Consider the following 50,050-nt stretch of genomic DNA (forward strand, 5'->3'; position numbering starts at 1 on the left):
GAGAGGTACCAGGTGGCGTGGCCGGTCCTGGAAGCGGCGACCACCGAACCGGACATCCCGGTCCACCACGCCACATCGCCCGTCGAGACGCTGCGGGTGATCCAGGACTTCCTCACCACGGACACCCCGCGCATGGTGGTCGCCACGCGCAACGCCGTGCCGGTCCGGCCGGGCGAGGACGTCGACCCGCAGGCCGCCGCCGTCTGGGGCCTGGTCCGCTCGGCCGCCACCGAGCACCCCGGCCGGTTCGTGCTGGTCGACGGTCACGACGGCGACGAGGTCCGGCTGGCCGGGGACGAACCCCAGCTCGCGATCCGCGCCGGCGCCGTTCACGTCCCCCGCCTCGAACGGGCGCGGACCGAACCGCTGCCCTCGCCGCTCAGCCCCGGGGGCACTGTGCTCGTCACCGGCGGCACCGGCACCCTGGGCGGCACGATCGCCCGCCACCTCGCCGTACGGCACGGCGTGCGGCACCTGCTGCTGGTCGGCCGGCGCGGCCCGGACGCCCCCGGCGCGGCCGCGCTGACCGCCGACCTGGCCGCGCTGGGCGCGACCGCCGACATCGTGGCGTGCGACGTGTCCGACCGCGAGGCGGTGGCGCGGCTGCTCGCCGAACACCCGGTCACCTCGGTGATCCACGCCGCGGGCACGCTGGCCGACACCGTCGTGGAATCCCTCACCCCGCGGCAGTTCGCGCGCGTGTGGGAGCCGAAGGCCCTCGCGGCGCGGCACCTCCACGAACTGACCTCGGACCTGGAGGCGTTCGTGCTGTTCTCGTCGGCGGCCGGTGTGCTGGGCGGCGCGGGCCAGGCGAACTACGCGGCGGCGAACGCGTACCTCGACGGCCTCGCCGCACACCGGCACGCCCAGGGCAAGCCGGCCGTGTCGCTCGCCTGGGGCTACTGGGCGGAGGCCAGCGGCATGACCGGAGGTCTGACCGCCACCGACCGGCACCGCCTGGCCAGGGCCGGCGTACGGCCGCTGCCGACGCCGGACGCGCTGGCCCTGTTCGACACCGCGCTGACCGCGGGCACCCCCGCCCTCGCCCCCGTCAGGTTCGACCTGCCGGCGCTGCGCCGCGCCGGTGATCCGCCCGCCCTGCTGCGGGAGCTGGTACGGCCCCGGCGCAGGCAGGCCGCCGACCGCGTGTGGACGCAGGCCGACGTGCTGCGACTCGTCGTGGGCCAGGTCGCCCTCGTCCTGGGGCACTCGTCACCGGAGGCGGTCAAACCCGACCAGGCGTTCACCGACATCGGGTTCGACTCGCTCACCGCCGTGGAACTGCGCAACCAGCTCGACGCGGACACCGGCCTGCGCCTGCCCGCCACGCTCGTCTTCGACCACCCGACACCGGCCCGCCTCGCCGCCTTCGTGCACACGCGGCTGCGCGGCACCGAACCCGACCCCCTGCTCGCCGGCCTCGACCGGCTCAAGTCCACCCTGGACGCGGCAGCGGCCGACGCCGACTACGAGACCGTCGCGGCCCGCCTCGAAGCACTTCTCGCGGCCTGGACCGCCAGACGTACCGGCTCCGCGGCCGGTGTCGACGAGGCCAGCGACGACGAACTGTTCAGCCTTCTGGACGATGCGCACCGCAGGACCGAGGTCATCCGCTCGGGCGAGTCCCGCAACGGTGAGGAGTAGCGATGTCCGACGAAGAGAAGCTCCGTACGTACCTCAAGCGCGCCACGGCCGACCTGGGAGTGCTCAGTAGGCGCCTCGCCGACATGGAGGAGGCCGCGCGCGAGCCGATCGCGATCATCGGCATGGGCTGCCGCTACCCGGGCGGAGTGGAGTCCCCGGACGACCTGTGGCGGCTCGTCTCGGACGGTGCCGACGCGATCACCGAATTCCCGCCGGACCGTGGATGGGACGTCGTCCACGACCCCGACCCGGACCGGCCGGGCACGACCTACAGCCGATCGGGCGGCTTCCTCGCCGACGGCGCCGGCTTCGACGCCGGGTTCTTCGGTATCTCGCCGCGCGAGGCACTGGCGATGGACCCGCAGCAGCGGGTGCTGCTGGAGACCGCCTGGGAGACCTTCGAGTACGCGGGCATCGACCCGACCGCACTCGGCGGCAGCCGGACAGCGGTGTTCACCGGCCTGTGGTCGTCCGGCTACGGCAACCAGCCGCCGCCGGACCTCGAAGGTTTTCTCGCCACCGGAACAGCCACCAGCGCCACGTCCGGGCGGGTGTCGTACCTGCTGGGGCTGGAGGGTCCGGCGGTGTCGGTGGACACGGCGTGCTCGTCGTCGCTGGTGGCGATCCATCTGGCGGCGCAGGCGCTGCGGGCGGGGGAGTGCTCACTGGCGTTGGCCGGTGGTGTGACGGTGATGGCGACGCCGGCGGGGTTCGTCGAGTTCTCGCGGCAGCGGGGGCTTGCGGTCGACGGGCGGGTGAAGGCGTTCGCCGAGGCGGCCGATGGTACGGCGTGGGGTGAGGGCGCGGGCTTGGTGCTGCTGGAACGCCTGTCCGACGCCCGCCGTAACGGCCACCGGGTGCTGGCGGTCGTCCGGGGCTCGGCGGTGAACCAGGACGGCGCGTCGAACGGGCTCGCGGCGCCGAACGGTCCGTCCCAGGAACGCGTCATCCGGCAGGCGTTGGCGAACGCCGGACTGTCGACGGCGGACGTGGACGCGGCGGAGGCGCACGGTACGGGGACGACGCTCGGTGACCCCATCGAGGCGCAGGCACTCCTGGCGACCTACGGTCAGGGGCGGGACGAGCCGTTGTGGCTGGGGTCGGTGAAGTCGAACATCGGGCACACCCAGGCGGCGGCCGGTGTGGCGGGTGTGATCAAGATGGTGATGGCGATGCGGCACGGGCAACTGCCGCGGACCCTCCACGTGGACGCGCCGACCTCGCACGTCGACTGGTCGGCGGGCCAGGTCTCACTGCTCACCGAGGCCCGGCCGTGGCCGGAGACGGGGCGTCCCCGCCGTGCCGGCGTGTCGGCGTTCGGCATCAGCGGCACCAACGCGCATGTGGTGATCGAGGCGGCTGCCGAAGAGCCGGTCGGGGTTCCGACGGGGTCCGCGGGCGGGGTGGTGCCGTGGGTGCTGTCGGGGAAGTCGGATGTGGCGTTGCGGGAGCAGGCGCGCCGGCTGGGGGCGTTCCTGGCCGGGCATCCGGGAGTTGGCGCGGTTGCCGTGGGTCGGGCGTTGGCGGGGCGGTCGCGTTTCGATCACCGTGCGGTGCTGAGCGGTGCGGAGGCGTTGGAGGCCCTGGCGGAGGGCCGGTCGGCGCCGGGTCTGGTCACCGGGACCGCGCGCCCGGTGGGTGGGTCGGTGTTCGTGTTTCCGGGGCAGGGCGCGCAGTGGGTGGGGATGGGCGGGGAGTTGTACGCCGCGCACCCCGTCTTCCGGGCGGCCATGGACGAGTGCGCCCAGGCCCTGGCCCCGTACACCGACTGGTCCCTGGCCGATGTCCTGGACGGCGCCCCGCTCGACCGGGTGGACGTCGTGCAGCCCGCCCTGTTCGCGGTGATGGTGTCCCTGGCGGCACTGTGGCGTGCCCATGGTGTGGAACCGGATGCCGTCGTCGGGCATTCGCAGGGTGAGATCGCGGCGGCGTACGTGGCGGGGGCGCTGTCGTTGGAGGACGCCGCGAAGGTGGTCGCCCTGCGCAGCAGGGCCCTGGTCGCCCTGGCCGGCCAGGGCGGGATGGTTTCCATAGGGCTCGGGCAGGAGCGGGCCGCCGGGTTCGTGGCCCGCTGGGACGGCCGGCTGACGGTGGCGGTGGTCAACTCCGCGGACAGCGTGGTGGTATCGGGTGATCTGGACGCGCTGGACGAACTGCTGGCGGCCTGTGAGGCCGACGGCATCCGTGCCCGCCGCCTGCCCGTCGATTACGCCGCCCACTCCGTCCAGGTCGAGGCGATCCGCGAGCTGTTGCTGACCGACCTGGCCGGCATCACACCGCGCCCGGCGACGATCCCGTTCTACTCAACTGTCACCGCGGAACCGGTCGGCACCTCCGCCCTCGACGCCGACTACTGGTACCGCAACCTCCGCGAACCCGTGCTGTTCGACCGGACCACCCGGCTGCTGCTCGACCGCGGCCACACCGTCTTCGTCGAGGTCAGCCCGCACCCGGTCCTGGTCTCCGCCGTCGAGGAGACCGGTCACCACCACGGCTCCGACCTCCTCGTCACCGGCACGCTCCGGCGCGACCAGGACGACTTCCTCACCTCGCTCGGCCGCCTGCACGTCCATGGTGTCCCGGTCGACTGGCGGTTCCCGGACGACACCGAGCCCGTCAGCCTGCCGACGTACGCCTTCCAGCGCCGGCCGTACTGGCTGCGGCCCGTCCCGACGGCGTCGGGCGACCACCCCCTGCTCAGCACGTTCGTGGAACTGCCCGACGGCGCGGTGCTCAGCGGACGGATCTCGCTCGCCACCCACCCGTGGCTGGCCGACCACGCCGTGCGGGGCTCCGTCCTCCTGCCCGGCACCGCGTTCGCGGAAATGGCGGCCTACGCGGCCGGCCGGCTCGGCCACGCGGTCGAGGAGCTGGTGCTCGAAACGCCGCTCGTCCTCGACGACACCCCGGTGCACCTCCAGGTCGTCGTGGGCCCCGAGGAGGACGGCCGCAACCCGCTCACGGTGTACTCGCGTGACGGCGACGAGTGGGTGCGGCACGCCACCGGGACGCTGGGCGAGGAGCCGGTGCTGAGCGCCTGGGACTGGCCGCCGGCCGGTGAGCCCCTCGACGTCGACGGGCTCTACGACTCGCTGTCCGTGCTCGGCTACGAGTACGGGCCGGCGTTCCAGGGCGTCACGGCGGCCTGGCGGGTCGGCGACACCGTCCACGCCGAGGTGGAGCTTCCCGCCGAGGAACCGTTCGCCCTGCACCCCGCGCTGCTCGACGCCGCACTGCATCCCATGGCGTTCCTCACCGACCGCACCGGTTTGCCGTTCGCGTTCACCGGAGTGGCGATACGGCCCGCGGGCAGCCGGACGCTGCGCGTACGCCTGTCCGCCACCGGGCCGGACACGTACACCGTGGCCGTGGCCGATCCGGACGGCACCCCGGTCGCGGTCATCAGGTCGCTGACCGTCCGGGACGCCACCGCCGTCCCGGACAGCCTGTACGCACTCGACTGGGTCCCCTTCGAACCGGCGTCGACGGGCGGCGACCCCGCGGACCTGGTCGTCCACGAGGTGCCCGGGCCGGAGCCCGAGGCGGACACCGTCGAGGCGGCGTACGAGAGCGCGCGGAGCGTACTCGCCGTGATCCGGGACCACTTGGCGGGCGAGCGGACGCGGTTGGCCGTCGTCACCCGCAACGCCGTCGCCGCCGCGCCCGGTGACGTGGTCGGCCTCCACCACTCGATGGTCTGGGGCCTGCTCCGCGGCGCGCGGGCCGAGCACCCCGGCCGGTTCGTCCTGGTCGACGCCGACCCGACCTGGGACCCGGCGCTGATCGCCGGCACGGACGAGCCGGAACTGGCGGTACGCCAAGGGGCGCTGCACGTCCCCCGCCTGGTCCGCGTCGGCGCGAGCCTCACCCCGCCGGACGGGACCTGGCGGCTGGAGGACACGGGCACCGGCAGCATCGACGACCTGGCGCTGGTGCCCCGCCCCGAGCTCATGGAGCCGCTGGGGCCCGGGCGGGTCCGGATCGCCGTGCGGGCGGCCGGACTCAACTTCCGGGACGTGCTGATCGCCCTCGGTGTCTACCCCGGCGAGGCCCTGATGGGCGGCGAAGGCGCGGGCGTCGTCCTCGAAACCGGCCCGGACACCCGGTTCCGGCCCGGCGACCGCGTCATGGGCCTGGTCCCCGGCGCCTTCGGCCCGGTCGCCGTCGCCGACCAGCGGCTGCTGGTCCGGATGCCCGACGACTGGTCGTTCGCCAGGGCCGCGTCGGTGCCCGTGGTGTTCCTGACCGCCTGGTACGGCCTGCGCGACCTGGGCGGGCTGAAGGCCGGTGACCGGGTGCTGATCCACGCCGGCACCGGCGGCGTCGGCATGGCGGCGATCCAACTGGCCCGGCGGCTCGGGGCGGAGGTGTTCGCCACCGCCGGCCCGGCCAAATGGCACGCCCTGCGCGCCCTGGGACTGGACGAGGACCACATCGCCTCGTCGCGCACCCTGGAGTTCGAGCAGAAGTTCCCGCCCATGGACGTGGTTCTGGACTCGCTGTCCGGCGAGTTCGTCGATGCCTCCCTGCGGCTGCTCGGGCCCGGCGGGCGGTTCGTGGAGATGGGCAAGACCGACATCCGCGACGCGGCCGACCATCCCGGCATCGTCTACCGGGCGTTCGACATCGCCGACGCGGGGCCGGAACGGCTCGGCGAGATCCTGGACGCCGTCGTACGGGTCTTCACGGACGGCGGGTTCGCACCCCTGCCGTTGGACGTGCGCGGGGTCCGGGACGCGGTCGACGTGTTCCGGTTCATGAGTCGGGCCGCTCATGTGGGGAAGATCGTTCTCTCGGTTCCCCAGCCGGTCGATCCCGAGGGCACGGTGTTGATCACGGGTGGTACGGGGACGCTGGGTGGTCATGTGGCCCGGCATCTGGTGGTCGAGCGGGGTGTGCGGCATCTGGTGCTGGTCAGCCGCAGCGGTGGCGGAGTGGCACTGCGTGAGGAGTTGGAGGGGCTGGGCGCGGAGGTGACCGTGGCCGCCTGTGACGTGGCGGACCGGGACGCGCTGGCGGCCCTGCTGGACTCGATCCCGGCCGAGCGTCCGCTGACGGCCGTCGTCCACGCGGCCGGTGTGCTCGACGACGGCGTCGTCGAATCCCTCACGCCCGAGCGTCTCGCCGCCGTCTGGGAGCCCAAGGCCCGGGCGGCGTGGAACCTGCACGAACTCACTCGGGGACTGGACCTCACCGCCTTCGTCCTCTTCTCCTCGGCCGCCGGCACGCTCGGCAGCCCCGGCCAGGCCAACTACGCCGCGGCCAACACCTTCCTCGATGCCCTCGCCGTGCACCGGCGCGCCCTCGGACTTCCGGCGACCTCGCTGGCCTGGGGCTTCTGGGCGGAGGCCAGCGGCATGACCGGGAACCTGACCGGTGCCGACCAGGACCGGCTGACGCGAGCCGGGGTCGTGCCGCTGGCCACCGACCACGCCCTGTCGCTGTTCGACGCGGCCCTGGCCACGGACCGGGCCGCGCTGGTGCCGGCACGCCTCGACCTGTCCGTGCTGGCGGGCGCCCCGGCGGCCCCGGCGGCCCTCAAGGGCCTCATATCCCGCAAGGCGGCCCGGCGCCCGGCGCGGCACGGCGCGATCGCCGACCGCCTGCGGTCACTGCCGGAGGCCGAACGGCTGCGAGCCGCACTCGACCTGGTCACCGCCGACACCGCCGCCGTGCTCGGTCACCGCGAACCGGCGGCCGCATGGGACCGGCAGCCGTTCAAGGACCTCGGCTTCGATTCGCTGACCTCCGTCGAACTGCGCAACCGGCTCAACAACGCCACCGGCCTGCGCCTGCCCGCCACCGTCACCTTCGACCACCCCACCCCGCGGCAGCTCGCCGAACACCTGCTGAGCAGGATCCTCGACGGGGGTGTGGCGTCGGCGGCACCGGTGGTGCCCGCGGTGTCGGTGTCGGACGATCCGGTGGTGATCGTGGGCATGGGGTGCCGGTTGCCGGGTGGGGTGGGGTCGCCGGAGGAGCTGTGGCGCCTGGTGTCGGGTGGGGTGGATGCGATCGGGGCGTTCCCGTCGGATCGTGGGTGGGACGTCGAGGGGTTGTTCCATCCGGACGCGGATCATCCCGGGACGTCGTACACGCGGTCGGGTGGGTTCCTGGCGGACGCGGCGGGGTTCGACGCGGATTTCTTCGGGATCTCGCCGCGTGAGGCGTTGGCGATGGATCCGCAGCAGCGGGTGCTGCTGGAGACCGCGTGGGAGACGTTCGAGGACGCGGGGATCGATCCGACGTCGTTGCGGGGCAGCCGGACGGGCGTGTTCACCGGCATCTGGTCCTCCGGCTACGGCGACCAGGCGCCCGCCGACTCCGAGGGCTACCTCGGCACGGGCGCCGCGACCAGCGTGACCTCCGGCCGGATCGCCTACCTGCTCGGGCTGGAGGGCGCGGCGGTCTCGCTGGACACGGCTTGCTCGTCCTCGCTGGTGGCGATCCACCTGGCAGCCCAGGCGCTCCGCTCGGGGGAGTGCTCACTGGCCCTGGCCGGCGGGGTGACCGTGATGGCGACCCCGCTGGGGTTCACGGAGTTCTCCCGCCAGCGCGGCCTGGCTCCCGACGGCCGGGTGAAGGCGTTCGCCGAGGCGGCCGACGGGACGGCCTGGGCGGAGGGCGCGGGCCTGCTGCTGCTGGAACGCCTGTCCGACGCCCGCCGCAACGGGCACCGGGTGCTGGCGGTGGTGCGGGGTTCGGCGGTCAACCAGGACGGCACCTCCAACGGCCTCGGGGCACCGAACGGTCCGTCGCAGGAGCGGGTGATCCGTCAGGCCCTGGCGAACGCGGGGCTGTCGACGGCGGACGTGGACGCGGTGGAGGCGCACGGCACCGGCACCACGCTCGGTGACCCCATCGAGGCGCAGGCGCTGCTGGCGACCTACGGTCAGGACCGGGACGAGCCGCTGTGGCTGGGCTCGGTGAAGTCCAACATCGGCCACACCCAGGCCGCCGCCGGTGTGGCGGGCGTGATCAAGATGGTCATGGCGATGCGGCACGGGCAACTGCCGCCGACGCTGCACGTCGACGCGCCGACCTCGCACGTCGACTGGGAGTCCGGAAACATCCGGCTGCTCACCGAGGCCCGGCCCTGGCCCGACCACGGCCACCCGCGCCGCGCGGGCATCTCGGCGTTCGGCATCAGCGGCACCAACGCGCACGTCGTCATCGAGGCGGCTGCCGAGGAGCCGGCCGGGGGTCCGGCGGAGTCCACGGGCGGGGTCGTGCCCTGGGTGCTGTCGGGGAAGTCGGAAGCGGCGCTGCGGGAGCAGGCGCGTCGGCTGGGTGCGTTCATCGCCGCGCATCCCGAGGTGAGTGCGGCGGCGGTCGGGGGCGCTCTGGCCGCCCGCGCCGTGTTCGAGCACCGCGCGGTGCTGAGCGGTGCGGAAGCACGGAAGGCCCTGGCCGAGGGGGGTACGGCGCCGGGTCTGGTCACCGGGATCGCCCGTCCGCTGGGTCGTTCGGTGTTCGTGTTCCCGGGTCAGGGGGCGCAGTGGATCGGTATGGGTGGGGAGTTGTACCGCTCGGAGCCGGTGTTCCGGGAGGCGATCGATGCGTGTGACGCGGCGTTGGCGCCGTACACGGACTGGTCGTTGGTGGAGGTGCTGACCGGCGGTGGGTCGCTGGAGCGGGTGGACGTCGTGCAGCCCGCGCTGTTCGCGGTGATGGTGGCCCTGGCCGCGCTGTGGCGTGCGCACGGGGTCGAGCCCGATGCCGTCGTCGGGCACTCGCAGGGGGAGATCGCCGCCGCGTACGTGGTGGGGGCGTTGTCCCTGGAGGACGCCGCCAAGGTGGTGGCATTACGGAGCAAGGCCCTGGTCGCCCTGGCCGGCCAGGGCGGGATGGTGTCGGTCGGCCTCGGGCATGAGCGGGCCGCCGGGTTCGTGGCCCGCTGGGACGGCCGGCTGACGGTGGCGGTGGTCAATGCTCCCGGTTCGGTCGTCGTGTCGGGCGACCTGGACGCGCTGGACGAACTGCTGGCGGCCTGCGAGGCCGACGGCATCCGCGCCCGCCGCCTGCCCGTCGACTACGCCGCCCACTCCGTCCAGGTCGAGGCGATCCGCGAGCAGCTGCTCACCGAACTGGCCGGCATCACACCGCACTCGGTGACGATCCCGTTCTGCTCGACGGTGACCGGCGAGGAGATCGACACCTCCGCCCTCGACGCCGACTACTGGTATCGCAACCTCCGCGAACCCGTGCTGTTCGACCGGACCACCCGGCTGCTGCTCGCCTCGGGCAGCGACCCCGTCTTCGTCGAGATCAGCCCGCACCCGGTGCTCACGCCCGCGCTGGAGGAGCACGAGGCGGGTGTGGTGACCGGGACACTGCGCCGCGACCACGGCACCCCGGCCGAGTTCCTGGCCGCCGTGGCGCGGCTGTTCGTCGCGGGTGTGCCGGTGCGGTGGCCGATCCCTGAAGGGGAGCCGGTGGCGCTGCCCACCTACCCCTTCCAGCGGACGCGGTTCTGGCTCGCCGGAGGCGCGGGAGACGTGTCCGCGGCCGGGCTCGACCCGGTGGACCACCCGCTGCTCGGCGCCGCTGTCGAGGTGGGCGAGCAGCGGGTCCTGACGGGTCGGCTCTCCCTGGCCACCCACCCCTGGCTCGCGGACCACTCCGTACTGGGGACGGTGCTGCTGCCCGCGACGGCGTTCGTGGAACTGGTGGTGCACGCGGCCGGGGCGGCAGTGGAGGAACTGGTCCTGGAGGCGCCGCTGATCTTGCCCGCGGACGGCGCGGTGGACGTGCAGGTCGTCGTGGGCGAGCCGTACGGGACCGGCCGCCGCACGGTCGACGTCCGGTCCCGTACGGACGGTTGGGTGCGGCACGCCACCGGTACGGTGAGCGCGGAACCCGTGGCCGGGCAGGAGCTGACGCAGTGGCCGCCGGCCGGCGCGGAACCGGTCACCGGGCTCTACGACACGCTCGCCGCGGCGGGCTACGAGTACGGGCCGGCCTTCCAGGCCGTGCAGGCGGTGTGGCGCCGCGGCAAGGAGGTGTTCGCCGAGGTCACCGTGCCGGACGCGGCCCGGTTCTCCGTCCATCCGGCCCTGCTGGACGCCGCCCTGCAACCGCTGGCACTGCTGTCCGGCACGGAAGGCGAGGTGCGGCTGCCGTTCTCGCTGGGCGGGATCGCGGTCCACCGCACCGGCGTGACCTCCGCGCGCGTGCGGCTGACGGTGGTGCGCCCCGGCACGTACGCCGTCCACCTGGCGGACCGGTCCGGCGAGCCCGTGGCGACCATCGAGGCGCTGACCACCCGTCCGATGGCCGAGCGCGGCCCGCTGTACGCCCTCGACTGGATTCCGCTGGCCCCCGGCGAAGGCACGCTCGGCGACGCCGTCGTCTCGCCCGGCTCGGTCGCCGAGGCGCTGACGGCCGTCCAGGACTTCCTGGCCGGGCCCGGCGAACGGCTCGTGGTGCGCACGCGGGGCGCGGTCGCCGTCGTTCCCGGTGACGGGGTGAGCGACCCGGAAGCCTCGGCCGTATGGGGCCTGGTCCGGTCCGCGCAGTCCGAGCACCCCGGCCGATTCGTGCTCGTGGACGCCGACGAGCTGCCCGACGGCCTGTCGGTCGGCGACGAGGACCAGGTGGCGGTGCGCCGGGGGGCCGTCTACGTGCCCCGGCTCGTGCGCTCCGCACCGGAGGCGTTCGACGGACGGCTGACGCAGGCGGGCACGGGCAGTCTGGACGACCTCGCCTTCCTGCCGTACGAGCAGGCCCCGCCCGGGCCCCGGGAGGTGCGCGTCGCCGTGCGGGCGGCCGGCCTGAACCTCCGGGACGTGCTGATCGCCCTCGGCGTCTACCCGGACCCGGCGCTGCTCGGCAGCGAGGGCGCGGGCGTCGTCACCGAGGTCGGCGCCGAGGTCACCGGGCTGCGGCCGGGTGACCGGGTCGCCGGGCTGCTGCCCGGCGCGTTCGGCCGGGTGGCCGTCGCCGACCACAGGGTGCTGGTGCGCATCCCCGACGAGTGGACGTTCACCCAGGCCGCCACTGTGCCGATCGCGTTCATGACCGCGTGGTACGGCCTGCGCGACCTGGGCGGGCTGAAGGCCGGTGACCGGGTGCTGATCCACGCCGGGGCCGGCGGCGTCGGCATGGCGGCGGTCCAGCTCGCGCGGCTCTGGGGCGCGGACGTCCACGCGACCGCCGGCCCGGGCAAGTGGGACGCGCTGCGCGCCCTGGGGCTGGACGAGGACCACATCGCCTCGTCCCGGACCCTGGAGTTCGCCGACCGGTTCGGACCCTTCGACGTGGTGCTGAATTCGCTGTCCGGTGAGTTCCTGGACGCCTCCCTGCGGCTGCTCGCGCCCGGCGGGCGGTTCGTGGAGATGGGCAAGGCCGACATCCGGCCCGGCGTGCTGGCCTTCGACCTGGCCGACGCGGGACCGGAACGGCTGGGGGAGATCCTGGCCGAGGCCGTCCGGCTGCTCGGCGCGGGCGAGTTGCGTCTGCCACCACTCACCACCTGGGACGTCCGCCGCGCGCGGGACGCCTTCCGGTTCATGAGCCGGGCCGCTCACATCGGGAAGATCGTCCTCACTGTTCCCGCGGATTTCGATGCGGCGGGTACGGTGCTGATCACCGGTGGCACGGGGACGCTGGGGGGCCGTGTGGCCCGGCATCTGGTGGCCGAGCGTGGTGTGCGGCACGTGGTGCTGGTCAGCCGCAGTGGTGGCGGGGCGGTGTTGCGCGAGGAGCTGGCCGGGCTGGGCGCGGAGGTGACCGTGGCGGCCTGCGACGTGGCCGACCGGGACGCGCTGGCGGCCGTACTGGACTCGATCCCGGCCGCGCACCCGCTGACCGCGGTCGTCCACGCCTCCGGTGTGCTGGACGACGCCGTGGTCGAGTCCCTGACCCCCGAACGCCTCGCCGCGGTCTGGGAGCCCAAGGCCCGGGCGGCCTGGAACCTGCACGAACTCACCCGGGGACGGGACCTGACGGCGTTCGTCCTCTTCTCCTCGGCGGCCGGGACGCTCGGCAGCCCCGGGCAGGCCAACTACGCCGCTGCGAACGCCTACCTCGACGGCCTGGCCGCGTACCGGCGCGCCCAGGGCCTGCCGGCGGTGTCGCTGGCCTGGGGCCACTGGGCGGAGGCCAGCGGGCTGACCGGGCGGATGTCCGAGGCCGACGGTGAACGCCTCGCCCGCGCGGGGCTGCTGCCGATGGCGACCGACTACGGACTCGGGCTGTTCGACGGAGGCCTGGACACCGCGGAACCGGCGGTGGTCGCGGCCCGACTCAAGGTGTCCGCTCTGGGCGACCGGCCGGTGCTGCGCGCGCTGGCGCGCGCCCGCAGACCGGTTCGGACCACCGGACTGGCGGGCCAGCTGGGATCGCTCCCCGAGGCCCGGCAACGCGAGATCCTGCTCGACCTGGTCAGGACCCACGCCTCGGCCGTGCTGGGCCGCAGCGACAGCGCGGCCGTCAGCGCCGACCGGGCCTTCAAGGACCTCGGCTTCGACTCGCTGACCGGCGTGGAACTGCGCAACCGGCTGTCCACGGCGGTCGGGACCAGGCTGTCGGCGACGATGGTCTTCGACCACCCGACCCCGGCCCGGCTGGCCGAATACCTGCGGGAGGTGGTCCTCGGCCAGGAGCGCGGGACGGTCGCGCCCGTGCCGGTAGGCATCCCCGTATCGGGTGATCCGGTGGTCGTGGTCGGGCTGGGGGCCCGGTACCCGGGTGGGGTCGGGTCGGCCCAGGACTTGTGGGGCCTGGTGTCGGGTGGCGTGGACGCGGTGGGTGAGTTCCCGTCGGACCGTGGCTGGGACGTGGGTCGTCTCTACGATCCGGCCGGTGCTCCGGGGACGTCCTGCACCAGGTCGGGTGGCTTCCTCGGGGACGCGGGTGGCTTCGATGCCGCGTTCTTCGGGATCTCGCCGCGTGAGGCGTTGGCGATGGATCCGCAGCAGCGGGTGCTGCTGGAGACGGTGTGGGAGACGTTCGAGGACGCGGGGATCGATCCGACGTCGCTGCGGGGCAGTCAGACAGGCGTGTTCACCGGCATCTGGGCCTCCGGCTACGCGGGCGGAGTGGACCAGATCTCGCGGGACACGGACGGCTACGTGGCCACCGGCACGGCGACGAGTGTGACCTCGGGACGGGTGTCGTACCTGCTGGGGCTGGAGGGTCCCGCGGTGTCGGTGGACACGGCCTGCTCGTCCTCGTTGGTGGCGATCCATCTGGCGGCGCAGGCGCTCCGCTCGGGCGAGTGCTCGCTGGCCCTGGCCGGCGGTGTCACGATCATGGCGACCCCCGCCGCCTTCATCGACTTCTCGCGGCAGCGGGGGCTCGCGGCCGACGGCCGGGTGAAGGCGTTCGCCGAGGCCGCTGATGGTACGGCGTGGGGTGAGGGTGCCGGCTTGGTGCTGCTGGAACGTCTGTCCGACGCCCGTCGTAACGGTCACCGGGTGCTGGCGGTCGTCGCGGGAAGCGCGGTGAATCAGGACGGGGCGTCGAACGGGTTGACCGCGCCGAACGGTCCGTCGCAGGAACGCGTCATCCGCCAGGCGTTGGCGAATGCCGGGCTGGAGCCGTCCGAGGTGGACGCGGTGGAGGCCCACGGCACCGGCACCACCCTCGGTGATCCCATCGAGGCCCAGGCGCTGCTGGCGACCTACGGCCGGGACCGGGACGAGCCGTTGTGGCTGGGGTCGGTGAAGTCCAACATCGGGCACACCCAGGCCGCCGCCGGTGTGGCGGGTGTGATCAAGATGATCATGGCGATGCGGCACGGTGAGCTGCCGCCGACGCTGCACGTCGACGAGCCGAGTTCCCATGTCGACTGGTCGGCGGGTCAGGTCTCCCTGCTGACCGAGGCCCGGCCGTGGCCGGAGGCGGGCCGTCCCCGCCGTGCCGGCGTGTCGGCGTTCGGGATCAGCGGGACGAACGCGCACGTGATCCTGGAGGCCCCGGCCCCGGAGCCGGCTGCCCACGATCCCGCTTCCGCGCCCGCCCCTGCGGCCGTCGGGCCGGTGCCGTGGCTGCTGTCGGCCAAGTCCGAGCAGTCGCTCCGGGCCCAGGCCCGCAGGCTGCAGACGTACGCGGCCAAGGCCCCCGACGAGGACGGGATCGCCGCCGCGCTCGCCGTGCGGACCCGGTTCGCCCACCGGGCCGTGGTGACCGGACCGGAGGCACTGGCGGCCCTGCTGCGCGGGGAGGTGCATTCCGGTCTGGTGACCGGTGAGGCCCGCGACTCCGGCCGGTCGGCGTTCGTTTTCTCCGGTCAGGGTGGTCAGTGGGCGGGGATGGGGCGGGAGTTGTACCGGGAGTTCCCGGTGTTCGCGGGGGCCTTGGACGAGGTCTGCGACCTGCTGGGGCTGTCGGTGGAGGTGCTGTTCGAGGACGCGGAAGGGGTGCTGGGGGAGACGCGGTTCACCCAGTGTGCGGTGTTCGCGTTGGAGGTGGCGCTGTTCCGGCTGGTGGAGTGGCTGGGTGTGCGGCCGGACTTCGTGGTCGGGCATTCCGTCGGTGAGGTGGCGGCGGCCCATGCGGCGGGTGTGCTGGGCCTGGAGGACGCGTGCGCCCTGGTGGGTGCGCGGGGCCGGTTGATGCAGGGGTTGCCCGGTGGTGGGGTGATGGTGTCGCTCCAGGCGTCGCCGGAGGAGGTGGCGGGGTCGCTGGTGCCGGGGGCCGAGGTGGCGGCGGTCAACGCGCCGGACGCGGTCGTGGTGTCCGGGGACGAGGCGGCTGTGATGGCGGTTGCCGAGGTGTGGCGGGGGCGTGGGCGTCGGGTGAAGCGGCTGGAGGTGAGTCACGCGTTCCATTCGGCGCGGATGGATCCGGTGCTGGAGGAACTCGGTGAGGTGGTCGCGGGCCTGTCGTTCGGTGAGCCGGTGATTCCGTTGGTTTCCACGGTGACCGGGCGTCCGGCCGAGATGGGTGTTCCGGGGTACTGGGTGCGTCAGGTGCGGGAGCCGGTGCGGTTCGCCGACGCGATGGAGTGGCTGACGGGCCAGGGTGTGACGGGGTTCGTGGAGGTGGGTCCGCATCCGCTGCTGGTGGGCACCGGGTTGATGCGCCGTGGTGGTGATTCTCCGGAGCGGTTGTTCGCGGGGCTGGGGCGGTTGTGGGCGGACGGCGCGGTGCGCTGGACGCCACCGGTGACCACGACCACGACCACGACGGCGGGGACGTCGGACGTGCGCGTGCCTTCGTACGCTTTCCAGCACCAGCACTACTGGCTCCGGCCCACCACCCCGTCGGAGGGCCTCGACACGCCCGACCACCCGCTGCTGCGGTCCCTGGTGAAGCTCCCCGACGGGCAGGGCGTGGTGCTGACCGGGAAACTCTCCGCGTCCGTCCACCCGTGGCTGGCCGAGCACACCGTGCTCGGTTCGACGCTGCTGCCCGCGATGGCGTTCGTGGACATGGCCGTCCACGCCGGTGAGCACACGGCCAGCCCCGTACTGTCCGAGCTGGTCCTGGAGGCGCCGCTCGTGCTGTCCGAGCGCGACGGGGTGCACGTGCAGGTCACCGTCGGCGCGCCCGACGACACCGGACGCCGGCCCGTCACCGTCCACTCCCGCACCTCCGCCGAGCCCGACGAGTGGACCCGCCACGCGACCGGCGTGCTCGGTCCGCCGGCGGACCGGGCGGACCGGGCGGCACAGGCCGACCGGACGGCCGCGCCCGGGGCGGACGAGGGCGAGGCCGCGCCGATCGACATCGGCTCGCTCTACGACCGGCTCGCCGACGCCGGCTACGACTACGGGCCGACCTTCCAGGGGCTCACCGGCATCCGGCGGCACGGCGAGGACCTGCACGCCGAGGCGAGCTTCCCGGCGGACCCCGCTCAGCTCACCGGTTACCGCGTCCACCCCGCGCTCCTGGACGCCGCCATCCAGCCGCTGACCCTGCTCGCCGGCCTCGCGGCCGAGGACGGCGGAGCCGGCGGCAGCCCGGCGCGGCTGCCCTTCTCGTTCTCCGGTGTGTCTGTCACCGGGTCGGCCGCGACGGTCCGCGTGGTGCTGCACCCGACCGGGCCGGACACCTGCGCGGTGCGGATCACCGACACCGCCGGGACGCCGGTCGTGAGCATCGACGAGATCGTCCTGCGGCCCGTCGAAGCGGCGGGTCACGGGGCCGGGCGCCGGCCGAACACGCTGTTCGCCGTGGACTGGACCCCGATGGCGGCACCGGACGGCCCGGACACCGAGGCGGTCCTCCACGAGGTCGTCGGCGAGGGCGAACCGGTCGCGGCCGCCCACGCGGTGACCCGGGAACTGCTCGGCAGGGTCCGGGAGTTCCTGGCCACCGACACGCCGGCCCGGCTCGTGGTCCTCACCGGCGACGACCTCGCCTCGGCCGCCGCCCGCGGCTTCCTGCGCAGCGCGCACAGCGAGAACCCCGGGCGGATCCTGACCGTCCGGCACGACGGCACGGCCGCCTCACGACGGGCGCTCCCCGCCGCGGTGCGCGCCGCCGTGAGCGACGGCGAGCCCGAGATCCGGTTGCGCGACGGAACCGCCCTCGTGCCGAGGCTGGTGAGGGCCGCCCCGACCGGGCCGGTCGAGCCCCTGGACGGCACGCCCCTGGACGGCACCGTGCTGATCACCGGCGGCACCGGCACCCTCGGCGTCCTGGTCGCCCGGCACCTGGTCGCGCGGCACGGCGCCCCGCACGTGGTGCTCGCCGGCCGCCGCGGCGTCGAGCCGCCCGGGCTCCGACAGGAGCTGGGCGCCGCCCTCACCGTGGTCGCCTGCGACGCCGGTGACCGCGGGGCACTGAGGGACCTCGTCGCCTCGATCCCCGACCTGCGGGCCGTCGTGCACGCCGCCGGGGTCGTCGACGACGCCGTGGTGGGATCGATGACACCGGAGCAGATCGACACGGTGCTGCGCTCGAAGGCCGATGCCGGGTGGCACCTGCACGAGGCCACCGAGCACCTGGACCTGCGGGCGTTCGTGCTGTTCTCCTCGGCGTCCGGCGTGTTCGGCGCCCCCGGGCAGGCCAACTACGCCGCCGCGAACGCGTTCCTCGACGCGCTCGCCGAGCACCGGCACGCGCGCGGTCTGCCGGTCACCTCCCTGGCCTGGGGCCAGTGGGCCGAGTCCAGCGGCATCACCGGGACCCTGACCGGGGCCGGCCACCGCCGGCTGGCGAGGACCGGGATGCTGCCGCTGGCCACCGAGCAGGCCCTCGACCTGTTCGACACCGCCCTGGCCGGCGAACGCCCGGTGCTGGTGCCGGTCCGCCTCGACCTCGCGGCGATCGACACCCCGCCCGCGCTGTTGCGCGGACTCGCCCGGCCGCGGCGCGCGCCGGCCCCGGCGGCCGGCCCCGGCGACCTGCGGGCCGGGCTCGAAGCCCTGCCCGAGCCCGAGCAGCGCGCCCTGCTGCTCGACCTGGTCGTCACGCACAGCGCGAGCATCCTCGGGACGGCCCCCGGCGGGATCGACGACCCGCGCCAGCTGTTCCGCGACCACGGCGTCGACTCGCTGACCGCCATCGAGCTGCGCAACCGGCTCAACGCGGCCACCGGGCTCCGGCTCCCGGCGACCCTCGTCTTCGACTTCCCGACGCCCGAACAGCTCGTCAACCACCTCTACGGGCAGCTGTGCTCGCCGGAGAACCGGGTCGCCGGGCCGATGGAGCGCCTGCTGCGCAAGGCCGTCGACGTCGGCCGCGCGCAGGACGGCCTCGACCTGCTGGCCACGGCGTCCCGGCTGAGCCCGGCCACCGACGCGCCCAAGGCCGAGGCGGTCGGCCTCGCGACCGGCTTCCTCCAGCCGTCGCTGGTCTGCCTGCCGTCCGCGCTGGCGTCCGGCGGCATCGAGGAGTACGGGCGGTTCGCCGCGGCGCTGGAGGCCGCCCGCGACGTCACGGCGGTCACCCTGCCGGGCTTCGCCGGCGACCCGCTGCCCGCGGACGCCGACGTCCTGGTCCAGGCACTCGCCGAGGCCGCGTCGACCGTCGCCGCGCCGGTGCTGGTCGGCCGTTCGGTGGGCGCGTGGCTGGCGCTGGCGACCGCCGGGGAACTGGAACGGCGGGGGGCCCGGCCCAGCGCCGTGGTGCTCATCGACGGCTACCCCGACGACCTGCCGGGTGTGCTCACCGGCATGCTCGACGCCGGCCACCAGGTCCAGCCGGTCGACGACGACCGGCTGGTGGCCATGGGCCGCTACCTCGATCTGGCCGGCGCCCCGGAGCCCGTCACCGCGCCGGTGCTGCTGGTGGGCACCGGGAAGCGCTCGTGGCCCCGGCTGTCCACCACCGTTCAGGAAGTACTCACCGTCCCGGGCGACCACTTCACCGTACTGGAGGAGCACTCCGCGGCCACGGCGCTGGCCATCAGCACCTGGCTCCTCGACTTCAGCGGATACGGAGCCGGGTTGTCCGCACTCAGGGGAAAGGACCACGCATGATCTGGGACAACGTCTACATCGGCGGAACGGGGCGGTATCTGCCGCCCCGCACGCCCGCGACACAGGCCGTGCCGGACACCGAGACCATGCGGCGGCTGCTCGCGCTGTCGGACTTCGTGTCGTTCACCCGCTCCGACGACGTCACCGAGCACGCGATGGCCGTGCACGCGGCGATCGGAGCCCTGCGCGAGTCCGGCCTCAGCGGCGCCGACATCTCCATGGCCGCCTACGCCCAGATGGACCACCAGGACCACATGGCGTCCTCCTGCCACCTGCAGCGCGTCCTCGGCCTCGGCCACGCCCTCGTCTACGAGGTCGAGGCGACCAGCAACGGCGGCTCGGCCGCGCTGCAGTCCGCCGCCGCGCACCTGGTGGCCGACCCGGCCGCGACCGCGACCCTGGTCACGGCCACCGCCCGGTTCCTGCCGCCGCGGTGGGAACGCTGGCAGCCCACCATCGGGATCTTCCTGGCCGACGGTGCGGTCGCGGCCGTGCTCAACCGAGAGGGCGGCCGGGCGCGGCTGGTCGCGACCGCCAACAGCTCCGCGACCCAGATGGAGGTCCTCGCCACCCCGACGATCCCGGACCCCGAGGGCCACCGCAACCGTACGCCGATCGAGGTCACCGGCCTGGCCCCGTATCTGACGCTGATGAGCGGGGCACTGGTCACCGCGGTCGAGCAGGCCGCCGAGGAGGCCGGCGTCCGCGTCTCCGACATCACCAGGTTCGTCGTCACCGGTCTGGGCCTGGCCCAACTGGAGGTCGTCGTGCTGGAGCCGCTCGGCATCGACCTGGGCCGCACCACCTGGCCGATGCTGCGCGAGCTCGGCCACGTCGGGCCGTGCGACCAACTGCTCGGCATCGACCACCTGCTGCACGACGAGACCCTCGAACCCGGTGACACCATCATGTCGATCGGCCTCGGCATGGGCTCGCGGTTCACCGCGTCCCTGCTGGAGGTCACCGAGCCGCCCAGGCCCCGTACGACCACCACCTTCACCGAGCCGGTGCGCGCGCAGGCCCCGCCCGCCGACGCGTACGTCATCGACCCCTCCGGCGGCGACATCTTCGGCGAGGCCGCCGCCCTGCGCGAGCGCGGCCCGGCCACGCCCGTCGAACTGCCCGGTGGCGTGTCGGCCTGGGCCGTCACCGGGCACGACCTGGCGAAGAAGCTGCTGCTCGACCCGAGGGTCTCCAAGGACGCGAACAGGCACTGGCCCATGTGGCGCGACGGCGACATCCCGCCGGACTGGCCGCTGATCATGTGGGTCGCGATGCAGAACATGTTCACCGCCTACGGGGCCGACCACACCAGGCTGCGCAGCCTGGTGGCCAAGGCGTTCACCCCGCGCCGTATCGAAGCGATGCGCCCGCGCGTCGAGGAGATCACGGCCGGCCTGATCGCCGACCTGGCCGCGGTGCCGCCGGGGCAGACGGTCGACCTGCGCGCACGGTTCGCGTTCCCGCTGCCGATCCAGGTCATCACCGAACTGTTCGGGGTGACCGCGCGGACGGGCGCGGACCTGCGGCGGCTGGTGGACGCGGTGTTCAGCCTCGACGCGGACCCGGCGGGCGTGCAGGCCGCCTCCGGCGAGCTGTACATGCTGCTCAAGGAGCTCGTGGCCGCCAAACGGCGCGACCCCGGCGACGACATGACCACCGACCTGATCGCCGCGCAGGAGGCGGACGGCACACGGCTGTCCGAGCGGGAACTGCTGGACACCCTGCTGCTGACCATCTCCGCCGGCTTCGAGACGACGGTCAACCTGCTCGACCACGCCGTCCACGCGCTGGCCACGCGCCCGTCCCAGCTCGCCCTGGTCCGATCCGGGACCAGCACGTGGGAGGACGTGGTGGACGAAACCCTGCGCTGGCAGGCGCCGGTGCCGAACCTGCCGCTGCGGTACGCCGTGGAGGACATCTCCGTGGACGGTGTGCTGATCCGCAAGGGCGAGGCGATCCTGCTGTCCTACGGCGCGGCCGGCCGCGACCCGGCGCAGCACGGGGCCGACGCGGAGGACTTCTCCGTCACCCGGCCGTCGCGGGCCGATCACCTCACCTTCGGGCACGGCGTGCACTACTGCCTCGGCAGCCCCCTGGCGAAGCTGGAGGCGACGACGGCGCTGTCCGCGCTGTTCTCCCGCTTCCCCCGGCTGCGGCTGGCCGTCCCGTCGTCCGAACTCGAGCCGCTGGGTTCCTTCTTCACCAACGGGCACAAGACTCTGCCGGTCATCCTGGAGGAGAGCTGATGGCCCACTTCGCCTTCGTGAGCGCGCCCGCGTCCGGGCATGTGAACCCGACCCTGCCGCTGGTCGAAGAGCTGGTCCGGCGCGGTCACCGGGTCAGCTACGCCACGGGACCGGCCACCATGGACGCCGCCGTCGCCGCCGGGGCGTCGCCGGTGACCCTGCCCTCGCAGCTGCCGCCCGACATGGCGGCGCGGGGCGAGTTCACGGCGGAACAGCTCGCCGTGACGCTGGAGTACTACCTCGACGACGCGCGTGCCTCCTTCCCCGTCCTGGCCGGGCACTTCTCGGCCGACCCGCCGGACGCGGTGTGCTACGACTCGGTGACCTTCACCGGGAGGATGCTGGCGAACCTGCTCGGGGTGCGGGAGATCTCCCTGGTGCCGACCTTCGCGGAGAACGAGTCCTTCTCGGCGGCGCAGGTGTACCTGCCGGCCGACTTCGACCACACCGACCCCCGGCTGGTGGCCGCGATCCAGGACATGGGGAAGTTCGCGCAGGGCCACACCTTCCTCGAGGACCCGAACCTGATGTTCGGCCACGTGCCCCCGACGAGCCTGGTGTTCATCCCCCGCGAGTTCCAGATGTCGGGGGACACCTTCGACGAGCGCTTCCACTTCGTCGGGCCGTCGCTGAGCAGCCGGCAGACCGCTCAGGAGTGGAGCCCCCGGTCGCAGGCCCCGGTGCTGCTGATATCGCTGGGAACCGTCTTCAACGACCGGCCCGAGTTCTACCGGACCTGCGTCGAGGCGTTCGGGGACACCGACTGGCAGGTCGTCATGGCGGTGGGCGGGCTGGACCAGGAGTCGCTGGGCCCGATCCCGGCGAACGTCGAAGTGCACGCGCACGTGCCGCAGGTGGCGGTGCTGCGACACACCGAGGTGTTCCTGAGCCACGCCGGGATGAACTCGGCGATGGAGTCCCTCCACCACGGGGTGCCCTTCGTGGCGGTGCCGCAGATCCCGGAACAGCGCGCGATCGCCCGGCGGGCGGAGGAGCTGCGGGTCGGCAGGACGCTCGCCGAGCCGACCGTGCAGGGCCTCCGCGACGCCGTCCAGGAGGTCCGGTCCTGCCGCCCCCGGGCGGCGGCCCTGAGCCGGGTCGTGCGCGGGGCGGGCGGCGCGTCAAAGGGGGCGGACGTCCTGGAGCAGCTGCTGACGCGGTAGCGGCCGGACTCCACCGGGCCGTGCGCACCCGCACCCCGCCCGGTGGAGTCCGTTCCCGCGTACCTTCTCGTACGGTCTCGTACGGTCTCGTACGGCGAACTCCGGCTGTCACCGGACCACCCGCAATCGACGTGGCGGCCATACGACGAGAACAGCCCGGCCTGTTACCTGCCGCGAACTGATGCACCCGTATTCTCGTGAGTCCCGTGAAACCCTTCGGTTGTCTCCCAGTACGAAAATTCCGTCCAGGGGTACGTCGATCCGCGTCCCGTTGTCGATCGAGCCGTCTGCCCGGGCGCTGCCGCCGACAAGAACGCTGTCCCCACCTGTGGCGGCGACTCGCTTGACCACCCTGCGCCCGTCGGTACCGGAGGTGAAGACGACAACCTGGCCGCGAGCCGGACAGTGCCGTGTCAGTACCGGCCTCCGGACGACCAGGAGACGGTCGTCGACAATCAGTGTCGGCGCCATGGACTCCGTTGCTATCCGAACGAAATAGGTCAGCGAAGTCACGGCAATGACTGCCAGCGCCAATCCGGTCAGGTATATGATCTCGGCAGGGTGCACTGGTCGTTCCCCCAGTCGGCCGCCGGAAGGCCTGCCCCGCGATTCCTCGGCGGGGCAGGCGTGGAATTTCAACGGCCAAGTTTTAGCTTGAAGTCGGGGATGGCGAGATGTTGATCTCCGATGCTGAGGACAGCCGAGGCCCGCCTCGCCTGGTACTTGATGTCCCCCAGAAGTACATAGCCGCTTTCTCGCGCCGAGAACGGGGCCGGGAGAAGGCCCTCGTCGAATCCCTCGGAAGTGACGATATCCAGCTCGACGTACGAGGCCGGCTCGGAGATGAACCGGGTCAGCTCCAGGGGGAACCACACGGTATCGGTTCTGAACGAGTAGTGAACACTGCCGCCAGGTGCGAAGTTGACAAACTCCGACGAGTCTTCCCGCGCGCTGTGGAAATATGAGCGAAGGAACAGGTCCTGACGCCCGCCGTTGTGGACGATCACGGCGCGCTGGAGCACCAGGCTGCAGGCCACGAATGATCCCGGATCAGAGACGCTCGGATGGTCCACCAGCGCCATGAAGATGGTGTTGCCGTTCTTGAGGTAGCTGTCGTAGACGCTCAGGACTTCGGGCTCCATCTCGATTCCGTGGCGTCCCTGCCAGCGCACCAGCTCGTCGGGAGTCCACGCAGTGCAGGCGTTGAACACCTCGGACGTGCGAAGGTTCTTCAAGTACTTCTCGGGGTAGTCCGACGGAATCCCCGGCCCGGTGGCCTGCTCGACCCGCTCGAAGATGTCGCCGTTCGCCACCCTCACCCGTGCCTCTTCGGGGGCGGGCCCCGACCACGTGACGACGAGTCCGCCGTCGAAGTACATGGGTGCGTCACCGCACTTGAGATCGGCATAGGCAGGTCGCGAAAGGCGGACCATGAGGCCTATCAGGACAACTGCCATGCACGTCATGACAACAATAAGCATGAGGCTCTCCCGTCTGTCACAATCTCTTGCTTTGGGGAGCTTAAGAATCAGTGAAGACGTGTCGCGCGCACGCAGAATGCAGTGGAGGCAATGGGGGTGGATGATCCCAGGAACCACTGGGCTTGATTCAAGCCTAGTCGCCGCCGACATGATTCGCAGCCGTACGGTAACCGTTCCGTCACGGCTGCGGCCCTCAACACCGTGCCGTCGGGCCGGTCGGTCAGCGGTTCACCGCCCGCATGCCGTCCTCGTCGTAGCGTTCGCCCGCCACTTCGGGCAGCTCGGCGTCGATGCGGGCCAGGTCGTCCGCGGTGAGCTCGACGTCGACGGCGCCCGCGTTCTGGTCCAGGTAGGCGCGGCGCTTGGTGCCGGGGATCGGCACGAGGTCCTCGCCGCGGGCCAGGACCCAGGCGATCGCCAGCTGGGCCGGGGTGACGTCCTTCTCCGCGGCGATCTCCTTCACCTTCTCCGCGAGCTTGAGGTTGGCCGCCAGATTGGCCCTGGTGAAGCGCGGGTTGGTGCGGCGGAAGTCGTCCTGGTCCAGCTCGTCCGGGGAGCTGAAACGGCCCGCGAGGAAGCCGCGGCCGAGCGGGGAGTACGGCACGAAGCCGATGCCGAGTTCCCGGCAGGCGGGGAGCACCTCGGCCTCCACGTCCCGCGTCCAGAGCGAGTACTCGCTCTGGACGGCGGTGACCGGGTGGACGGCGTGGGCGCGGCGGATGGTCTCCGCGCTCGCCTCGCTCAGCCCGATGTGGCGGACCTTGCCCTCGGCGACCAGTTCGCCGAGGGCGCCGACGGTCTCCTCGATGGGCACGTCCGGGTCGACCCGGTGCTGGTAGTACAGGTCGATGCGGTCGGTGCCGAGCCGCGCGAGTGAACCGTGGACGGATTCGCGGACGTGCTCGGCGGAGCCGTCCTGGCGGCCCACGGTCGACATGTCGCCCGGTACGGCGCCGTCCATCCGGTAGTTGAACTTCGTGGCGATCACGTACTCGTCGCGGTGTCCCCGGACGGCCTCGCCGACCAGGGACTCGTTGGTGAGCGGTCCGTAGACCTGTGCCGTGTCGAGGAAGGTGATGCCGAGGTCGAGGGCGTGCCGGATGGTCGCGGTGGCCTCGTCCTGGTCGGCCGTGCCGTAGAAGGCGGACATCCCCATGCAGCCGAGGCCGATGGCCGACACCCGGAGGTCCCGCAGACTGCGCTGTCGCACGTGAGCTTCCCTTCGTCTCGTCCCTGCTCGTCCGTGCCGTGGCCCGGCGCCGTCGTGGCGCCCCGGTCCGCGCGACCGGTCGGCCCCGTCTCCTGGGAGAGGACCCTACGGTGCCGGTGCCCTCCGGAGGCGGACCGGCACGGCCGGACGCGGGCACCCGTGGGGTGGGCGCGTCGACGGCGACCCCGGCCGGTCCGGTCGGCGGGTCCGGTCGGCGGGGCGAATGCGCCGACCGGGCGAGCGGGGCGTTCCCGGAACCCGTCAGGCCGTCGACGAGACGCCGTCGGCCGGTTCGCCGGCGGCACCGGTCGGCCGGCCGTCGGCGTGCCCCTGGCCGACGTGCGGGGTCTTCTCCCAGCTGAACGGGGAGAACGCCAGCTGGTGGACCGCCCGCCAGGCCGCGATCGACCACAGCACCGAGTAGAGCGGGGCGAAGACCGCGGGCCACCCGCTCAGGTCGGCCCGCCGGGCGGCCGCGAAGGTGATGCCGACCCGCGCGACGATCGACACCCCTTGGGCGACCAGCACCGGTGCCAGTAGCCCGGCACCGAACGACGACGGGAACAGGCCCGACACGGCGAGCACGGTGAGGGCGGCCGTCACCGGCAGGACCAGGGCGGTCACCGGGGCGCTCGCGACCACGCCGAGCAGCACGAGCAGCCCCGAGGCGCGGAACCGGCGCAGGGTCCGGAGTGGGCGGCGGGTGTGCACGATCGCCGTCATCAGGAAGCCCTTGAACCACCGGGTGCGCTGGCGGACGAACGGCCCCGGCACGTCGAGGGCCTCCTCCCAGGTCACCGTCTCGATCATCTCGGTGCGGTAGCCGAGCGCCGCGCAGCGCATGCCGAGGTCGGCGTCCTCGGTGACGTTCCAGGCGTCCCAGCCGCCGAGCGTGCGGAGGGTGTCGGTGCGGAAGTGGTTGCTGGTGCCGCCGAGGGGGATCGGCATGCCGAGCCGCACCAGCCCGGGCATCGAGAACCGGAAACGCAGGGCGTACTCCATGGCGAACTGCCGGGTCAGCCAGTTCACCTCGGCGTTGTGGAAGAGCAGTTGTGCCTGGACGCAGGCCAGCCGGTCGTCGGCCGAGGCGAACCGGGCGGCGACGCGGCGCAGTTGGAGGGGGTCCGGCCGGTCCTCGGCATCGAAGATCACCAGAAGCTCGCCGCGGGCCAGCATCAGCCCCAGGTTCACGGCCCGGGGCTTCGTCTGCGGAGGACCGGGCGGCAGGCGCACGATCCGGACGAAGGCGGGCGGATCGGCGGCGAGCACCGCCCGGATAGTGTCGGGGTCGTGCCGTTCCACCAGGACGAGCACCTCCAGCCGGTCCGGCGGGTAGTCCAGCGCGGCCAGGTGCCGGACCAGGGCGCCGATCACCCCGGCCTCCCGGTAGGCGGGCACCACCACGGTGTAGAACGGGAGGTCCGCGTCCGCGAGCGGCGGTTCCTCCGGGGTCCCGCGGCGTCCGCCGCTCAGCAGCCCGGCCACCGCGACCACCGCGTGCAGCAGGCTGTAGGCCGTCGCCAGTGTCGTCAGCAGCAGGAGCGCGACCATGGGCGCGACCACCGCCGCCGCCAGGGCGCAGACCGCCCCGGCCGCGAGCGCCACCAGCTGCCAGCGGGCGAATCCGGACCTCGCCGCGAACTCCGGATGCCGGCGGGCGAACCCGTTGGCCATCTCGTCGGCCACCTCCGCCGACCGCTCCTCCAGGACCCGGTCCTGCGCCTCGGCCCCACCGCGTGCCAGTGCCTCGACCACGTCCACTTCGACGAACCCCGCCATGCCTCCCCCTCCTCGTCCCACCGGTGACCACCGGTTCGATGATCATCGGAAGTATCCCGTGTCCGCGGACCGGCGCCGGACCGGCGTCAGGGGCGGACGCCGCCGGCTACGACGTCTCCTGATTCCCCGTCAGGATCTGCCTGGGCCGCTCACCTCTATTGACCCGGATCACCGGCGCCTTTCGGTCGCGCAATCATTTTCGGCCGTAATCGAATCCTTGACGGTTCGCGCCGCATTCGACCCCCCTATCCTCGTGCCCGATCGCAGCTCCGTCGGAGCCAGGCGATACACGCACGGAATTCCCGCCCAAACCGCCCACGATGGGGGAATCCTCATGCCGATGCCCAAAGCCGCCCGCTTTCTTGCCGCCGCCGGTGTCGCGGCGCTGCTCCCGCTCTCCTTCGCGTCCAACGCGCACGCGGCCACGTACCTGCAAACCGTTGCGCTCGAGAACGTCACCACGGGGAAGTGCGCCGACCTGCCGGGCTACGGCTGGAACCCGCTCGACACCCGGGTCGGCCAGTACAACTGCAGCTACGGCGTGTACGACAACCAGATGTGGAACCTGGAGCAGACCCGCACCGTCGACGGGCGGCCCCTGTACCGGTTCGCCAACGCCAAGAGCGGCTACTGCCTCGACCTGCCCGACTACGGCGCCGCCCCGGCCGGCGCCCCCGTGTCCGTCTACACCTGCAACTCCGACCCCGCGAACGACAACCAGGAGTGGTACCTCGTCGACGTGGTCGGCAACGGGGGCTACGAGATCGTCAACTACCGGAACGGCCTCTGCCTGGACGTGGCCGGCTGGGCCGGCGACGGAAGCGACCGGGCCAACGACCTGCCCCTGACCGTCTACCCCTGCTACGACAGTTCGTGGCACGGCGGCGTCTACGACGGCTACGACGACCACATCTGGCGTTTCGCCGGCTGATCCCGCGCCAACCCGTCGACCCCGCACGCTCCTTGCGAAGCGTGCGGGGTCGGCACCACGCGTTCGCGCAGCGGCGTCCCGGTCGAGGGGGAGCGGCGCTGACAAGTCGATCACAGCTATGGACCCCACCGGAGACGGCAAAGTACGGTGGGCGCGTCGCCGGAGGCCCGCCCCGAAACGCCTTCGAGCCGACCTTTCCCGGGCTGCCCGACCGCACACGGCAGCAGCCCGCACGCAGCATCGGCAATGACAACCGACCAGCGCTCAAAAGGCGTTTGCACCGAAAACCCGACGGACGTGGCTCCGGTGCAGTGGCACGTTCATGAGGGGGATCGACAATGACGTCGGCGAGCATGTCCGAACCCGGCCGGGTTCATCGGGCTTTCGAGGAACAGGCGAGACGGACCCCGGACCACATCGCCGTGGTGGCGCAGTCGGTCCGGACCACGTACTCGGAGCTCGACCGCAGGGCCGCCGCCGTGGCCCGCGAGTTGCGCCGCCTGGGCGTCGGGCGGGGTTCGCTGGTGGGGGTCTGCCTGGACCGCGACGAGTGGCTGATCCCGGCGCTGCTGGGGGTCTGGAAGGCCGGTGCGGCCTACGTGCCGCTGGATCCGGCCCACCCGGCGGACCGCCTGGAGTTCATCGCCACGGACGCCGGGATCTCCCACCTGGTCTCCTCGTCGGCCGTCCTCGGGCGCCACGGGGACGGCCGCCGGGCTGCCGGCGTCGACCTGCTGCTCGTCGAGACGGTGGTCCCGGGCGCCGACGACCGCGCCGCCCTCGACATGTCCGGCGAGCCGACGGACGCCGCGTACGTGATGTACACCTCGGGCTCGACCGGCCGGCCCAAGGGCGTGGTGGTCGAGCACCGCAACGTGACGGCCCTGCTGCGGTGGGAGTCGTCCGTGTACTCGGCCGGCGAACTCCGCGGGATGCTGGCCGCGACGTCCGTCTGTTTCGACCCGTCGGTGACCCAGTTGTTCCTCCCGCTGCTCGGCGGCGGGACGGTGATCCTGGCCGAGAACCTGCTCGCGCTGCCTGCCCTGCCCGCGCGGGACCAGGTCACGATGGTCTACGGGACGCCGTCCGTACTGGCCGCGCTCGTGCGTGAGCCGCTGCCGCCGGGCGTGCGCACCGTCCGCGCGGGCGGGGAACCGCTCACCCGGGCCCTGGCGGACCGGATCTACGCCAACGCCGGCGTACGACGGGTCGTCCAGAGCTACGGCCCGACCGAATGCACCGTCAGCTGCGTGACCCACGAGGTGCCCAGGGCCGGGCGGGAGGAGCCGCCGATCGGGTCGCCCTACGCGCAGAGCGGCCTCTCGATACGTGACGGCGCCGGGAACCCGCTCGGCGACGGCGAGGTCGGCGAACTCTGGGTGTCCGGTCCGCTGGTCAGCAGGGGCTATCTGGCCCGGCCGGAGCTGACGGCCGAACGGTTCGTCACGGATGCGGCCGGAGTCCGGCACTACCGGACCGGCGACCTGGTCAGGCGGGCGGACGGGCTCCACCACTTCGCCGGGCGGGTCGACGACCAGGTGAAGGTCCGCGGCTTCCGGATCGAGCCGGGCGAGGTCCAGGCGACGCTCGCGGGGCACCCGGCCGTCCAGCACGCCGTGGTGCTGGCGCCGGCCGACGCGGACGGCACCCGGCAGCTGTTGGCCTACGCGGAGTCGGCCGACCGGACGCTCACCGAGGCGCGGCTGCGTGCCTGGCTCCGGGACAGGCTGCCGGACCACCTGGTGCCGTCCCGGATCGCCGTCCTCGACCGCCTGCCCGTCGGTCCGACCGGCAAGGCCGATCGCGCCGCACTGGCCGCGGTGGAGTTCGGCCGCGGGGTCGACACCGAGTACGTGGCCCCGCGCACCGACACCGAGCAGCGGATCACGGAGGTCGTCGCCGGTGCCCTCGGTCTGGCGGATGTCGGCATCCACGACGACTTCGGCGCGCTCGGCGGCCACTCCCTGGCGGCCGCTCGCGTCTGTGCCGTCCTGGGCCGCGACTTCGGAACGACCGTCCCGCTGGCGGGCTTCCTCGCCGCGCCCACCGTCGCCGGACTCGCCTCGCTGCTGCGAGCCCGGTCGGCCGACGGCTCGGGCACCGGGCCGGAGCCCGCGCTGGTCCGTCACACAGGGCGGGACACGTACCCGCTGACGTCCGCGCAGCAGGGGATGTGGCTGCTGCGGCAGGTCAGTTCCGCCGAGCGCGCCACGACCATCGCCTTCCGACTGGGCCTGCGCGGACTGCCGGGCACGGCGCGGCTACGGGCCGCGTTGGACGCGGTGGTCGAGCGGCACGAGGTGCTGCGCAGCGTCGTGCCGGCCGGCGTCGTGGCGGACGCCGCGGGCCGGGGAGTGGACGCCGCGGGTCAGGCAGTGGACGACGCACCGGTCGCGCTGGTCCGCCCGCCGGCCCCGGTGCCGTTCGAGGAGCACGATCTCAGGGGAGCGCCCGAGGCGGAGCGGGCGAGCAGGGCGGCCGAGCTGACTCGCGCGGCCGCGGGCCACGCGTTCGACCTCGCCACCGAGACACCGCTCCTCAGGGCCACCCTGCTCCGGCTCGACGACGACACCGCCGAACTGGTCGTCGTGACCGACCACGTGGCGTTCGACGGCTGGTCGATCGGCGTCCTGATGTCGGAGCTGGTCGGCATCCCGGGTGGTGGGGAGGACCACGGGTCGGGCAGCGGCCCGGACATCACGCCGCCGCCCGTACAGGTCGGCGACATCGCGCTGCACGAACGCGCGCTGGCCGCCGGGCCCGACCGGGTCGAGGAGTTGCGGGCCTTCTGGGCCCGGGAGCTGGCGGACGCCGTCCCGCCGCACGACCTCCTCTCCGCCGGGCCCGCCGGGCGCGCCGAGCCCGCCGGCCCCGGTCGACTGGTCGGCGAACGGCTGGCCCGTCCCCTCGACGCCGAGACGGCGGCGATGCTGCGCGAGCTCGCGGCCGACTGCGGAGCCACTCCGTTCTCGACCTTCCTGACCGCGCTCGGTGTGCTGGTCGCCGGCCTCACCGGCCGGTCCGACGTCGTCCTGGGCGCAGCCGTGGCGCACCGGGCGCACCCCGAGCTGGAGGCGGTCGTCGGGCCACTGGTCGGCATCATGCCGATCAGGCTGAGGCTGGCGGAGGGACTGTCCTTCCGGAGCGCCGTCGGCCGTGCCTCCGCCACGACCGCCCGCGTCATGGACCATCCGGGGTTCACCGTGCAGGACGCCTTCGAGGCGGCCGGCGTCGAACACCCCCGGGGAACGATCGGCACCCCGGTCGTGCTGTCGCTCCAGCCGGCCGGCCTCCCGGTGGCGGTGGAGCGCGACGGCGTCCGGCTGGAGCTGCTCGGCGAGGTGAGCAGCGGCGGAACGCAGGCGGCGCTGACCGTGTTCGTCAACGAGACGGTGCGGGGGCCCGAGCTCCAGATCGAGTACGACGTGGACCGGTTCGGCCCGGCCGACGCCGAGGCGTTCGCCGACCGGCTGCTCCGGGTCCTGCGCGCCGCGGCGGCCGATCCGGACCTTCCGCTGTCGGCCCTGGAGTTGGTGAGCGGAGCGGAGAAGGCCGCTCTGCTCGCCGCCGGCACCGGAGTCCCGCTGCCGGTCGACGGTCCGCGGACGGTGGTGGCGGCCGTTCTCGACCAGGCCGCCCGGCGGCCGACCTCGGTGGCCGCCTCCGACTCGGCCGGCGAACTCACCTACGCGGAACTGGCCGAACGGTCCCGGCGAGTGGCCGCGGCCCTGCTCGCGAGGAGAGCGGCCGAGCCCGCGGCAGGACCGGCGGCGGCATTCACCGTGGGGGTCTGCCTTCCCCGCGACCGGTACCTGCCCGCCGCCCTGCTCGGCGTCCTGCGAGCCGGTGCGGCCTACGTTCCCCTGGAACCGGACCAGCCCACCGAACGGCTGCGCGGCCAACTCGCCGACTCCGGGGCGACCGTCGTCGTCGCCGCCGAGGAGACCCTCGCGCTGGCCGGCGAGCTCGGCGAATCGGTCGGCGTCGGCGTCCTCGACCTGGGCGGCCTGCCCGACCCCGGACCCACGAGGCTGCCCGAGGCGGCGCCCGAGGATCTGGCGTACGTGCTGTACACCTCCGGTTCGACCGGCCGGCCCAAGGGTGTGGAGGTCACTCACGCGAGCCTGGCGGCCTTCGTGGCCGCGATGCGGATCAGGCCGGGCGTCCGGCCCGACGACGTGATGCTGGGTCTCACGTCACCGGCCTTCGACGTGTTCGGGTTCGAACTCTGGGTCAGCCTGGCCTGCGGACTCCGGCTGGCGGTGCTGGACCGCAAGGCCGCGGTCGACGGGTATGCCGTCGCGCGGTTCATCGACCGGGCCGGGGTGACGTTGATGACCGCCACGCCGACCACGCTCCGGATGCTGGTCGCCGCCGAGTGGTCGGCCCCAGGGGTGCGCGTCGTCAGCATCGGCGAGCCGATGGACCCCGGGCTGGCGCGCGAACTCCTGGCGCGGACAGGCGAATTGTGGAACGCCTACGGGCCCACCGAGAGCACGGTCTACTCGACCGTGGCGCGGGTGGAGACTCCCGTCGGCGAGGCGGTGCCGATCGGCCGCCCGTTGGCCGGGGAGACGGCCTACGTGCTGGACGCCATGGGCCGGCTGGTGCCGCCGGGAGTCACCGGAGAGCTGTGGATCGGCGGTGCGGGCGTCGCCCGGGGCTACCGGAACCGGCCCGAGGCGACCGCGGCGGCGTTCACCGCGGATCCGTTCGCGCCGGGCGGACGGCGCTACCGGACCGGTGATCTGGCCCGCTGGCGGCCATGGGGATCCCCCCGGCCGGTGGGGGCACCTCCCGGCCTCCCCCAGCCTTCGGCCGGGGGGACCCCCATGGCCGGGGGCGCGGGCGGAGGCACCCTCGAATTCCTGGGCCGCCGCGACCAGCAGGTGAAGCTGCGCGGCCACCGGATCGAACTCGGCGAGATCGAGACCGCCCTGCGCGCGGAGCCGGCGGTCGTGGACGCGGCCGTCGTGGTCCTCGGCGACGGAGCCGACGCCCGCCTGGTCGGCTACCTCGCGGTGGACCCCTCGGCGGCGACCGCGGACGCCTTCGGCACGCCCGCGGTGGAGGAGCGCCTGCACACCCGTCTCCCGGACCACATGGTGCCCCGGCGGTGGGTCGTGCTCGACGCCCTGCCCCTGACGGCCTCGGGCAAGGTGAACCGGGGCGCCCTCCCGGCGCCCGGTCGCGAAACCGGCCGCGAACAGGTCGCCCCGCGCACCGATGCCGAGCTGCTGGTGGCCGAGGTGTGGGAGACCGTCCTCGGGGCCACCGAAGTCGGTGCGCACGACGACTTCTTCGCGATCGGCGGGCATTCGCTGGCGGCCACCCGGGTCGCGGGCCGGCTGATGGCGGCGCTGGACTTCGCGCTGCCGGTGCGGCTGCTGTTCGAGCACCCGGTCCTGGCCGACTTCGCCGCCGCGCTGGAGGCCCTGCTGCTGGCCGACCTCGCCGGATCGGCGGACCTCGACGACGCGGCCGACCCGGCCGACGTCGCCGAATGGGCCGACCCGGCCGAACCTGCCCGCCCGGCCTCCGGCACCGGTGGCGGTGCCGCATGACCGAGGTGTCCGCCGAGCGGCGGGACCCCCGGCTCACCAACGCGCTGCGTGCCCGGCTCGCCTCGGCCCGCCGCACCGCGGTCCGCGGCACCCCGGCGATACCCGCCCGCCCGGACGCGGGCGCCCCGGCCCCGCTGTCGGCCGCACAGACCCGGCTGTGGTTCCTCACCCAGCTGGATCCGGAGAGCACCGCGTACCACATCCCGGTCGCCCTGCACCTGCACGGCCCCCTGGACCGTGCGGCGCTGCTGGGGGCGGTGCGGGATCTCGCCGAGCGGCACCAGGTCCTTCGGAGCCTGATCGTCGAGACCGACGGCGAGCCGGTGGCAGTGGCAGGCCCGGCGGACGCGGTACCGCTGGCCGAGGCCGATCTGACCGGGCCGGGCGAGCTGGAGTCGCTGGACCGCCGCCTGACCGAGGACCTGCGCCGGCCGTTCGACCTGGCGGTGGAACCGCCCCTGCGGGCGGTGCTGCTCCGGCTCGGCACCGACGAGCACGTCCTGGCACTGACGGTCCACCACATCGCCTTCGACGCCTGGTCGAGGACGGTGGCGGTGGCGGAACTGGCGGCACTCTACTCGGCGCGGCTCGGGCTGGCCGAGTCTCCCGCACCGCCACCGGTCCAGTACGCGGACTACGCGCACTGGCTCTCCCGGCGGCCGGAGGACGGGGACCGCGCGGAGACCGACCTGGCCTGGTGGGTCCATGCGCTGTCCGGTCTGGAGCCGGTCCTGGACCTGCCCACCGACCTGCCCCGCCCACCGATCGCGGAACGCACGGGCGCGGAAGTGCCGGTGATCCTTCCGGCCGCCCTGACCGCCAAGGTGCGCGGGCGGGCCGCCGAAACCGGCTGCACGCCGTTCATGGTGCTCCTCGCGGTCTGGCAGGAGCTGCTGGCCCGGCTGTCGGGCGTCGACGACGTGCCGGTCGGCGTGCCCGAGGCGGGACGACGGCACCCCGACACCGAGCACACCATCGGCTTCTTCATCAACACCCTGACCATGCGGACCGACCTGTCCGGCGGGCCGAGCGGCCGGGAGCTGCTGACCCGGGTGCGCGACGCGGCCCTGGAGGCCTTCGCCCGCACCGAGGTCCCGTTCGAGCGGATCGTGGACCGGCTGCGCCCGGCTCGCGACCTCTCCACCACGCCGATCTTCCAGGTCCTCCTCAACGTGATCGACACCCCGACGGCGGCGCCGCGCTTCCCGGGCCTGACGGCGAGGGTCTTCGCACCGCCGGCGACGACGGCCAAGTACGAACTGAACCTGGCGTTCGCGGCCACCTCCTCGAACGGCACCGGCGACACCTACGAGGGGTCGCTGATCTACCGCACCGACCTCTTCGAGCGGCACACCGCGCAGCGGATCACCGAGTGGTACGCGGTCCTGCTGGACGGTGTGCTGTCCGACCTCGACCGCCCCGTGCGCGAGGTGGCCGTGGAACCGGTGGACGGACCGCTGCTGTCCGGGCCGCGCCGGCAGTTCGACCTGGAGCAGCCGCTGCACGGTCTGGTCGAGCGCTGGGCGGCCGAACGGCCCGACGTGACGGCAGTCGTGGGCCCCGACGGCGAACTCACCTACGGACAGCTGGACCGGCGGGTGAACCGGCTCGCGCACCGGCTGCTCGCGGCCGGAGTCGGACCGGGGGAACCGGTCGCCGTCCTGGCCGACCGCCGGACACCGCTCGTGGTCGCCCTGCTCGCCACGTTCAAAGCCGGCGCGATCTACCTGCCGCTCGACCCCGCGTACCCGGACGACCGGCTGGCCGACATCCTGTCGACGGCGGGTGCGCGGGTCGTCCTCGCGGAACGGGAGTTCGCGCGGCGCCTCCCGGGGCGCGGCGCGGACCTCGCGGGCACCCCCGCGGAGCTGCTGCTCCTCGACGGTCCGCCCGCCCCGGAAACGCCACACGACCAGCCCGGAGGAGCACCCGGCGTGGCCGTCGATCCGACCGCGCCGGCCTACCTGGTCTTCACCTCGGGCTCGACCGGCCGCCCCAAGGGCGTCACCGTCGAGCACCGGCAGATCGTGCACTACCTGCACGCGGTGACGGAGCGACTGACCGGCTGCGGTGTCGAGGGGGGCGCGTTCGCCCTGGTGTCGACCCACGCGGCGGACCTCGGCATGACCAACCTCTTCGGCGCGCTGGCCACCGGCGGCACGGTGCACCTGGTGGACCGCGAGGTGGCCACCGACCCGCAGGCGTACGGGGAGTACCTGGAGGCGCACCCGGTCGACGCGGTCAAGATGGTGCCGAGCCACCTCGAACTGCTCGCCGCCCACGGGGACCTCGGCCGCGTGCTGCCCCGCAAGCTGCTCATCCTCGCGGGAGAGGCCTGCTCCTGGGACCTGGTGGCCAGGATCCGGACCGCGCGGCCCGAGCTGTCCGTGCAGGTGCACTACGGCCCCACCGAGACCACGGTGTCCGTGCTCGGCTGCGCCGTGGAGGAGACCCCGCCGGCCCGGCGTTCGGGGACGGTTCCGATCGGCCGGCCACTGGCCGACGTGGACTGCTACGTGGTCGACCCCGGCGGCCGGCCGCTGCCCGCCGGGGTGCCCGGCGAGCTGTGGATCGGCGGGCCGAGCGTGGCGCGCGGGTACTTCGGCCGCCCCGACCTCACCGACGAGCGCTTCGTCCCCGACCCGGTGACCGGCACCGCGCGGTGCTACCGCTCCGGGGACCGGGTCCGGCTGACCACGACCGGACTGTTCGAGTTCCTCGGCCGGATCGACGACCAGGTCAAGATCCGCGGCTTCCGGGTGGAACCGGGCGAGGTGGCCGCCGCGCTGCGCGACCTGCCCGAGATCGCCGAAGCGGTGGTGCTGCCGGTCGGCGAGGCCCGTGCCAGGCGGCTCGCCGCCTGGGTGACCCCCGCGGCGCCGGCGACCGGCGTGGACGTCGCGCGCGTGCGCACGGCGTTGCGCGAGCGACTGCCCGACTACATGGTGCCCTCGGCGATCGTCGTGCTCCCCGCGCTGCCGCTCAACCCCAACGGAAAGGTGGACAGATCGGCCCTGCCCGCCCCCGAGCCGGCGGCGAGTACCGAGCACATCGCCCCGAGCACGCCGACCGAGCTGCGCGTCGCACAGGCCTGGGCACAGGTCCTCGACCTGGACGCCCCCGACGGCATCGGCGTCGACGACGACTTCTTCGCCCTGGGCGGGGACTCCTTCCGGGCCGTGCGCGCCGTCCGGGCGATCGACCCGACGCTACGGGTGATCGACCTGTTCACCCGGCCGACCGTGCGCGAGCTGGCCGCGTTCCTCGACGCGGCACAGGCGGACGGGCCCGGCGGTGAGCGCCGCCTGCTGCACCGGCTGGCGGGTCCCCCGCCCGGCCGGCTCCCGACCGTCACCGTGGTGTGCCTCCCCTACGGCGGCGGTTCGGCCGCCGCCTACGGTCCGCTCGCCACGGAACTGGCCAAGGCGATCCCCGGCGCGGCCGTGCTGGCGGTGGAACCGCCGGGACACGACCCGGCGAGGCCGGACGAGCCGCTGCTCCCGCTCACCGCGCTGATCGACCGGGTCGTCGCCGAGCTGGCCGAGGCGGCCCGCCCGGCCCCGGGGACGGGCGGCCGGGTCGGCCCGGTGGCGGTGTACGGCCACTGCGTCGGCTCGGCCGCGGCCACCGAACTGGCGCTGCGTCTGGAAGCCGAAGGCGTCCCGGTGACGGGCCTGCTGGTCGGCGGGAGCTTTCCCGGCGCGCGGCTGCCGGGGCGTCTGTCGACCTGGCTGCGCAGCAGGTTCCCGGCCACCCGCTGGACGTCGGACCGGGCCTACCGGGACTTCCTGCGCACCCTCGGCGGCATGGACGACGACGGCGACGGCGACGGGGAAGCGGCCGAAGCGGCACAGCGGACCATGCTGCGCGCCCTGCGGCACGACGTGGACCAGGCGCAGGGCTGGTTCACCCGTGAACTGACCAGGGCGGACGCCCGCAGGCTACGGGCCCCGGTGCTCTGCGTGATCGGCGAACGCGACCGGTCCACCGAGCTCTACGAGGAGCGGTTCACGGAGTGGGGAGCCTTCGCCGACCGGGTGGAGCTGGCCACCCTCCCCAGAGCGGGCCACTACTTCCTCAAGCACCAGGCCGCCCAGCTCGCCGCGCTGATCGGCGAGCGGCTCGGTGCCTGGGCCGGCGGCCTGCTGCCCGAGCGGATCGCCGACGTCACGGTCGTCGGCCGGACGGCGCGACACGACCTCAGGAAGTTCTACGTCGTCGCCGCGGGCCAGACCGTCTCGCTGATCGGCAGCGCGCTGACCTCGTTCGCCCTCGGCGTCTGGGCCTACCAGCGCAGCGGGCGGGTCCTCGACTACGCGCTGATCAGCATGCTCGCCATGCTCCCGGCGATCGTCGCGGCGCCGCTGGGCGGCGCGGTGGCGGACCGGATCGACCGCCGCCGGGTCATGCTCACCTGCGACGCCGTCTCCGCGACCGCCACGGTGTCCCTGGTGGCCGCGCTGTGGAGCGGCAGCCTGGCGCTCTGGCAGGTCGGCCTGATCGTGGGCGTCATGTCGCTGGTGACCGCGTTCCGGCGACCGGCCTACCTGGCAGCCGTCGCCCAGCTCGTCCCCAAGCCGTACCTGGTGCAGGCCAACGGGCTGGCCAACCTCGGTGCCGGACTGGGGACGCTGATCGCCCCGCTGGCCGGCGGCGCGCTGATCGGGCTGGTCGGCCTGCCCTGGGTGGTGGCCGTGGACGTCGCGTCGTTCCTCGTCGGCCTGGCCGCGCTGCTGTGGGTGCGCTTCCCCGACCGGCTCTTCCGGCGGCAGAAGGAGTCCTTCGCCCGGACCGTCGTCGGCGGGTGGCGGTTCCTGATCCGGCGGCGTCCGCTGATGATCATGATCGTGTTCTTCATGGTGGAGAACTACCTGGGCACCCTCGCGGTGACGCTGACGGTCCCGAGCGTGCTCTCCTTCAGCGGCACCACGGCGGTGGGCGTGGTCACCGCGGTCGGCGGCGCGGGCGCCGTGGCGGGCAGCCTGATCGTGGCGGTGTGGGGCGGCACCGCGCGGCGGGCGACCGGCATGGTGGGGTTCGTGAGCGGCGTCGGCCTGGGCGTCGTCCTGGTCGGCCTGCGTCCGTCGGTGACGCTGGCGGCCGTCGGAGCACTCGTCTGGTGGGCGTCCATGAGCATCCTCAACGCGCACTGGCTGGCCATCATCCAGCTCAAGGTCGGCCCGGAGCTCCAGGGCCGGGTGCTCGCCACCAACCAGATGCTCGCCGTCGCCATGACCCCGCTGGCCTTCCTCACCGCCCCGCCCCTCGCCGGGTACTTCTCCGGCCTGCTGAACCCGGGAGGGGCGCTGGCAGGCACCGTGGGACGAGCCCTCGGCACCGGGCCGGGCCGCGGCACCGGCCTGCTCCTCGTCACCTGCGGACTGCTGCTGATCGCCTGGGCCGTCCTGGGCCTGCGCCACCGCCCCCTGCGGTACATGGAGGACGAACTGCCGGACGCCGTCGCCGGTGCGGAGATCGCCGAGGACCTCGACGTTGTGCAGGCCGCGGCCGACCGCGCCCTGCCCGGCGGGGCGCGGTGACCGGGTCGGCCGTGACGGCCGGGGTGCCCATCAGGTCGTGAAGGCTTCGCGGAGCGGACCGGTGAAGGCGGGCCCGGAGGATCCCTCCTCGCTGGACGCGCTCGGCCGCGAACCGGGCCCACAGCGGTTCGACCAGGCATGACGGCAGGACAGGCACGAGCCCCCGGTGGTCACAGAGCGTAGAGACCTCCATGATCACCCGGGCTCGTGCCTGATCTTTTCTCCACAGCCGTGGGCGGCGGTGCCGGAAGGCCGTCCGTGACCGAACCGTGTGGCGGCTCGTTGTCGGGACACGAGACTGGATGGCCGGTGACCGAGCGTCCCGCGCGCGACAGGGGCGCGGCTGCGTGCACCGTCCGTCCCGCACGAACAACGTTCCGTCCACCCGGCACGATCGCCTCCGCTCCGCGAGAAATGGGTCGTGGTCGAACCTTCGCGTACGCGCACGCCCGGGTGGCATCAGCCTCCGTGGCACGCGTCATCACCCGCACGGGCGGCGATCGAGGCCGTATGGAGGGGGTCGTCGGCGCTCCGGGCTGTGCCAGAGGCGGCTACGCCGGACGGTCCGCCGCCGGGCGGCATCCGCCGACGAGCTCGGTGCCCAGCGGGGTGATGCTGTGGAGCACGGAGGTGCCCTGGCGGCGGGTGATGACGAGGCCGGCCGCGCGCAGGACGGCGGCGTGCTGGCTGGCCGCGGCGGGGGTGACGCCGAGTCGCCGGCCGAGTTCGCTGGTGGTGGTGCCGGTGGCGATGGCTTCCAGCGCGGCGGCGCGGGTGCGGCCCAGCAGTGAGGGCAGGGCGGTGTCCCCCTCCGTCTGCATCCCCCGGACCGTGGTCCGGAAGGACACCGCGTCGAGTGCGACGGGGAAGGCCAGTTGGAGTGGCTGGTCGCGTGCCGCACAGCTGCGGTGGCTGTCGACGTTGGGCCAGAGGAAGAAGGACGGTGCCAGCAGCAGGCCTTGACCGTCCAGCCGGATCTCGGCGGCGTCGGCGGATGGGATCTCCAGTATGGGGGAGTGCCAGCGGACGGACGGGTGGAGCGTCGCCAGGAGGCCCTCGACCCCCTGTTCGGCCATGATCCTGCGGCGGATGGCGATCTCGCCGTGCACGGCGGCCGAGATGCGCTGCCAGAACGGGGCGACGGCGATGTCGTGGTAGGCTCGGAACGCCATGCTCATCCGGTCGAGTGCCGCGTGGTCGGCCTCGGCCAGGTCATGCATCCATTCCGGTAGTGCGCGTGACGATCCGAGTGCGGCCAGTTCGGCGGCGATCCGCTCGGGTTCCGCGCGGAGCCGGGCGAGACCCTCGTCGAGGGTTCGGGTACCGCGTACCGTGGTGAGGAACTCCGGCCGGCCCATCGGCGCGTCGGGCGGCAGCAGATCGAGCAGCGGGCCCATGATCTCGCGGGAGAACCGGGACCGGACGAGCGCGCGCCACGGTCCGTAGGCGGACGCCTGGTCGCGACGCTGGAGCACACGGACGCTGTTCGCCGTTTCGGCGAGCGGATCCGGAGTGAGCGCGATTCGTACCCGTGAAAGATCATCGGAAGTCAAATGGACCCGCAACACTGGCTCCCCCTGTGCTATCGCCGGTGATTGCCTTCCGGGTCAGCTTCGTCAGGGTGATCGTTCCTGTCCAGTGTTTTGACGAAAGTGCCGTCCGCCGTCCGGAGCCGATCTTCATGGATGTGAATAAATGGCGAGTGCGATGACGGTAAAGGGAGCGTATTGCACAGCTCGGTGCGGTAGACGCTGTTGGCCGTGGTTTGTCCGGTTTGCCTCGAAGGGAACCGGACCGATCGCCGAATCCCCGATTCTCCACGGCTTTTAAGCGTGGATTGAACGTCCTCGACAACCCGGGGCGGCCGGGCGAGGGTAGTGGTGGCTGCCACCGCAGCGATAGGAATCCCGGCCACAGGGGGAGGCTGACATGCGTTACAACTACTGAGATTGACTAATTGATGCGGCCCAGGTCATGCACCTGGGCCGCATGTCAGCATTGCTGCCGCCGGTTCGTGAGGAATGCATGATGCTCGATTATGACCCGCTTTCAGCGGACGTGATTGCCGACCCGTATCCGGTTTACTCCGAACTGCGTTCGGCCGCCCCGGTGTTCTGGAGCGAACGGCTCGGATCGTGGGTACTGACCTCGTACGAAGACTGCCGTGCCGTCATCGGCGACACCGGGACGTTCGCGAGCGACTGGCGTCGCGCGGGCCATGACGAGAGCGGTGCGACGCCGTCCATGCAGTCGCTCGATCCGCCGGAGCACACGCCCGTCCGGAGGCTGTTCACCCTCGCCTATCGCGCACAGGACCTCGACGGCATCGGGATCCGGGCCACCGAGGCCGCGCGCGCCGTCTTCGAACAGCTGGCGGACGCGCCCGGGTTCGACTTCACCGCCCAGGTGGCCAGGCCGGTGGCGCTCCGTGCGGTCTGCGAGCTGCTGGGGGTGGAGCCGCCCCCGGTGGCGAGCTTCGCCGAGCTGTCCGACGCGCTGGTCCGCGGCATGGACGCGGGTCTCGTTCCCGACGTGCTGGAACCGGCACTCGCCGCCCGGGTGGAGATCACCCGGCTGCTCGCCGAGTGGGCCGCCGCGGAGCCGAAGCCCGGCCTGGTCGCGGACGTGCTCGCCGGCGCCCGGAGCGCCGGCGTTCCGGACGACGAGGTCTGGAGCAACGTCCGGGTGCTGTTCCTGGCCGGCTTCAGCACCACCGTGGCCGCGGCCGTGAACGCGGTGCTCGCGCTGCTCCGGCACCCCGAGGCGCTCGGCCGGATGCGCGCGCCCGGCGTGCTGGAGACCGGGGTGGACGAACTCCTGCGCTATGACGGCCCGGTGCAGGGCACCACCCGGGCCTGTGTCACCAGGACGGAGATCGGCGGGGTGACGATCGAGCGCGGTGACCTGGTCATGGCGCTCTTCGGCGCGGCCAACCGCGATCCCGCGCGTTTCGAGGCTCCGGACGAACTCCGGGTGGACCGGACGAAGAACCGGCACCTCTCGCTGGGCTGGGGCCCGCACGCCTGCACCGGCGCGTCGCTCGCCCGCATCGTCATCCGGTCACTGGTGACCGCACTGCTCGACGCGCCGGCCGCCCCCCGGCTCGCCGGCGCCCCCTGGCGGGCTCCCCGGGCGACCCTGCGCTACCCCGACCGGCTGCCGATGACCTTCCTCCCCGTGGAGCATGACGCGTGAGCATCGAGACGAGCGCCTACCACCCGCTGGACCCGGCCGTCCACGCCGACCCGTACCCCGCCTACGCGGCCATGCGCCGCACCGGCGGCCCCTGTTGGAACGAGCGGTTGAACGGCTGGCTGGTCACCTCCTACCGGGACTGCCGGCAGGTGCTGCGGGACCACGAGACCTTTGCCGCCGACTGGCGGCGGGCCGGTGAGAGCATGCCGGACAGCGCGCTCAGCATCCACCATCTCGACCCGCCCGAGCACAGCCTGGTCGCCGGCCTGATCGCGAGCACCCTGCGGCCGCTCAGCTCACCGGAGTTCGCGGCGCGGGTGCGCGTCACCGTCGACGAGCTGCTCGACAGCCTGCCGCCCGGGCCGGTGGACCTGATCGGTTCCTTCACCGTGCCGCTGTCCCGCTGGTTCGTCCCCAGCGCCATGGGACTGCCGGAGTTCGAACCCGAGGTCATGGAACCGATCGCGGCGGCGATCATGCGCGCCATGGACGCCGGGCTGGTGCCCGAGGCCGGCAAGCCGGGAGCGGCCGCGCGCCAGAAGCTGACCGGCATGCTGAAGTCCTGGATCGACGACATGGAGCCCGGCGCCCCGCTGCGGAACCTGCTGGACGACGCCCGCCGGGCCGGCCTGCCCGAGCTGATGACGATCAACTCGCTGCGCACCCTGGTGGTCAACGCCTTCAGCTCCGTCCCCGGGTCGCTGGGCAACTCGCTGTACGCGCTGGCGCGCCACCGCATCCCGCTGAAGGAGCACCTGGGCACGCCGGGAGTGCTCGACGACACGGCCCCCCAGGAGCTTTTCCGCTACGACACCCCGCTGCAGGCGACCACCCGGCTGTGCGTCACCGACACCACGCTGTCCGGCGCCGACATCCGGCGCGGGCAGGACGTCGTGGTGTTCTTCGGCGCGGCCAACCGGGACCCGGAGCGGTTCCCGGAGCCCGACCGGATCGCGCTGGACCGAACTCCCAACGGGCACCTGGCCTTCGGCTATGGTGCGCATGCCTGCGCCGGGTCGATGCTCTCGAAGCTCCTGCTCGGCGAGGTGCTCCAGGCCCTGGCCCGCCGCGGCGCGTCCCTCCGGCTGGCGGACGAGGTCACCCGCCATCCGTACGCCACCATCCGGTCGCTCGCCGCGCTGCCGGTGGAGATCTCCGGCTGAGTGCCGGCCGACAGCCGACCGAGTTCGGCCCGAGTGCAGGCCGAGTTCCGACTGAGGAGAGGGGAGCCGCCCCCGTGAGCAGCACAGGCCGCTACCGCGACGCGCTCGCCGTGGCGGAGTTCCGCGCGATCTTCGCCGCCCATGTGGTCTCGGTCACCGGCATGGTCATCGCGAACTTCGCGCTGACCGTGCTCATCTACGCCAGAACCGGATCGCCGCTGCTGTCGGCACTGGTCTTCACCGTCACCTTCGCCCCGTACCTGGTCGCGGGGACGCTGCTGAACGCGCTGACCGACCGCCTGCCGATCCGCCGGCTGCTGGTCTGGTGCAACCTGGCCTCCGCAGCGCTCACCGCGGTGATGGCCGTCCCCGGGACCCCGGTGGTGATGCTGCTGGCACTCGCGTTCGGGCGCGGCCTGATCGCCCCGGTGATCGCCGGGGCGCGCGCGGCCACCCTTCCCGATGTGGTGCCCGGGCCGGCCTTCGTGCCGGCCCGCAGCCTGCTGCGACTGGTGTCGCAGAGCGCGCTGCTCGGGGGCACGGCGGTGGCCGGCGTGCTGCTCACCGGCGTCTCGGCGACCGGCGTGCTGATCGGGAACGCCGCCTGCTTCGCGGTCTCGGCCGCGCTGCTCAGGTTCGGCACCGTGGAACGCCGCCCCGAGGACACCGCCGAACGCCCGTCCCTGATCCGGGATTCGTTCGGCGGCATGGGCGCGATGTTCCGGGTCCGACCGCTGCGGAGGGTCCTCCTGCTCAGCTGGGCCGTCCCCGCGCTGGGCGTGGCCGCCGAGGCGCTCGCCGTCCCGTACACCGGGAGCGTGCACGCCGGGAGCCTCGGCGCCGGCCTCTTCCTGTCCGCCGTCCCGGCCGGCGCCGTGCTCGGCGAGGTGCTCACCAACACCCTGGCCGACGCGGGCCGGCAGGTCCGGCTGGTCGGCTGGGCCGCCGCCACCGTCTTCGCGCCGATGCTGGTGTTCGTCCTCCACCCGCCGCTGGCCGTCGCCCTGCCACTGCTCGTGGTGAGCGGCCTCGGTTTCGCCCACCACCTCGGCCTGGACCGGCTGCTGATGGACGTCGCCCCGGAGGAACTGCGCGGCCGGGCGCTCAACCTCCAGTCCACCGGCCTGATGTTCTGGCAGGGCCTCGGGTTCGCCGCGGCCGGTGCGGCCGCCCAGTTCCTCGGCGCGGCCCAGGTCATCGCGCTCGCCGGCTGCTGCGGCCTGCTCTGCGTCGCCTGCCTGATCGGGCCCGGACCCGCCCGCCGACCGGAACACCGCACCGACGCCCCCGTCACCGCTGCCTCGGAGTGAAGAGTTGATCGACCACGAGCCCGTCATCCGCCTCGGAGTGAAGAGTTGACCGATCACGAGCCCGTCATCGACCAGGAACGGTGGAAGGCCAGGTTCCGGGCGGCCCGGGTCGGCCTGCCGGAATGGGCCGCGGACGCCCCGGCCCGCAGCTTCCACCGCTCAAACGCCTCGGGAACCTGGGAGATCCACGCCCGGGACGAAAGCACCGGCACGGCCCGGCAGGTGACCCACCGGGCGAACGGAACCCTCACGGCGGCCATCGACCCGGCCGGTGACTGGCTGTGGTGGTTCGCCGACGCCGACGGCGGTGAGTACGGCGTCTGGATGCGCCAGCCGTTCGACGGCGGCGACGACGAACCGGCCGTCCCGGGCCTGGAACCGGCCTACCCGGCGGGTCTGGCCCTGGGATCGAGCGGTCTGGCGGTCGTCGGCGGTACGGTCCGCGGCGGAACCACCATCCACCTCTGCGTCCCCGGGAAGAGCCCGACGGTCCTCTACCGGCACGAGCAGGACGCCTGGGTCGCCGCGCTGTCCCGGGACGAGTCGCTCATCGCGATCGGGCACAGCGAGGCGGGGGACAGCCGGCACCCGGCCGTGCGGGTGCTGCGCCCGGACGGAACCGTGGTGGCCGACCTCGCGGACGGGCCCGGCCTGGGCGTGCGGGCCGGAGCCTTCTCCCCGGCCCCGTCCCCGTCCCCGGGCGAGGCGTTCCTGCTGGTGGAGCACGAGCGGCGCGGCCGCCCCGAACCCCTGCTCTGGGACGTCCTGACCGGCCGGCAGGAGGAGATCGTCCTCGACCTGCCCGGTGAGCTGACCGCCTCCTGGTACCCGGACGGCTCCGCCCTCCTGATCACCCACACCCACCACGCCCGTCACCAGCTCTACCGCTACGACCTCGCGCACAAGGAGCTGACCCGCCTGCCCACCCCGCGTGGCGTCATCGCGGGCGCGGCGGCCCGGCCGGACGGCACCGTGGCGTTCGCCTGGACCGACGCGGCCTCGCCACCGGTCATCCGCTCGACGTCCGGATCGGTGCTCCTCACCCCGCCGGGTCCGACACCGCCCTCCTCCGTCCCCGTGGAGGACCTCTGGGTCGACGGGCCGGGCGGCCCGATCCACGTGCTGATCTCCCGGCCGCCCGGCGGCGGTGAGCAGCCCCACCCCTGCCTCTTCGACGTGCACGGCGGCCCCGCGGGCTGGAACGACGACTCGTACAACCCGCCCGCCGCCGTCTGGGTGGACCAGGGATTCCTGGTCGTGCACCTCAACTTCCGCGGCTCGACCGGCTACGGCTCGCAGTGGCGCGACGCGATCGAGGGCCGCCCCGGACTGACCGAGCTCGAGGACGTCCACGCGGTGCGCGACCGCCTGGTGGCCGACGGGATCGCCGACCCGGCCCGGATGGTGCTCTCCGGCCGGTCCTGGGGCGGCTACCTCACCCTGCTGGGCCTCGGCCTGCGGCCCGAGGCCTGGACGCTCGGGTTCGCCGACGCGCCGATCGCGGACTACCTCACCGCCTACCGGGACGAGACGGAGATGCTCCGGGCGTACGACCGCTCGCTCTTCGGCGGATCCCCGGACGAGGTGCCCGAGCGGTACCGGCGGTCCTCCCCGCTCAGTTACGCCGAGCGGGTCCGCGCCCCCGTCATGATCCTGGCCGGGGAGAACGATCCCCGCTGCCCGATCCGGCAGATCGACCGGTACGTCGAACGGCTGGGCGAACTGGGCAAGGAGTGCCGGGTGTACCGGTACGACGCCGGTCACGGCTCGCTGGTCGCGGAGGAACGGATCCGGCAGACCATCGAGATGATCGACTTCGTCGGCACGCACATCACCACGTCGTGATGTTCAGGGCAGTTCGCCTCGCCGCTCGTACGTCCACACCGCGAGCTGCGTGCGCGAGGTGAACCCCAACTTGCCCAGGATGCGTTCGACGTGGTTCTCCGCGGTGCGCTGGGCGATCGTGAGGCGGGCCGCGATGTCCTTGTTGGTGAGGCCTTCGGCGACCAGTTCCGCGACCTGGCTCTCGCGCTTCGTCAGTCCCGGCACCCCGGCCGACTCGTCCAGGACGTAGGCCAGTGCCTCGTCCACGGTGGTGCGCGCTCCGCGGCGGAACTCACGGTCGAAGGCGGCGACTCCCAGTGCCTCCCGTACCTCGGCGTCCAGGCGCAGGTGCTGCGTGCGCATGAACGGTGCCGCGCCGAGCCGCCCGCCCAGCGACTCCCACAACAGGTGCAGCACACCCAGGAGCCGGGCCGCGCGCCGCGGGGCGTCCCGGGCGCTCCAGGCGATGACCTCCACGCACATGGCCACGTCCCACCAGTCCTGGAAGGGGCGCAGCCGGGCGATGGCCGCCCCGGCCCGCGCGGTCGCGTCGGCGGGTTCGCCCGCGCGCAGGGCCAGCAGTGCGCGGGCGAGCAGGGCCATCCCGTGCAGCCAGGACTCGCCGTGTGCGAGGGCGGCCGCCTCGACCTCGCCGCACGCCTCGGCGGCCGCGGCGGCCTCGCCCCCGTAGGCGTGCGCGATGGCGAACTTGACCCGGCACTCGAGCGCCGCGTCGAGGCAGCCCAGCTCGCGGAAATCGGTGCGCGCCCGCGCGAACAGCTCGGCGGCGTTCGCGAAGTTCCCGCGCCAGACGGCGAGGATCCCGTGGTGGTGCCGCACCCACGCCGACTCGCGCCGGTGACCCCCGTGCCCGGCCGCTTCCCGCGGACCGGCCAGGTCCCGATGGGCCTCGGGGCTCAGCAGCTCAGGTTGTTGCCCGGTACGGTGCCGAGCAGTTGGGTGAAGCGCTGGTAGGCGTTGATCCGGCTCTGCACCTGTGCGGGGGCATGGTGCCCGGCCCGTTCTGGGTGTTCCAGTACCAGAGCGCGGTCTTCCAGGCGACCGCCGGATCGGTCCGCACCAGGTTGGGGTGGCGCAGCAGGTCGATGCCGAGGGCGTCGCCGGCCGCCTTGTAGCTGAAGTTCCAGCTCAGCTGGATCGGGCCGCGGCCGGGGACGCGGCGCCGGGGCGGCGAGTGGCCCTCCCGTCGGCCGGTCCGACGAGAGGGCCGGGGCGGGCCGGGGTGCGGGCCTTTTTGGCGAGGCCGTAGCCGCCGACCGCGGCGTACACGGTGTCGGCGACGTGACGCGGCGCGGAGTCCGTGGTGGTGGTGACGGGCGGTTCGCTGCCGTTCGGGTCGCGCAGGTTGAGGGTGGTCGAGCCGCCGCCGTCCATGTTGACGGCGTCGACCAGGTTGAGCGCCTTGAGCAGCTGGGCGAGCTCGCTGCGGGTGGCCCCGGCGGCGAGGGGCGCGGGGCCGCCCTTCTGTCCCTCGACGGTGACGAAGAAGAGGTGGCCGAAGCCGTCCGCGCCGCCGGCGGTGCGCCAGGCCCGCGCGGTGTCACCGGGCACCTGGTAGACGACCGTGGCGTCGCGGATCAGGACGTCGCCGACGGGGGTGGCGTACATCGCCGGGTCGATCGGCCGCTCGACGGCGCCGGCCGGGGCGCGGCCGAACCAGGTGTCGGCGACGGTGTCGCCGAAGCGGGTGTCGGTGACCACCGTGTGCAGGCTGACCGGCCTGCCGGCGCAGGCGTTGTCCCAGAGCCAGGCCGCGCCGTCGCCGGTGCCCTCCAGGGCCCGTCCGCCGGGCGGCACGTCGTGGCCGCCGCGCGGGGCGTCGGAGACGATGCCGCCGGCGGTGGCGCCGGGGCGGAAGCAGGCGGTGGCGACGCCCGCCGCGTTGAACAGCACCTCGACGCCCGGGTCGTCGTCCGTGGTGGTGGCGGTCTGCTTGAGCAGGTCGGCGGCCGGCGTCCTCGCCCCGAACTCGGGGGTGAACTCGACGATCTCCGACGGGTCGAAGCAGACGCCGCCGGCGACCGTCACGTCCGTGTTGGCGGGGTCGGTGTTGCGCAGGCAGTGGCCGGCCCGGCCGGGGAGCCGGTTGACGCCGTCGACCTTGCGGCTGACGGTGGCGTCGTCGGAGAGCCGCACGGTGAGCGCGGTGCCGAGCTCGGTGATGTACGGGCGGCCGTTCTGCAGCATCAGCACGGAGTTGGCGGGGCGCAGCCCGACGGCCTTGCCGGTGACGGGGTCGTAGGCGTAGCGGCCTCCGCCGGCCTCGCTGAGCAGCCGCCCGTTCTTCATCGAGGTGCCGCCGAGGTCGCCGAGGTAGATCCGGGCGGTCTGGTCGAGGACCACGCCGTCGTCGAAGTAGCCGCCGTTGACCCCGAGGTAGGGGCGACGGCTGGTCACGCCGGTGGTCTGCTCCAGCATCTCCTGGACGGTCTGCGTGGTGTACATGCCCTGCCCGATCGAGCCGTCGAAGGTGATCGGGGCCCGGTTCGGGTCGATGTCCATGACGTTGACCGTCCACGTGCGGTCGGCGTCCTGGTAGACGGTGCGGGTGATCCCGGGGAAGGGCGTGGTGGCCGCGGCCTGGGCGAGGGTGATGGCGCCCAGGACGATGTCGCCCGGGTTGGTGTCGCCGGTCGCCGCGCCGGCCAGGCCGCTGCCGGGGACGGCGAGGACGGAGGCCGCCAGGCCGAGGGCGGTGGCGGTCCGGATCGCGGCGGCCCGCCGGACGAGGGTGTGCTTCATGAGGGGGCTCCCGGTTCAGCAGAAGTCGGTGGCGGGGCGGCCGTTGGCGGCGACGACCAGACGGTCGGAGCTGAGCGTGCCGGCGTAGGGCGCGGGGACGAAGGTGCTGTCGCCGCTGAGGACGACGAAGGCCCGGTAGGTGGAGCCGTTGGCGGTCCAGGAGCCGGTGAGCCCGTTGTCCGGGTAGAAGCAGGCGTGCTTGGCGGTGTGGTTGAAGACGGAGACCGTGCGGTCGTTCCACTCGGCGCCGTAGTCGCGGACCTCGTCCTCGGTGAGGGAGGTCATCGCGCCGCAGCCGCCCCCTCCTCCGCGAACAGGCAGAGCCGGCCGGTCTCGCAGCGCTCGTAGCCGGTGAAGCAGCCGGCCTTGGACTTGGCGCCCTTGACGGAGGTGACCTTGCCGTCCAGGTGGGTGCCGAGGTCGGCGAGGTCGGCCTGGCCGCCGGGCCGGACGGCCTGGACGGTGCCGCCGTAGGCGCCGTCGGCGTAGAGGCAGGCCCAGTAGGCGGACTGGTTGTCCACCGAGCGGGCCCGGTCGTTCCAGGCGGGGTCGACGCCCTGGACGGGGACCCGGGGGTCGTTGGCGAGCTCGGCGCCCTGGCCGCCGTTCTGGTCGTAGAGGCAGAAGCCGCCGACGGCGCAGTGGCTGGTCCAGCTCGCGGCGGTGGCCCGGGTGCCGGGCAGGAAGGCGATCACGAGCGCCACGAGCAGGATGCCCACGACGGCGCGCGGGAGGTGTTGCCTCACGGCGGAGTTCCCCTTTCGGTGAAGCGGTGGTCGGAACACGGTGGAACGCAGGGCGCGGGGCGGGGGGGAGGGCGGGCATGCCCCCAGGAAGCGCTATCCCCCCCCGGAAGACG

General features: G+C 73.4%; 20 protein-coding genes and 1 pseudogene. 11 read left to right on the forward strand and 10 right to left on the reverse strand.

The features are described from left to right. Positions 1 to 129: 129 nt before the first annotated feature. From ACFVGO_RS17855 to ACFVGO_RS17870, 4 genes and pseudogenes are all read left to right on the forward strand, one after another. Positions 130 to 1,644: pseudogene (locus tag ACFVGO_RS17855) on the forward strand (beta-ketoacyl reductase); the annotation flags it as partial. A 2-nt stretch (positions 1,645 to 1,646) separates the two neighbouring features. Further along, entirely contained in the window at positions 1,647 to 19,019 is a 17,373-nt protein-coding gene (locus ACFVGO_RS17860; protein ID WP_380632681.1) for an SDR family NAD(P)-dependent oxidoreductase, read from the forward strand. Beyond that, positions 19,016 to 21,268: a cytochrome P450 gene (locus tag ACFVGO_RS17865; RefSeq protein ID WP_380632683.1), complete on the forward strand. Its 2,253-nt coding sequence runs from the start codon at positions 19,016 to 19,018 to the stop codon at positions 21,266 to 21,268. The genes ACFVGO_RS17860 and ACFVGO_RS17865 overlap by 4 nt, the downstream gene beginning before the upstream one ends. Beyond that, the gene (locus tag ACFVGO_RS17870) at positions 21,268 to 22,431 is read left to right on the forward strand and encodes a macrolide family glycosyltransferase (protein WP_380352705.1); all 1,164 of its coding nucleotides are present in this window, start codon (positions 21,268 to 21,270) and stop codon (positions 22,429 to 22,431) included. The genes ACFVGO_RS17865 and ACFVGO_RS17870 overlap by 1 nt, the downstream gene beginning before the upstream one ends. Before the next feature lie 108 nt (positions 22,432 to 22,539). On the opposite strand, the gene ACFVGO_RS17875 is transcribed toward ACFVGO_RS17870, so the two are convergent. The 4 genes from ACFVGO_RS17875 to ACFVGO_RS17890 all read right to left on the reverse strand — a co-directional run bounded on the left by ACFVGO_RS17875 (position 22,540) and on the right by ACFVGO_RS17890 (position 26,901). Continuing rightward, complete coding sequence (locus tag ACFVGO_RS17875; protein ID WP_359897216.1) at positions 22,540 to 22,998, reverse strand: S26 family signal peptidase; 459 nt, start codon at positions 22,996 to 22,998, stop codon at positions 22,540 to 22,542. A gap of 68 nt (positions 22,999 to 23,066) precedes the next feature. After that, complete coding sequence (locus ACFVGO_RS17880) at positions 23,067 to 23,888, reverse strand: hypothetical protein (protein WP_359897218.1); 822 nt, start codon at positions 23,886 to 23,888, stop codon at positions 23,067 to 23,069. 244 nt (positions 23,889 to 24,132) lie between these two features. After that, positions 24,133 to 25,122, reverse strand: coding sequence for an aldo/keto reductase (locus ACFVGO_RS17885; RefSeq protein WP_359897219.1), 990 nt, complete (start codon positions 25,120 to 25,122; stop codon positions 24,133 to 24,135). A 261-nt stretch (positions 25,123 to 25,383) separates the two neighbouring features. Beyond that, positions 25,384 to 26,901, reverse strand: coding sequence for a glycosyltransferase family 2 protein (locus tag ACFVGO_RS17890; RefSeq protein WP_359897221.1), 1,518 nt, complete (start codon positions 26,899 to 26,901; stop codon positions 25,384 to 25,386). 340 nt (positions 26,902 to 27,241) lie between these two features. Between ACFVGO_RS17890 and ACFVGO_RS17895 the strand changes: the two genes are divergently transcribed. The 3 genes from ACFVGO_RS17895 (at position 27,242) to ACFVGO_RS17905 (ending at position 38,936) form a co-directional block, all read left to right on the forward strand. Further along, entirely contained in the window at positions 27,242 to 27,832 is a 591-nt protein-coding gene (locus ACFVGO_RS17895; RefSeq protein WP_359897223.1) for an RICIN domain-containing protein, read from the forward strand. Between the two features lie 353 nt (positions 27,833 to 28,185). Then, positions 28,186 to 33,396 (forward strand): amino acid adenylation domain-containing protein, encoded by a 5,211-nt coding sequence (locus ACFVGO_RS17900; protein ID WP_380632690.1) that lies wholly within the window; start codon positions 28,186 to 28,188, stop codon positions 33,394 to 33,396. Further along, a complete protein-coding gene (locus tag ACFVGO_RS17905; RefSeq protein ID WP_380632693.1) occupies positions 33,393 to 38,936 on the forward strand; it encodes an amino acid adenylation domain-containing protein in 5,544 nt (1,847 codons plus the stop codon). Before ACFVGO_RS17900 ends, ACFVGO_RS17905 begins: the two co-directional genes overlap by 4 nt. 551 nt (positions 38,937 to 39,487) lie before the next feature. Here the strand turns inward: ACFVGO_RS17905 and ACFVGO_RS17910 are convergent. Next, on the reverse strand, positions 39,488 to 40,411 hold the full coding sequence (locus tag ACFVGO_RS17910) for an ArsR/SmtB family transcription factor (protein WP_380632696.1): 924 nt from the start codon (positions 40,409 to 40,411) through the stop codon (positions 39,488 to 39,490). Positions 40,412 to 41,180: 769 nt separating this feature from the next. Between ACFVGO_RS17910 and ACFVGO_RS17915 the strand changes: the two genes are divergently transcribed. The 4 genes from ACFVGO_RS17915 to ACFVGO_RS17930 all read left to right on the forward strand — a co-directional run bounded on the left by ACFVGO_RS17915 (position 41,181) and on the right by ACFVGO_RS17930 (position 46,449). Next, positions 41,181 to 42,131 (forward strand): cytochrome P450, encoded by a 951-nt coding sequence (locus ACFVGO_RS17915; protein WP_359897231.1) that lies wholly within the window; start codon positions 41,181 to 41,183, stop codon positions 42,129 to 42,131. After that, complete coding sequence (locus ACFVGO_RS17920) at positions 42,128 to 43,294, forward strand: cytochrome P450 (RefSeq protein ID WP_359897232.1); 1,167 nt, start codon at positions 42,128 to 42,130, stop codon at positions 43,292 to 43,294. The genes ACFVGO_RS17915 and ACFVGO_RS17920 overlap by 4 nt, the downstream gene beginning before the upstream one ends. A 74-nt stretch (positions 43,295 to 43,368) precedes the next feature. Continuing rightward, on the forward strand, positions 43,369 to 44,604 hold the full coding sequence (locus ACFVGO_RS17925; RefSeq protein WP_380632700.1) for an MFS transporter: 1,236 nt from the start codon (positions 43,369 to 43,371) through the stop codon (positions 44,602 to 44,604). Positions 44,605 to 44,649: 45 nt separating this feature from the next. Beyond that, positions 44,650 to 46,449, forward strand: a complete 1,800-nt coding sequence (locus ACFVGO_RS17930) for a prolyl oligopeptidase family serine peptidase (RefSeq protein WP_380352692.1) — start codon at positions 44,650 to 44,652, stop codon at positions 46,447 to 46,449. A gap of 3 nt (positions 46,450 to 46,452) precedes the next feature. Here the strand turns inward: ACFVGO_RS17930 and ACFVGO_RS17935 are convergent, their stop codons facing one another. From ACFVGO_RS17935 to ACFVGO_RS17955, 5 genes are all read right to left on the reverse strand, one after another. After that, positions 46,453 to 47,268, reverse strand: coding sequence for a response regulator transcription factor (locus tag ACFVGO_RS17935; protein ID WP_380632704.1), 816 nt, complete (start codon positions 47,266 to 47,268; stop codon positions 46,453 to 46,455). A gap of 85 nt (positions 47,269 to 47,353) precedes the next feature. Beyond that, the gene (locus tag ACFVGO_RS17940; RefSeq protein ID WP_380632749.1) at positions 47,354 to 47,587 is read right to left on the reverse strand and encodes a glycoside hydrolase family 19 protein; all 234 of its coding nucleotides are present in this window, start codon (positions 47,585 to 47,587) and stop codon (positions 47,354 to 47,356) included. Then, a complete protein-coding gene (locus tag ACFVGO_RS17945; protein ID WP_380632707.1) occupies positions 47,578 to 49,191 on the reverse strand; it encodes a phosphodiester glycosidase family protein in 1,614 nt (537 codons plus the stop codon). The genes ACFVGO_RS17940 and ACFVGO_RS17945 overlap by 10 nt, the downstream gene beginning before the upstream one ends. A gap of 15 nt (positions 49,192 to 49,206) precedes the next feature. Then, positions 49,207 to 49,476, reverse strand: coding sequence for a peptidase inhibitor family I36 protein (locus ACFVGO_RS17950; protein WP_380632710.1), 270 nt, complete (start codon positions 49,474 to 49,476; stop codon positions 49,207 to 49,209). Next, complete coding sequence (locus ACFVGO_RS17955; protein WP_380632713.1) at positions 49,473 to 49,937, reverse strand: peptidase inhibitor family I36 protein; 465 nt, start codon at positions 49,935 to 49,937, stop codon at positions 49,473 to 49,475. The genes ACFVGO_RS17950 and ACFVGO_RS17955 overlap by 4 nt, the downstream gene beginning before the upstream one ends. Positions 49,938 to 50,050 lie beyond the last annotated feature (113 nt).

Origin of the sequence: Kitasatospora sp. NPDC057738 (assembly GCF_042798815.1) — a bacterium.
Classification (GTDB): Bacteria; Actinomycetota; Actinomycetes; order Streptomycetales; family Streptomycetaceae; genus Kitasatospora; species Kitasatospora lactacystinica.

Coding starts and splice junctions, on each gene's coding strand:
- ACFVGO_RS17950 (WP_380632710.1), bottom strand. CDS start 49,476: ATGACCTCCCTCACCGAGGACGAGGTCCGCGACTACGGCGCCGAGTGG.
- ACFVGO_RS17915 (WP_359897231.1), top strand. CDS start 41,181: ATGCAGTCGCTCGATCCGCCGGAGCACACGCCCGTCCGGAGGCTGTTC.
- ACFVGO_RS17945 (WP_380632707.1), bottom strand. CDS start 49,191: ATGAAGCACACCCTCGTCCGGCGGGCCGCCGCGATCCGGACCGCCACC.
- ACFVGO_RS17895 (WP_359897223.1), top strand. CDS start 27,242: ATGCCCAAAGCCGCCCGCTTTCTTGCCGCCGCCGGTGTCGCGGCGCTG.
- ACFVGO_RS17880 (WP_359897218.1), bottom strand. CDS start 23,888: ATGGCAGTTGTCCTGATAGGCCTCATGGTCCGCCTTTCGCGACCTGCC.
- ACFVGO_RS17865 (WP_380632683.1), top strand. CDS start 19,016: ATGATCTGGGACAACGTCTACATCGGCGGAACGGGGCGGTATCTGCCG.
- ACFVGO_RS17870 (WP_380352705.1), top strand. CDS start 21,268: ATGGCCCACTTCGCCTTCGTGAGCGCGCCCGCGTCCGGGCATGTGAAC.
- ACFVGO_RS17860 (WP_380632681.1), top strand. CDS start 1,647: ATGTCCGACGAAGAGAAGCTCCGTACGTACCTCAAGCGCGCCACGGCC.
- ACFVGO_RS17900 (WP_380632690.1), top strand. CDS start 28,186: ATGTCCGAACCCGGCCGGGTTCATCGGGCTTTCGAGGAACAGGCGAGA.
- ACFVGO_RS17890 (WP_359897221.1), bottom strand. CDS start 26,901: ATGGCGGGGTTCGTCGAAGTGGACGTGGTCGAGGCACTGGCACGCGGT.
- ACFVGO_RS17905 (WP_380632693.1), top strand. CDS start 33,393: ATGACCGAGGTGTCCGCCGAGCGGCGGGACCCCCGGCTCACCAACGCG.